This is a genomic window from Rhizobium sp. L9 (assembly GCF_002531885.1).
In the GTDB taxonomy this organism is placed as follows: Bacteria; Pseudomonadota; Alphaproteobacteria; order Rhizobiales; family Rhizobiaceae; genus Rhizobium.
Window position 1 is genome coordinate 57,392 of the sequence record NZ_NWSZ01000026.1, and the last position, 54,006, is coordinate 111,397.

Genomic DNA, 54,006 nt, shown 5'->3' on the forward strand with positions numbered 1-54,006 from the left:
TGCGTCGGGCCGTCTTCGCCAAGGCCGATGGAATCATGCGTCATCACGAAGATAGAGCGAGCCCCCATCAGAGCCGCCACGCGAATGGCATTGCGACAGTAGTCGGAGAACACAAGGAAAGTGCCGCCATACGGAATGAACCCGCCGTGGACCGCCATGCCGTTCATTGCGGCAGCCATCGCGAACTCCCTCACGCCATAGCTGACATAACGCCCGCTTCTGACGGCGGTGAAATCACTGTCGACGGCCCGAACACGCGTCAAGTTCGAGTGCGTGAGGTCCGCCGAGCCGCCGATCATTTCGGGAAGCAACTCCGTCAGCTCCTCCAAGGCAATCTGGCTAGCTTTGCGTGTGGCCACCGATTGCGGCTTGTCCAGCAGTTTCGTCTTCGCGGCGTTCACCGCCTCCGCGTAGTGCGACGGCAATGAGCCGGCGGTTCGACGCTGAAATTCGCTTTTGACGTCAGCTCCTGTTGCTTCGAGCCGCGCTTGCCACTCCCCGCGCGCCGTGGCACCCTTTGCGCCAATCTCGCGCCATGCTCCCAGGATCTGGGTTGGGACCTCGAAAGCATCCGCCGTCCAGCCGTAAACCGCTTTTGTAGCGGCGGCTTCGCTTTCGCCCAGCGGCGCGCCGTGCACGGAACTTGTTCCCGCCTTCGACGGGGAACCGTATCCAATTACTGTTTTCAGAGCGATAAGGGACGGTCTCGATCCATCCGCTTTCGCGTTTGAGATCGCTACGTCGATCGCTTGCGGATTATGACCATCAACACGTTGGGTGTGCCATCCGTACGCGTCGAATCTCGCGAGGACATTTTCCGAAAACGCGATCGCAGTGGAACCGTCAATTGTAATCGAGTTGTCGTCGTAGAGGACAATCAGCTTGCCGAGCTGAAGGTGGCCCGCCAGCGAGGCGGCTTCTTGACCGACACCTTCCATGAGGCATCCGTCTCCGCAGAAGACGTAGGTGTGGTGATCGACGAGCGCAGTGCCGAATTCAGCTGCCAGGCGCCGCTCCGCGATAGCCATTCCGACAGCGGAAGCGATCCCCTGCCCCAGTGGACCGGTCGTCGTCTCTACGCCGGCTGTATGGCCGTATTCCGGGTGGCCCGGTGTTTTCGAGCCCCATTGGCGAAAATTGCGAATCTCCTCGACGGTCATATCCTCATAACCGGTCAGGTGGAGAAGGCTATACAGCAGCATCGAACCATGGCCATTCGACAAGACGAACCGGTCCCGGTCGGGCCACCCAGGTTCGCTTGCATCGAATTTGAGGTGACTGCCGAAAAGGACGGCCGCTGCATCCGCCATGCCCATCGGCATACCGGGGTGACCGGATTTTGCCGCCTCAACCCCGTCGATCGACAGGACACGGATGGCGTTCGCGAGATCACGGATCGAAACTGCTGCTGACAAGTCTTCCTCCCTTTTAACCGATCCTATTGTGGCGCACCTCGCGCAAAATAACAACACAAAATCACAAATGAACATCTACTATTGTGATCTTGTGAGGATTCGTAACGCATTCCCTTTAAATCACAAGGCTTTATCGCTCGCAATCAGTGGCGGTAACGGTCAGCCACGTGACGTTAAATCGAACAGAAGAAGCATTTCCGCCGACGATGTCTGCACCCAAACGAGGTGCCGGTAACCCAATGGTACAGGATCACTTTTCAGGGCATCCAAGGCTCGAAGGAGCACGCTGGCAACCCGGGCTGCAGGCTGGCTCCCGCGAGCTCTTTGGCTGAGGTGGCCAGTTCTGCGAAACGAAACGATCCCTCATCTGGGTGGCTGCAGCCAAGGTCTCTTTGTCAAATGGAGGCAGGCCTTCAATCATCGCTTCGAACATCTTGAAGGGTTCCCAGCTCATCCGCAGTCCTCTCACGCCATACGACGGCGGCCATCGTTCAACGGTTTGCTTTGAATGATCTCGACTACCTGTCTGTCATCAGTCCAGACCGTCTCTAGCCAGGCCTTGAACGCGCTGATCTTCGGCGAGCGGAGCCGAGACCTAACGTAGGTGAGGCTGTGGCAGCCCATATTGGGTCCCGTCATGCCGAATGGCAGAACGAGATTGCCCTTCTCGACGTCGCGCTCTAGCAGGCGGTAGCTCTCGAGGCAGACCCCTCTGCCCTCCACAGCCGCTGCGATCGCCATGAACGCGTCACGGAACCGCGGGCCGCGCGTAAGGTCAATTTCGAGATTGTGGTCCTTGGCCCACTGGTGCCAGCTGTATAGTGTCTGCTCCGATCGGATCAAAGCTTGGCCCAGAAGATCGGACGGCTTTCGGATGGCCTTCTCTCCCGATGCGATTTCCGGCGAACACGCGACTACGATCGTCTCCAGGGGAAACTCTTCCGCAGCGATCGAGCCGAGTTTGGGAACGCTGCCGAAGCAAATGTCGACGTCGACCGAACCGTCGTTCAGCTTGGCCGGATCCGACGATGAGAGCAACCTTGTCTCGATGTTCGGGTAGAGTTGCTCAAACATCGGCAGGCGCGGCATCAACCAGAGTGATGCGAGGCTCGGAACGCATCCCACACTGAGAACGTCGACGCTATTGCGCCTCGACACCTCGTTCGTCGCGTGCTCAATAATCGAGAGCGCTTCCGCAAGATCGCGATAGTATCGCTCGCCGATATCCGTGAGCGACACGTTGCGTCCGATACGGTGGAACAGCTTCTCCCCGAGGTCCTCCTCCATAAGGCGAATCTGGTGACTGATCGCCGAGGGAGTGAGTTGGAGCTGCGCCGCCGCCTCTAGGAACGAACCCAAGCGGCTGGCTGCTACGAACGACTGGATCGCGCGTATCGAGGGAAGCGCCGTCATGAGGTCTTCCAGTCCCGGACGCGCGCGCCGCCCGACTGCGCGAATGCGTTCGTCATAATGAGGCTACCTTCCGCTGCGCCCGCTGTCCGAAGTCGGAACGCACCTCTTCACCTGCCGCAATGCGTTTGATATCGCCGAGGACCTCGGAGAAGTTGCTTCGGCCAGACGTGCCGAATCCCATGTAGACCTGCTTGTAGAGCTGGTAGAGCATCTCATAGCGCTCGCGGGTCGCCGGGTCTGGGTCGAACCTCTTGAAGCCGACGCACATGGCCGCTTGAGCCGTCTCGATGCTTCCGTGGTCCTTCGATGCAAGGCTTGCGAAGATACCTGATCCCAGTCCGGTGGGCAGGCCGTCGGGCACGAGGATCGGCTTGCCGAGCACGTTGGCGTAGATCTGGTTGAGCAAGGCGTTCTTCTGCGGCACGCCGCCGCCGTTGATGACCCGGTGGACGGGAACGCCGTGCTGTTCCATCCGCTCGAGAATGATACGCGTGTGGAACGCCGTTCCTTCGATCGCAGCATAGAGTTCGTCCTGTGCAGTGTGCCCCAGGTGCCAGCCGATCGTCATGCCCCCAAGATCAGACCTAACCAGAACGGTGCGATCACCATTATCCCAGGAAAACCGCATGAGGCCCGTCTTCCCGCCCTCAATCCTCCCAAGGCCCTCGGACAGTTTCGAGACCGTCGTTGATGCGCGGCGAGCAATAGCGTCGAAAATGTCTCCCGTCGCGGATAAGCCAGCCTCGACGCCGACTAGGTCGGGATGGGCGCTTCCTGGCACTACGCCGCAAACTCCCGGAATCAGTTTGACGCGTTCGCTCACCGCGATGATGCAGGTCGAGGTCCCGATCACGTTCACGACATCGCCCAAACGGCAGCCTGCTCCAATTGCGTCCCAGTGCGCATCGAAGGCTCCGACCGGGACCGGAATTCCCGCGGTCAATCCGAGCTTGTCCGCCCATTCGAGGCTCAGGCGGCCGGCAACCTTGGCAGAAGTCTGGTAGGTCCCACCGATCTTCTCCCGAACTCCATCGAAAAGCGGATCGACGCGTGAAAGGAACGCCTGGGACGGCAGCCCGCCCCATTTAGGGTTCCACATCCACTTATGGCCCATCGCGCACACACTTCGAACCACGGCGGAGCTGTCCGTGACACCTGTCAAGACGGCGGCAGCCATGTCGCAATGTTCCAGCGCGGTGCCGAAACGGTCGCGGAGTCGGGGATTGTGCCGGAGCCAATGGAGAAGCTTGGCGAATCCCCACTCATGCGAGTAGGTGCCCCCGCACCATTCGATGGCTTCGAGATGGGTCTCGTGCGCCGTCGCCGTGATTTCCTCGGCCTCGGCCTTGGCTCGGTGGTCGCACCAGAGATAGTAATCGCTCAGAGGATTGAGATTGCGATCCACCGGGATCACCGATGATCCGGTGGTGTCGACAGCAATCGAGCGCACTGTCGTCGGATCGATCCCGCATTCGTCAGAGACGCTGCGCATGGCACGGACCAGCCCCTCCATGTGGTCGGCATGCGACTGTGTCGCGAGATCGGGCTCGGAGCGAGATCTGCCGAGCGGATATTCCGCGATGGCAGTGCCGAGGGGGCCGCGCTCCGTATCAGCAAGCGTCACGCGGACGCTCAGCGTGCCAAAATCAACACCAGCTACAATCGACATCGTCATACCTGCTTTGATCGCGCGGGCTGGCCGTAGGTGGCCGACTTTCCGTGCTTTCGTTGGAAATGCCGATCGAGGAGTGCCGCCGAAATTTCGAGACTCTCCTGGCTGATCTGGCGTGAATGGAACGCGATCCTGGCGACCGCCTCCAGCATCTCGGCGTTGTGGACCGCGTCGGCGGCGTCGACACCCCAGCAAAACGGGCCATGATCGTTGACCAGCGCCGCGGGAATCGCGAGCGGATCATTGTTGCCGAGTGCTTCGGCGATCACCCTCCCGGTGTTCCGGACGTAGTCGTCGCGGATCTCAGCGTCCGTCAGTTGCCGGGTCACCGGAATGGTGCCGTTGAAGTAGTCGGCATGGGTGGTCCCCATCGCCGGGATCGCACGGCCGGACTGGGCCCAGGCCGTGGCGTAGAAGGAATGAGTGTGAACGATCGCGCCAATCGCCTTGAAGCTCTTGTAGAGCTCGATGTGGGTGTCGAGGTCGCTCGACGGGCGCATGTCGCCGTCGATGATGGTGCCATCCAGGTCGGTGACGACGATGTCGCTAGTGTTCATCGCCTTATAGGAGACGCCGCTCGGCTTGATGGCGACGATGCCGTTGTGGCGATCGATGGCGCTGACATTTCCGAACGTGGAAATGACGAGCCCGCTTTCATAGAGTTCGAAGTTGGCGTCGAGGACGGCCTTGCGCAGTGCGGAATACTTCACGTTTTCCACCTCTTAAGCCTTCCGGCTGCGGTTGAAGCGGTCGGCTGCGACAGCAACGAGAATGATGGTGCCGATCACGATCTGGTGCCAGAAGGTGTTGACGTTCAGCAAGTTGAGGGCGTTGCGAACGACCGCCATCAGAACGGCACCGACGACTGTTCCGAAGAGCGTCGCGCGACCGCCGGACAGCCCGGTGCCACCGATGACGACCGCGGCGATAACGTCCAGCTCGTAGCCTTGTCCTGCCTCCGGCATCGCCGATTCCAGACGGGAGGTCAGCATGATCCCGGCGAAGGCGGAGAGCGCCCCGGCCAGCACGTAGACTGCGATCTTGATCCTGTCCGTGGGGATACCCACGAGCCGCGCCGCATCGGGGTTGCTGCCGATCGACAGAACGAAGCGGCCGAAACGGGTGTAGTAGAGAAGATAGTAGGCCGCAGCGAACACGATGGCGGTTAGGATCACAGGGACTGGAATGCCCGCGAGATAGCTCTGGCCGATGGCGCGGAAGGCCGGATCCGAGGCGCCCGTGATCGGGATGCCCTGTGTGTAAACCATGACGACGCCGCGGCTGACGACCATGATCGCCATCGTCGCTATGAAGTCGGTAATCCCTACCTTGGTGATCAGGAAGCCGTTGACGAGGCCGATGAACGCACCCAGCGCGAGGCCTGCCAAGCAGGCAACGGGAACGGGGTATCCGAGAACGAGAACATTGGCGGTGACAAGCCCCGTCAGCGCGAGCGTCGAGCCGACGGAGAGGTCAATGCCCCGCATGCCGATGACGAAAGTCGCACCGAAAGCAATGACGGCGATGGGCACTGCCTGCCGCAGGACGTCAGTCATGTTGCCGAAGGTGAAGAAACGGGGAGCCGCGAAACCCAGCCCGATCAGAAGAATGACGAATGCGACGTAGACACCAGCGTTGCCGCTGGCACGGCCGACCTTGAAGCCTAGCCGTGGACGAGTGACTGCAACTTCAGCCATTGATGCCTCCCATGGTGTTCAGGGTTTCCGGCGGCCTGACCGAATGCAGGGCCAACGTCTCTTCCTTGGACGTGGCGGCATCGACCACCGTGGTGATTTTGCCTTCGAACATCACCGCCACGCGGTGGCAAAGTCCGAGGAGTTCGGCGTTGTCCGCCGAGACGACGATTACGGAGCAACCGTCTTTGGCAGCGGCCTGAACCAGTGCGTAGACCTCGGATTTTGCTCGGACGTCGACACCTCTGGTCGGCTCTTCGAGGAGCAGGACCTTCGGCTGGGTCAGGAGCCATCGGGCGAGCATGACCTTCTGTTGGTTGCCGCCGCTGAGCGACGCGATCTCCGCCTGCGGGCCGTCGCATTTGACGCCCAGCTTGGAGATGTAGTCTCCGGCAATCTCTCTCTCACGGGCCGGCTTCAGCGTGACTTTGCCGAGAACACCGAGGTTTGCGATAGACAGATTCCAGCCCACGGAATGCTCGGGGAAGATCCCTTCCACCTTGCGCTCGGCGGGCAGGAAAGCAAACCGTTTCCTGATCGCGTCGGTGACGTCGACGATGGGGGCATCCTTGCCGCCGATCACAACGGTCCCGCTGTCGTAGGGCCGCTGGCCGAAAAGGGCTCGTAGCAGAGCGCTCTTGCCTGAGCCCTCGAGCCCGGCGATTCCGAAGATCTCGCCCTTCGAGAGCGAGAAAGAGATATCCTCGAAGGCTCCGGCCTTCGAGAGGCCCCGCAACTCCAGAGAGGGTTCGGACCTCGCAGGGACACGGGGAGGAAACTGTTTGGACAGCGATCCGCCAATCATTGCGCTGACGACTTTGTCGACGTCGAGATCTGCGACCGGGAGGTCGGCGACAGTGCGCCCATCCCGCAGAACCATCACCCGGCTGCAGATGCCGAGTAGTTCCTTGATGCGGTGCGAAACATAGATGATCGCCTTACCAGCCGCCTGAAGGCGCTTGATGATGGCGAAGAGTTGCTTGCGCTCGACTTCCTCGAGAGCCTCCGTTGGCTCGTCCATGATGATGATGTCGGCGTTGGTGCTGAGTGCCTTGGCGATTTCCACCATCTGGCGGTCTGACAGGCTGAGTTCTCCCACCGGGCGGTCGACGGGTACGTCGACACCGAGTTCGTCGAACAGAATGCGGCGTGCTTCCTTGCGCATGCGGGCGTGCGCCAACGGAGCAAGCACGAAATCACTGGTGCGCAGTTCCCGGCCCGCGAAAATGTTCTGGGCGGCATCGAAATCGGGGAACAGGCTGAGTTCCTGGTAGATGATGGCAATGCCAGCGTCTGCTCCGGCCTTCGGATCAGCGAGCTCGACAGCCTTGCCACGCACCGAGATCGTACCGCCATCGCGACAATATGCCCCGGCAAGGATTTTCATGAGCGTGCTCTTCCCCGCTCCATTTTCGCCTACCAGGCCGAGCACTTCACCGGCGCTTATAGCGAGGTCGATATCGCGCAGCGCGACCGTGTTGCCGAAGCGCTTGCCGATACCCTTCATTTCAAGCAGCGGATTGTGGGTCATCTCTAAGATCCTCGGATTGAGTGCGGCCCCCGGCGTGGGGGCCGCGTCGTGATCACATCTTCTGTTGGGGGACGTAGACGTAGTCACTCTGGTCGAACGTCTTGATGTTCTTGGCATCGTAGGTCTTGGGCGCGACGAAGATCTTCTTCGGCAGCGGATGACCCTTCATCAAAAATTCGTCGACGGCACGGATGATGTTCCTGCCTTCTTCCTTGGCGCCCGTATCGACCGTCGCCGCGAAGTCACCCGTCAGGATCGCGTCATTGGCCTCCTTCATGTTCTCGTAGCCCACGATCGCGACCTTGCCGTTCAGGCCCTTGGCCTTGAGTGCCTGCAGTCCGCCGAGTGCCATCTCGTCATAGAGAGCGACAAGCACTTGGATGTCCGGATTGGCCGTGAACATGTTTTCGGTCACCGAAAGGCCCTGGGCGCGCACCCAGCCCGCTGGCTGCTGAGCCACGATTTTGAAGTTCGAATGCTTCGAGATGATCTCGTTGAACCCCTTCATGCGCTGGCTCGTGTGGGGACCGGGTAGGCCTTCGAGGATGCCTACCTTCACTTCCTTGTCGCCATAGGTGTCGACGAGCCACTGGGCCTGCGCGCGGCCGCCGTCCGATTGGTCGTAGCCGATGTCGCTGACATAATACGGGTTGTCGGCGACCGGGGAGTTGAACAGGAAAATCGGGATGCCCGCTTCCGTGGCGCGACGGATGGACGGCAGGAGAGCGCCTTCGTTGTATAGCGCGACCGCTATGGCATCGACACCATCGTTGATCCAAGCCTCCATGGTTCTAATCTGGTCATCCGTGGCCGACTGACTGCTCGGAGCCTGAACGAGCAGATCGATCGTGTCCGCGCCGCCGCGCTTGTCGATCTCTTCCTTCACGCCTGCAAGAACGCGCTGATAGTAGGTGTCCATAGCGGTCGGAAGGAAGCCAACCTTCAGAGGGCGGTTGTCCTTTTTGACCGGCTTCATTTCCTGACCTGTCGGCTTGATGTCCTTGTTCATCAAGATCCCGGGAAACACGGCATTGTAGCCGGGATCCTGCGCGAACGCAGGGCTGAAGCTGACGGTCGCCACCAGGCTGACAGCGGCGGCAAGCACGGTACGTCGTTTGAAAATTGTCACGAGGTTCCTCCCTTGTTGTGACAAGACACACTCCTCCTGTCCGCGGGACGATCCCGCGGAGGAATTCATTGAAGCGATGAAATCAAAGGCTCAGAGGCCAGGCGCGATGGTGAAAACCATCCGGATGGGATTGGAGCCGTAATTCAGGCACTGATAGCTGACGCCCCCTGGCAGGAAGAACGCCTCCCCGTCGCGGACGTGGAATGTCTCGTCGCCCTCGGCGACGTAAAAAGTGGCCGGGCCTTTAAGGATGTAGAAGATCGCGTCGCCATCGTGGCTGTTCGGTTCGCTCGCTCTGGGACCAACGCCGCCGACCGGGATCACGATCTCTCCGACGTGCATGTAATCGTTGGTCACGCACAGCTCCATCAGGACAGGATGGTCCTGCCCGAAGATGAGATTTACCCGATCCTCGCGGGCAACCTTCACGAGGTCACCCTTGGTCCTTGCCTCGGCGCCATCGACCGGATAGTTCGCAAGCTTTTTCAGGCTCATTCGGCAGCCCCCCGTTCGGACTTGAAGAGACGCGTTGCACCGAAGTAGCCAGTAGGCGGACCCTTCTCGTCCCAAATCCGGGGCGCTATGCAGAAGAGGATGACCGCTGCCTTGTCAGTGAAGTTGTAGCCGCGATGCGGCACGCCCATCGGTATGAGGATCGAGTCCCCCGGCCCCATCCGCTCGGTCTGTCCGGTTTCCGGGTTAAGCAGGTGCACCTCGCCCTCGAGGACGTAGTAGACCTCGTCCCCCGCATGGATGTCAGCGGGGTCGAAGTTGCTGCCCGGTGCCAGCTGGTAGATGCCCGTGGTCATCTTGTCGGTGCTGGCAAGCAGGTAGTTCAAGTCGCTCGAATAGGGCTTGTTGCCCGTATAGATGAACATCTTGAAGCGGTCCGCCGTCAAATGATGGGGTCTCTTCTCGTCCGGCGGGAACGGAAAGTTTCCAAAGTATGCGGGAATGGTCATTGCGGGAGCCTCAGGTCCTCAGTTCGGAGAGCAGCGCCTTTAGGAGACGCCAGGTGGCTTCGACGGTGGTGTGGTTGAGGCGTTCGCGCGTCGTGTGAACGTCGAACGCCTCCGGTCCAATCGAGAGCATGTCGATGTCCGGCACCTTTTTGCGGAAGAGACCGAGTTCAAGGCTCGAATGCGAGACTTCGACGTGCGGCTGCTCACCGAATTCCCGCTCGTATGCCGCACGTCCGGCCGCCAGCATGCGGGACTTAGGGTTGTACGGCCACTCCGGGCAATCCGCGAATGTCTCGACCGATGCGCCCAGCCCGATCACTTCCGAAAGCTGCCGGATGCGATCGACGATGTTGTAGCGGCGCGAGCTGACCGCACTCGGGATCGTCGAGGTGATCTCGATGCGCTCCTGGTCGTTGGAGATCAGTGCGACGGTGTTGGAGCTCTCAACGAGGTTGTCGACAATAAGGCTGCGGCTCTGGACGCCATTCGGCAGCAGGCACATTGCGTTGACCGCGCCCGTTGCGACATTCTCCGAGAAGACGGAAAAGAACAGGCCCGAGTCTTCCTCAAATGTGATCTTCAGGTTCGGATCGCTTGTCGAGTATTCGGCCGCGATGGCTGCAGCCTCCGCTTCGATCTTGCTGCGCAAAGCCCCTAATACGGAGCGGTCAAAACTGATAAGCGCTTCGGCTTCACCCGGAATGACATAACGGTTCACGCCGCCCTCAAGTTTGGCGATGCTTACGTCACCTTCCTTGATCGCGAGGCGGAGCAAGCGACCGAGCAGTACGATCGCGTTCGCCCGCTCGAGATGAATATCGAACTCCGAATGGCCGCTGCTAAGGCCCGATACGCGTAGCCGCGCAGCTTCTTGTCCGTTAGGGCGCTCGGACCATTGCAGCGGGATTCTGAAGTGCGCAGAGATGTCGCCGGCGCAGCCTGCGAACAGCGACTTCGGATCATGCCAGTTCATGTCGAGCAGGCGCTTGCCTGTCAGTTTCGTGCCATCGAAATGCTGAGCGCCGCCTTTGCCGACTTCCTCCTGGACGGTCAAAACCACTTCCAGCGGCGGATGCGGGGTGTCGTCGGAAGCGAGAAGCGACATGGCGAACGCAACGCCGACCGTGTTGTCAGCGCCGAGCGTGGTTCCGGTTCCATGAATGAAGTCGCCGTCGAGGCGGAGCTTGATGCCTACGCTCTCGAAATCATGTTCTACCCCTTCATCGCTTTCGCAGACGATGTCCGTATGGCCGTGCAGGATAAGCGTCGGGGCATTCTCGTAACCGGGCGTTCCCGGCTTCTTAATGAGAAGGTTCCAGATTTCGTCTTGATAGACCTCAAGACCGCGGGCACGGGCAAAGTTAGCGATATGGTCGCTGACCTGCTTTTCATTGTAGGATCCGCGCGGGATTGCGCTTAGCTCCTCGAAGAAGCCGAAGAATACCGCTGGCTCCAGACCGGTCAGTACAGAATTGGTTTGAGGCGGCACGACTTTATTGGCAGATACGCTCATCTGCTCATCCTCCCTTATGAACATTGGGCAGTACTCTCTTGTCTTCGGAATCGCTTCCAAAGGATAATCGAATGATTGTACTGCGCTTCGCTTGGACCTATCCGGGTGAGTTCCTTCCAATCACCCTTGGAGCCGAACCTTGTTATTTTCGGAATTCAAATTCAAACGCATATTTTGGCGAAATAGGTGAGCAATTTTCATCTGAATTTCGCAATGCATGCGTTAACGCATACATTAATGCGTATGGACATGGCGTACGCAAGTGGCGGTGCGCGAATTCTGCTCAATGCAACGTTGAACTTTACTTATCGGCCAGCACTCTGCTTACTCCAAATGAGCGTGGATCGCCCAAGGCTCGAATCTCGGATCGAAGCCTGCCATCAAGCCATCGCGTGAACCTTTTCCGCTCGGCCCCACAATTCAGATTCAGCAGCCGCCTTGTACCTCTTCAATCCGTCTGCGTCGTTGTAGCCCACACTGCAACCGCAAATTTCCCTGATCTTGCGCTCGTTTGGTGATCTTGATGGTCTCAAGCCCGACCAGCAGGTTGACTCCGCCCCAAATCGGATTAATGTATACGTTACCGGATGCGAAGACGTACGCATTCGCGGTTTACTCGTTGGGAGGAGTCCAATGAACGTAGAAATTCGCAAGCCAATTCGTAGCCTGATGGCGGTCGCCGCCCTCGCTCTCAGCGCATCATATGCGCCCAGCGCGTTCGCGATCGACATCGACCAGCAGATCAAGGATATCGAGAGCCATCCGGCCAAGGGACCGAACGGCGAAGCGGCTACGCTCGCCAGCGATCTCAAGCTGTCGCCAGACGAGATCGAGAAGATCAAGGCCAAGCACGCCAAGGCTGCCATCGTGATGCACTACACGGCATCCGACTGGGCAAAGGCCCAGATGGCAGGACAAAAGAAGGCTCTTGAAGAGCTTGGCATTGAAATCGTAGCCACGACGGACGCAGGCTACCGCGCCGAACAGCAGGTTTCCGACATTGAGAGTGTCATGGCCCTCAAGCCGGACGTTATGATCACCGTCCCTGCCGAGCAGTCTGCCACGGCAGCAGCCTACAAGAAGGCTGCGGCTGCTGGGATTAAGATCGTCTTCCTCGACCAGACAGGCGCCGGAATGGTTGCCGGGAAGGACTACGTCAGCCTGGTTTCCTCGGACAACCGCGGCATGGGCAAGGTCGCCGCGCTACTTATGGCCAAGGCTCTCAATGGCAAGGGGGATATCGGCCTGATTCCGCACGCTTCTGACCTCTTCGCCACGAAGGAGCGCCTCGTGGGCTTCAGGGAAGCAATCAAGGATTACCCAGATATCAAGGTCGTGCAGGAAACGGGCGTCGGCGGTCCGGACTTCTCCAGTGAATCTGAGCGCGTAGCCTCCGCCATGCTGACCGCACATCCGAACCTCAACGGCATCTGGGCTGTATGGGACGTTCCGACCGAAGGCGTGCTCTCGGCAGCGCGTGCGGCAGGCGCCGCCAAGGATCTCGTGATCACGACGTGCGATCTGGGCGTGAATATCTCGCTCGACATGGCCAAGAAGGGCTATGTGAAAGGGACGGGCTCCCAGCGTCCGTTCGGCGCAGGTTATGCCGAGGGCATCCTTGCGGGATATGCTCTCCTTGGAAAGGACGCACCTCCTTACGTCGTGCTCCCTGCGCTTGCGGTTACCCGCGACAACCTGATCGAGGCATGGCCGCAGTCGAACGGCGACCAAGCTCCGAAGATCCTCACCGACGCAATGAACTAAAGGCGCGCGGGAGCGACTCCGGTCGCTCCCCATCCCCCGGCGGCGGACAACGACCATGAAACCTCAATCAATCACCGAAAGCGTCGCGGCCGTAAGGATGAGCGACGTCCGGAAATCGTTTGGCGGCGTGCACGCATTGCGCGGTGTCAGCCTGACGATCCAGCCTGGAACCATCCATGCGCTGGTCGGGGAAAACGGCGCGGGCAAGTCTACCCTGCTTAAGATCCTGCAGGGTATCGTCACACCGACAGAGGGATCCATCGAGGTCTTCGGCGAGCACATGTCGTCGAACTCTCCGGAGAACTCCCGCAGGCTCGGGATCGAGATGATCTTCCAGGACCTTAGCCTGATCCCCACGCTGTCGGTCGCCCAGAACATTTTCCTGAACCGCGAGCCCCGCCGCCTGTCGATCTTGGTCGACGAGCGCCGGGAAATCGCACAGGCAGCAGAAATCATCGGGCAGCTCAATCTGAGGGTCGATCCCCGGACAGCTGTTTCCGAACTCAGCCCTGGCCAGGCCCAGCTCACCGAGATCGCGAAGGCCATCCACCAGAAGGCCAGGATTCTAATCCTCGACGAACCGACCTCGTCGCTGAGCGCACAGGAAGCCGACACTTTGTTCGGCATGTTGAGGAAGCTCACCGCCGCGGGAACAGCCGTAATCTACGTTTCGCACCGCATGACCGAGATCATGACCATCGCGGACGAGATCACGATACTGCGTGACGGTCAGAACGTGACTTCCGGAAGGACTTCAGAGTTCACGCTTGACTCGATCGTGCAGCACATGGTCGGCAAGCGTGTTACGGGCTTCCAGTACCAGGCGCGCTCCATTGACCGCAGCGGTAATCCCGCGTTGACCGTGCGTAGCCTTTCCGGGCCCTCGGGAAAGCCCAGCGACGTCAGCTTCGACGTTCACAAGGGCGAGATCGTAGGGATCGCGGGCCTCATGGGCGCAGGCCGGAGCGAACTCGCCCGCCTCCTCTTCGGTGTCGACAAGAAGACTGCGGGAACCGTGGAGCTCAGCGGGAGGGCCGTGGAATTCAAGTCACCTTCGGACGCGATCAATGCTGGCATAGTGCTGGTTCCCGAGAGCCGCCACGACGAAGGTCTCGTCGTCGAGCACAGCGTCGGCGAAAATCTCGGCCTGCCGCAGATAGACCAGCTCGTCCGCGGCCCCTTCATCGACCGTCGGCGGGAAGGTTCGTTGACGTCCGATCTCATCAAGCAACTTAGGATCAAGACGCCCTCTGCGGAAAACAAGGTGAGGAACCTTTCCGGCGGAAACCAACAGAAGATCGTCATTGCGAAGTGGCTGGCTACCAACCCTTCGGTCGTCATCCTCGACGAACCGACAGCGGGCGTCGACATCGGCTCCAAGTCCGAAATCGTCGAACTGATCCGCAGCGTCGCATCGTCCGGCAAGTCTGTCATCGTCATCTCGTCCGAGCCAGCCGAGTTGCTGGCAACTAGTGACCGAATCCTCGTCATGAACAACGGACGGCTCGCGCGCGAGATCGAACGCGACGAAATCGAAAGCTGGGCCACCAGTGCCGGCGATGAAACGCAATCTCCGCTGATCCGCACCGAACTCGGTCTGCAGGTCGCGATTCAGAAGGCAACCCAAAATGTCCACTGAGGTCAAAGTCTTGAAGCCAGCGGCTGACTCACAATCTCTCCGCAGACCCTGGCACAGCAACTGGCGCGATTACGTCGTCTATATCGGCTTCGTCGTCATTTTCATCGTGTTTGCGATCCTGCTGCAGGACCGCGGTTTCCTTTCTTCGAATAACCTGCTGAACATCCTTCGGCAGACGGCGATCGTCGCGATCGTATCCATGGCGATGTCCTTCGTCCTCTCCGCAGGCGAAATAGATCTCTCCGTCGGCGCGATCGCTGGACTGTCATCCGTGATCGCTGGCCTGGTGCTGACGCATTATGGCCTTGTCCCTGGCATTCTGGCGGGTTTGGCGCTCGGTTTGCTGGTCGGCGCGATCAACGGCGGCCTCACAGCTTACCTCAACATTCCGTCGTTCCTAGTGACGCTCGGCATGATGGGGATCGCGCGCGGCGTCGGGATGTGGGTGAGCGGCACCTCCCCTGTTCCGATCATCGATGACACGTTCATCTTCATCTTCGGCTCCGGCAACATCGGTCCCGTTCCCGTGCTCGTCCTATGGGTCGCCGTTCTCGGCACCCTCGCCCATATCGCGCTGCGCAAGACTCCATTCGGCCGCAAGGTGATGTCCGCAGGCGGCAACCCGATCGCAGCCCGCTACAGTGGCGTTGATGTCCGAAAGATCAAGTTCCAGGTGCTGCTGCTTACCGGAACAGCCGCTGCGATCGCGGGCATGCTCTATGCCGGGCGCCTGCAGTCGGGACGCTTCCAGCTTGGCGAGGGCGACGAGCTGTCCGTCATTGCAGCCGTGGTGCTTGGTGGAACCAGCCTCTTCGGAGGACGCGGAACCGTGATCGGTTCCATCGTCGGCGCCCTGCTCATCGGTGTCATCAACAACGGGCTGATCCTTGGCGGTCTCGACTTCAGCCAGCAGCTGATCGCACGCGGGATGCTCATCATCCTCGCCGTCGCGGTCGGCCGCAGCCGCTAACCATAACAGATATTCAGGAGGAATATTTCAATGCGAGTAATAGTGACAGGCGGAAGCGGCAAACTTGGCCGGGCCACGATCAAGGATCTTCTCGAGAACGGCCACGACGTCGTCAACGCCGATACAGTCGAGCCGCGATCGAACACGTGCCCGTTCATCAAGGTCGACTTCGAGGACATGCGGGCGACCATGGAGGCCATCGCTGGCTACGATTGGAATCACGACCGGAGGACCGATGCCGTAGTGCATCTGGCCGCCGTCCCGATGCCGGGCCGTGTTCCCCCGGCCGAGGTCTTCCGGGTGAATACGATCTCGACCTTCAACGTGTTCGAATCCTGCAGGCTGCTCGGCATCAAGAACATTGTCTGGGCATCAAGCGAGACGCTGCTCGGCATCCCTTACGCGATCAAGCCGGACTACTTCCCTGCCGACGAGGAGTATGAATCCCGCCCCGAAACGTCCTACTCGCTCTCCAAGCACCTCGGCGAGGAGATGGCCAAGCAGTATTGCCGCTGGGACAAGGATTTCAAGATCGTCTGCCTCCGCTTCTCTAACGTTATGGACGAGAGCGAATATGCGGGCTTCCCGGACTTCGAGAAGGACCCAGGCAGCCGTCGCTTTAACCTGTGGACCTACATCGATGCCCGCGACGGTGCGCAGGCCATCAGGCTCTCGCTTGAATGGCAGGGTACGGGTGCTGAAGTCTTCATCATCGCTAACGACGATAGCGTGATGAGCACGTCAAACGAAGAGCTCGTGGCGAAATGGTATCCGGGCGTTCCGTTCAAGCGTCCGGCCCACGGGACCGAAACCTTGCTTTCGATCGAGAAAGCTAGGTCCGTTCTCGGATATAAGCCTGAGCACAGTTGGCGCAGATATGCCGAAGGCTAAACAAACCAGCCAGACCAGGAGGAATCACATGGCGTCGACCAGTCAATCCGAAACGGCCGAGATCAGGGAGGAATCCTTTGCGAAAACTATGACCGCGACGGCTCACCTCAAGCTTCGGCAGCTTATCTTGAACAACAAATGGCCGCCTGGCTTCCAGGCAACCGAGCAGGAGGTCGCTTCTCAGCTCGGCATGAGTCGCACCCCTGTCCGCGAGGCGCTCATGCGCCTGCAGCAGGACGGTCTCGTTTCTGTGATCCCCCGCCACGGCATGCGTGTTCTTCCCGTGTCGACGGCGGATATGAAGGAGATCTACGAGATCCTCACGTCCCTCGAAAGTACGGCGGCCGAACTAGCCGCCGGGCGCGGCCTTACCGAGGAGCAGCTTCATGGTCTGGAAAGGGCGACCGCCGACATGGATCACGCATTGTCGGAAGACGATCTGGAAGGCTGGGCGCAGGCCGATGCGCGGTTCCACGAACAGCTCTTGGAGCTGGGCGGAAACCAGATGCTGAAGTCGGTGGTGCTCAACTTCATCGACCGTGCACATCGCGTTCGGATGCTGACTTTGAAGATGCGTCCGAAGCCCGTGAATTCCACGCGCGAACACGCCGCTCTGGTGGAGGCAATTCGCGCAGGAGACCGCGAGAAGGCCAGAAACATTCACAGGGCGCACCGCGAGCGTGCGGGCACGGAACTGCTCGCTCTCCTCGAACGCCTCGGGCTCAATCATCTTTAGAATAGGCTGAATAATGTCATCCCTGAAAAACTCGTTCAAGATCGCAGTCCTTCCTGGAGACGGTATCGGCCGCGAGGTCATGCCCGCTTGCCTCGAAGTCATCGACGCTGCCGTCAAGGTGGCTGGCGCACCACCCATGTCCTTCGAAACCCATCAGGCAGGCGCACAATTCTACGCCGAGTCCGGGGAAGCCCTGCCCGCGAGCGCTCTTGAAGCATGCCGCAAGGCCGATGCGATCCTTTTCGGCGCCATGGGCTGGCCAGACATCCGCTTCCCTGATGGCACGGAGATTATTCCCCAGCTCGACCTGCGCATGGAGTTCGGCCTTTTCGCAGGGGTACGCCCCATCCGCTGGTTTCCGGGACTACCAAAGGTGCTGTCAGATCCGCGTGCAGAAGGGATCGATTTCGTCCTTATCCGCGAACAGACCGAAGGCCTGTTCTACGCCCGAGGCCGTGGAGAGATCCGGGACGACCAGGAAGCTTACGACACGATGCAGATCACCCGCGCGGGTACCGAGCGGGTCACCGAATTCGCCTTCCAGATCGCAGCGCAGCGCAAGCGCCGTGGGAGGCCCGGTGTTGTTACCTGCGTGGACAAGGCCAACGTCTTCAGCTCGATGGCCTTCTTCAGGAAGATTTTCGACGAAGTGGCAGAGAAGCATCCGGACGTCCAGAAGGACTACGCCTACGTCGATGCGCTTGCGCTCAATATGGTGAAGAAGCCTTGGGCCCTAGACGTTCTCGTGACTGAGAACATGTTCGGTGACATTCTGTCCGACCTCGCAGCCGGACTGATCGGCGGCATGGGAATGGCCGCCTCCGCCGACATCGGCGAGCACTACGGACTGTTCCAGCCCGCTCACGGAACGGCGCCTGACATCGCCGGGAAAGGCGTCGCCAACCCCAGCGCCATGATCCTGTCGGGAGCAATGATGCTCGACTGGCTGGCGGTGAAGCATCGCGAGCCGAAACTTGCTGATGCCGCGCGTCTTATCGAGGCTGCGGTCGAGCACACCCTCTCCACGAAGACCGCGGTTCCGATGGAATACGGCGGCGGAGCCAACTGCGCGGACATGACCCGCAGCGTCATCGGCGCGCTCGGCGCTGTCCGGAAGGAAGTCGCATGAGCGCGGCCGCTTGCACGGGATACGTCGTCGTCGTCGAATTCATCGTCCAGAGAGAGTTCGCAGAGCGCTTCCACGTGGCGATAATCGAGAACGCCGCCAAATCGCTGCGTGACGAACAGAATTGCCAAGTGTTCGACGTCTGCCGCGATCCAAAGCGACCGGAGCGCATCTACCTCTATGAAGTTTACGGCTCAAAGGCTGATTTCGACTTCCACCTGAAGACGCCGCACTTTCTCAGCTTTGATGGGACCGTTCGCGACTGGGTCGCCGAAAAGCACGTCGAGACGTTCGAACGGGTGTCGGCAGGAAAGAAGGAACAATTGTGATGTCCGGTATCAAGGCGATTGTCTTTGACACTTTCGGCACGGTCGTCGACTGGCACGGCTCAATCATTCGCGATCTTACGGCATGGGGAAACGCCCAGGATATGAACGTCGATTGGGCCGATCTCGTCGACCGCTGGCGTGATCGCTACAATCCGCAGAAGGCGCGCGTGCGAAGCGGCGAGCTGCCGTGGACGAACCTCGACGAACTGCATTTCGACGCACTTAAGGCGGTTTTCGACGAGATGGCACTTCCCGAGTTTGATCACGACCGAATGATGCATATCAACAGGGTCTGGCATCGTCTGGAAGGCTGGCCGGACGCCTCGCGCGGCCTGCACAGGCTGAAGACAAAGTTCATTATTGGCCCCCTGTCGAACGCCAATGTCGCCATCCTGGTCAACATGGCGAAGCACGCAGACCTTCCTTGGGACAACGTGTTCTCCTGCGAGTTATTCCAACACTACAAGCCCGATCCCGAGACCTATCTCGGTGTCTGCAAGCTCCTCTATCTGGAGCCGGACGCCGTCATGATGTGCGCCGCGCACAACTACGACCTGGCCGCCGCGCGCAGCCTGGGTCTCCGAACCGCATTCATCGCAAGACCCACCGAATACGGCAAGGGTCAGACAACCGACCTGACGGCCGAGCAGGACTGGGACTACGTCGCCGACGATCTCGAAGACCTTGCTCGACAGCTCGGATGCTAGAAGAGAGAAAGACAATGCAGACATACAAGATGTTCATCGACGGCCGCTGGGAGGACGCTGCCAGCGGCGAGACCTTCGAGACGAAGAACCCCTTCAACGGCAAGGTCTGGGCAGCGATCCCGAAGGGCGGCAAGGAAGACGCCGAACGCGCGATCGAGGCTGCGTACCGGGCCTTCACCAGCGGCTCATGGCCGACGCTCACCGCCAGCGCACGCGGTCATCTTCTTCGACGCCTTGGTGACCTCATTGCAGAGAACGCCGAGCATCTCGCTCGGACCGAGGTCACTGATAACGGCAAGCTCATCAACGAGATGCTGTTCCAACTCAAGTACATTCCTCAGTGGTACTACTATTTCGGGGGTCTCGCCGACAAAATCGAAGGCGCGGTCATCCCAATCGACAAGCCGGAGACTTTCAACTTCACTCGGAACGAACCGCTCGGCGTGTGCGTGGGCATCACGCCATGGAACTCCCCCCTTCTGCTGCTTGCCTACAAGCTGGCGCCGGCGCTCGCTGCCGGGAACACTTTTGTCGCAAAGCCGTCCGAGTTCACGTCCGCCTCCACATTGGAATTCGCCAAGCTTGTCGAACAGGCAGGCTTTCCAGCGGGCGTCTTCAACGTCGTCACTGGTTTCGGTGCGGATGTCGGCGGGACGCTGACCACGCACAAGCACGTCGCCAAGATCGCCTTTACGGGCAGCGAAGCGACCGGTCGCAAGATCGGCGAGCTAGCTGCCCGCAACTTCAAGAAGGTCACCCTCGAGCTCGGCGGCAAGAGCCCCAACATCGTCTTCGACGACGCCGAGATCGACAACGCGGTGAACGGGGTCATTTCAGGCATCTTTGCAGCGACTGGCCAGACCTGCATCGCGGGTTCGCGGCTTCTCGTCCAGCGCAGCATCCACGACCAGTTCCTGGAGAAGATCGTCAATCTCGCCAAGACGGCGCGCATGGGTGACCCGCTGTTGACGAACACGCAGGTCGGCCCTGTGACGACGCCGCCGCAGCTCGAGAAGATCCTCGGATACATCGATATCGCTAAGAACGAAGGCGCGGAATGCGTTCTCGGTGGCGGCAGACCGAGCAATCCCGAACTTTCCAACGGATGGTTCGTCGAGCCAACCATCTTCTCGGGCGTCCGCAACGACATGCGGATCGCGCAAGAAGAAGTCTTCGGTCCCGTGCTTTCGGTAATCCCGTTCGACACCGATGAGGAAGCGGTGCATATCGCCAACGACACGAACTACGGCCTTGCCGCCGGGTTCTGGACGCAGGACATGCGCCGCATCCTCAAGGTCTCGGCAGCCATCCAGGCGGGCACCGTCTGGGTGAACACTTACCGCGTCATCAGCTACATGTCGCCGCTCGGCGGTTACAAGCACTCCGGCATCGGACGCGAGAACGGCATGGCCTCGATCCAGCAGTACATGCAGACGAAGAGCGTGATGATCTCGACGGCCGAGGACGTTGCCAACCCCTTCATCATGAGGTGATCCATGGCAATCTCCGGAAAGCTGGTCGTCGGCTGCGTGGCAGACGACTTCACGGGAGCGACGGACGTCGCCAATATCTTCGCACGGGGCGGGCTGAAAGCCACAGTCGTCATTGGCGTTCCCGATGATGACCGGGAAATCGACGCCGACGCCATCGTCGTCGCGCTGAAGACGAGGACGATCGCCAAAAAAGCGGCGGTCGAGGAATCGCTGACGGCTCTCCGGTGGGTTCGACGTCGAGGAGCGGAGAAATTCTTCTTCAAATACTGCTCGACCTTCGATTCCACGGCCGAAGGTAACATCGGGCCGGTTACGGATGCCATGTTGGCGGAGATTGGGGAAACCTTCACCATCGCGTGTCCGGCGTTTCCGGCGAACGCTCGGACGATCTATAAGGGCAACCTGTTCGTCGGCGACGTGCCGCTAAACGAGTCGGGAATGCGCAACCATCCGCTGACACCGATGACGGATGCAAACCTGCTACGGGTTCTAGGCCCGCAGTCCAAGGCCGAGATCTGCGGCTGCTACTATGACACCGTAAAGCACGGGGCATCCGCGATCGGCGAATGGCTTGCGACAGCGGACAAGGGTGCGTCCCAGATCGCTGTCGTCGACGCGATAACCGATGGGGATCTCATCGAGATCGCGAAAGGGTTCAAGGATCTCAAGCTGTTCACCGGAGCGTCCGGTCTTGCCTACGGGCTGACTCATTATCTCGTTCGTGACCAGGCCAGCCCGGAAGTCCCTCTCTCTCTCGGTAGGGAGGGACATCGCGCGGTTATTTCCGGGAGTTGCTCCGTCGCCACCAACGATCAGGTTGCGGCAATGCTGGCCGATCACGAGGGTTTCCGGATCGACGTTGCAAGGCTCGCTGAAGGAAGAGATGTCGTCCGAGAGGCTATCGAGTGGTCGTCCGGACGGCTCGGCAAGAAGCCGCTGCTCATCTACGCCACCGCCCAGCCCGACGAGGTGAAGGCCAACCAGCGCAGGATGGGTGTCTCGGCATCCGGCGACCTTGTAGAGAAGGCCCTGTCTGAGATCGCGCGCAAGCTAGTAGAGAACGGAGTGAACGAACTGATCGTGGCCGGAGGAGAGACGTCCGGTGCCGTCGTGAAGTCGCTCGGCGTTGACCAGCTCGCGATCGGCAACGAAATCGCTCCCGGCGTGCCGTGGGTCGGAGCGATGAGCAATGGTCGCCCCCTCTCGCTTGCGTTGAAGTCCGGCAACTTCGGTGGCCGGCGTTTCTTCATCGATGCATGGGATCGTCTCTGATGACCGCGACGATATCCGAGGAAACAAAGGTTCGAGACGAGATCGTCGACGTGGGCAAGTCGCTTTTCGACCGGGGCCTGACAGCCGGCTCGACAGGAAACATAAGCGTCCGGCTTTCGGATGGTCGCATGCTAATGACACCGACAAACGCGTCGCTCGGCGGGCTCGATCCGGCAAGGCTCTCCTGCTTCTCGGCCCACGGCGTGCACGAGAGCGGAGACAATCCGACCAAGGAGGCTTTCCTTCATCAGTGCATGTACTGCGGCAAGGATGGTCGGCGCGCGGTCGTGCATCTGCACTCGACCTATTCGGTGGCCGTCAGCATTCTCAGACACGTTAACGAGCGGGACGTAATGCCGCCATTGACAGCCTATTACGTCATGCGCGTCGGCTTCCTGCCGCTTGTGCCGTATTTTCCTCCCGGAGACGAAGCCCTGGCCGCGTCGGTAGGAGCCGCCGCGGCAGATCATCATGCCGTGCTGATGGCTAACCATGGTCCGGTCGTCGCGGGGAAGACTCTCAAGGATGCCCAGTACGCAACGGAAGAACTGGAGGAAACTGCAAAGCTCTTCATGTTGCTGCAGAATCATGAAATCCGACCGCTCACACAGGAGCAGAGGAGCACTCTGATCGACCAGTCAAAGTGACGGGCCTAGGCGGAGCAAAACACATATATAATCGTGAGGAGAACGCATGATGGAACGCGCCGACAATGCGACGATATCGCGCGTCGAAAGAGTGGGCGAGGACACAGAGGACGCCCTCTACAGAAAGGTAACGCTGCGGCTGCTGCCAATCCTTCTTGCCTGCTACACGATTTCGTACCTGGACCGCATCAACATCAGCTTCGCCAAGATCCCCATGAATGCTGAGCTAAACTTTAGTGAGGCAGTTTACGGGCTCGGAGCTGGGCTGTTCTTCATCGGCTACGCACTTGCCGAAGTCCCGAGCAACTTGATGCTTCACCGCTTTGGAGCGAGACGGTGGCTGGCGCGAATCCTGTTTACCTGGGGCTGCATCTCCATGGCGATGCTGTTCGTGTACTCGGAACTCTCCTTCTACTTTCTTCGAATCATGCTTGGTATTGGCGAAGCCGGGCTCTTTCCGGGTGTAATCTTCTATCTGCTCAATTGGTATCCGGCCCATCGCCGCGCACGCATCACGTCGCTGCTCTATCTCGCAGCGCCCTTCGCTGGCGTGTTAGGCGCTCCGGTGTCGGCATTCATCATCGCTGGAACACATGGCGCGCTAGGTATGTCAGGCTGGCAATGGATGTTCCTACTCGAAGGACTTCCGGCGGTATTGATGGCGCTCGTCGTCTTCAAATGGCTGACCAACAGCATCGAGGAAGCTTCGTGGCTTTCGCCTTCCGAGAAGAAGACGCTGCATGGCAATCTCAATACCGAAGACCTTCGCAAGCATGACATCGACTTCAGGGCTATCTTCTCCGACAAAGGCGTGCTGCTGCTCGCGGGCATCCTGTTCGGGATCGTTCTCTCCCAGACAGGCGTCTTCTTCTACATGCCGTCACTCATCCGAAATGCGGGCGTGACCGACACTATCGAGCTGGGGATATTATCGGCGGTCCCATACGGGGCGGCGGTCGTCGTTATGCTGCTCGTCAACCGTCATTCGGACAATGTCGGCGAGCGCCGCTGGCACCTGTTTGCTAGCTGTATGCTTGGCATCTCGGGCTTCATCGTCAGCACGGTCTTCAAGGCGAACATAGTGCTAGTCGTCCTTGGCATGAGCATGGCGATCAGCGGCGTCATGGCATCGCTTCCTGTCTTCTGGACGCTTCCGACTGCGGTGCTGAAGGGCAAGGCTGCGGCTACGGGTATCGCGTTCGTTAACAGCATCGGCCTCACCGCCGGTTTCGTCGCACCCTTCATCATCGGTTACCTGACGACCATGACGGGAAGCCCGGACACCGGCATCTATCTCGTCGCAGCCGTCTGGACCGTTACTGCGCTGATCGCTCTGATGTACGTGAAGCCCAAAATTGTCTGATCGAATGGCGGGCAACAGCGTCCGGCCGCTCAAAAAGGAGACTTTGAGATGCCCGATTTCAAGGACGTAAAGCTTCTCGGTTTCGACGTGTTCGGCACCGTTGTCGACTGGCGAGGCAGTGTCGCTCGTCACGTCGAGAAGTTCTTTTCCTCGCAAGGCATCGCTATTGATCCGTATAAATTCGCCACCGACTGGCGCTCTCTCTATCAGCCGGCAATGGAAAGAGTTCGTACGGGTGAGCGCTCCTGGGTACCCCTTGACGTCTTGAACCTGGAAAATCTGAAAGTGACTTTGGCTTACAGCGGCGTCGATGCTACACGGTTTACTGCGCAAAGCCTCGATAATCTTAACAAGGCCTGGGAAAGGCTCGACCCGTGGCCGGACTCGGTCGCCGCGATCGATCGCCTTAAGCGGAGATTCGCCGTCGGTCCGATCTCTAACGGACACGTGGCGGGTATGCTGTGGCTCTCCAAGTATGCCTCCTTGCGTTGGGACGTCATTCTGGGCGCCGAAATGGCGAAGAACTACAAACCACGTCCCGAGGTCTATTTCAGGTCGGCGGAGAGCGCCGGCCTGTCGGTCGAGGAGACCGCGATGGTCGCCGCCCACAATGACGATCTTGAGGCTGCGCGAGGGTGCGGAATGAAGACCTTTTTCGTCCTTAGGTCGACCGAACATGGGCCGGATCAGACCACTGATCTGGTGGCCGACGACGAGTGCGACATAGCTGTCAAGGATCTGGCAGAGCTCGCCGACGTTCTCGGATGCTAACGGAAAAGGCGCTGAAGTTGAGACATTTTTGCATCGACGCCTAGAAGCTACGAAGGGAGATTATCTCATGAAAATTCTGGTAACTGGAAGCAGTGGAAGAGTTGGACGGGCTGCGATTGAGCGCCTTCTTGAAGAGGGGCATCAGGTTATCGGGATTGATGCGGCACCATCCTCCGACACCAGATGGCCCTCCGCTAAGGTTGACATGCGGGATTACGGCCAGGTTCTGGATGCGGTCGTTGACCTCGAACCGAAAATTGATGCGATTGTTCATCTTGCTGCGATTGTGGGCGCGAAAGTCGCTCCGAGCACGCACATATTTCACACAAATACCGCCATCAGTTACAATGTTTTCCAGGCGGCAAAGATCGCAGGCGTCAAAAACATTGTTTTTGCAAGCAGCGAGACCCTGCTTGGCATCCCGTTTACCGAGCCACCTCCCTATTTCCCGGTCGACGATAGCGTCACCTCAAAGCCGGAAAGTAGTTACGCTCTGTCCAAACTTGTGGACGAAGCCGTCGCAGCCGAGTTTTGCCGTTGGGATCCTTCTCTCAAGATGATTGGTCTGCGGTTTTCCTGGGTAAAGGAACCCCACCAATACAATGAGTTCAAGGCTACCGAACAGAATCCAGAACTTCAGAAATGGAACCTGTGGTCTTACGTCGACAGCCGCGACTGTGCCCAAGCTATTTCGCTTGCGTTGAACTCAGACCTCAGCGGGTTCCATCATTTTGTGATCGCAGCAGATGATACCGTAATGGCGCAGCCAACACATGCGCTTATGGCCACCTACTATCCCGATGTTCGGATCCAAGGACAGATTGACGAGCATGGCAGCCTCGTTTCAAGCCGGTTAGCCCGAGACGTTCTCGGATATTGTCCGAAATATAGCTGGCGCGACAATCGTGCGGACGTTTCTTAGAGGGTAGACGTTCAGCGGCTCTTCACGGAGCACTTACCGGGCCGGTGGATTCTTTGCGCCAGCGGGGCTGTCAAGTTGATTGCGTACGGTTCATATAGGTTCGCCGGTTCGGGTGTTGATGGGAATGGGGAAAATAGACGTGACTTTTAATTGCGCAGAAGAACCAGTTTCGGTGACCACACCAGCTTCCACGCTCCATGTCTCCAGTCCACCTCCTTTTAAGCTGGAGACAGCCGACTTCAACTCCGAGCTTCACGCGCGGCCGTCGATCTATTTCACCGGTCCGGCGATCGTCGAGCACATTGCTTTCATGCCCTTGGATGGGGCGATCAAGGAGTTCCACGATAGCCTGAAAGTCGATGACGAGATTTCAGTCAGGGTCGAACGGCATACTGAATTCGTCACGGTCACACGCCTGCGGAAATTGCATTCGGAGCCCGGGCGTTGGCCGGAATCGGATCTCACCGAGGATGATTTTGCGCGGCTGGCAGGTTTGTATGCTCCTCGTCTTGTTTGCCACGTCAGTATCCTTGTCCTGGGAGATCCTCCTGAGGAATTGGGACCGGTTCTGAAATCCTTCGATTTCGGCGATACCGCGGCGTCTTCGATTGGTGGTGGGTCGGCGCAAGTCTGCTCCGATTTTCGGGTCAGACCTGACAATTCAAGCAGGATCATCCTGTTCAACAAGGACCTGAACGCGCATCGCCTGGGGCGCATGGTGCGTCGCATCTGCGAGGTAGAAACCTATAGAGCAATGGCACTGCTCGGATTGCCGGAGGCGCGACGCCTTGCCCCCCTTCTCGGCGCATATGATGCGGAGCTCGTTCAACTGACCAATCGCAACTTGAGTACTCCGGCACATCAGCACAAGGACCTGCTTAACGAGATCACGGTTCTTTCGTCGCATATCATCTCGGCCACTGCAGAAACCAGAAACAGGTTCGGAGCGACCGCTGCCTACGCCAAAATCGTTGAAGAGCGGATAGCCCTCCTACGGGAAACCCATGTCCCCGGCTTCCAACGTTTTGGTACCTTTGTCGAACGACGTTTCAAGCCTGCAGTTCGAACCTGCGAGGCGACCGCCCTGAGGCTCGAGCAGCTATCTCGAGCTACGATGCACCTGCTCGATCTGCTGCAGACCCGAATTCAGGTCGAAATCGAATTTCAAAACGCGACACAGATTCAAGCAGTGGCCGATCGGGCTGCGACGCAGGTCAAGATCCAGCGCGCGGTCGAAGGCTTTTCGATTATCGCGATCAGCTATTATCTGATGAGCTTGCTGAAGTTGATATATGAGACAGCAGATCACGCGGGGTTCCATTTCGATCCGGTGATCATGCTTATTGCCGTTCCTGTGGTTGTTGGAACTGTTGCGATCACTATCCTCCGAGTCAGGCATGCTCTGAAAGGAGAGAACTAGAGCTGGAGGCGGTGGAAAATCCCTCAGACTTTGCCAACCCGATCTGCCCGCTCGCAGAGCCAGCTTCCCGGCTTGAGGTTAATGGACAACCCTCCGCAGCTCACAGTTTAAGACCTTAAGCAAGTCGCCGGACTATGCCGGCAAGTTTTCGGGAAAAACCACGTTGAACGGCAAAGTCCGGTTTGGCGCGACCGCGCGTAAGCCTGTGATGGATGCAATCATCTCGTCAATGACGGCACGTGCGAATGCCTCGACCGGTAAACAAAGGACGCAGGTGATAATACCGTCGATGAGGGCGGATCGTGTCGCGCCGGTGAGATCGTTGCATACAACGACTGGTCGCTGCCCACTGCTGTGCGTTCGAATTGCCTCAATGATACCGTCCCGTCCCCCACCCGCATCGTAGATCGCGGCCAGATCGACGTGACGGTCAAGGAGGATTGTCGTGACTTCTCGAGCCACCTCTGGATCATCGAGATTGACAATAGTCTCAAGCAGCCGCGCTTCGTCTCCTATTTCGCGGAAAAAGGATCGAAATCCTATCTCACTGACTTCTTGGCCTCGGTATCTATGACTTCCCACGAGTGTGGCAATTTTACCTTTGGCAGGGGCCATCCTGGAGATGATGAAAGCGCCTGTGCGGCCGACCTTGCGGCTATCTAGACCGATATACCCGGTGACCCCGCTGGCGGAAATTCCTGATAACAAAGTGAAGACTGACTTCCTTTGGAGATTTAATTCATCGATGGCTTCGACGACAAGCGGATGTTCGATCGCTACGCACGCAACTGCGTCGGTCCTGGTCCCTACCTCTAGAATTTTCTTTCCCAGCGACCTGGCAGAAATCTCGTCCACGAAGACGATCTCAAGCTTGCCGCTGACCTCGAGTCTCGACGAAAACTCTCGACGGAGAGCAGTGGCAACGTTCTGATAAAACGGATCCGCCTGCTTCTGAAGCACGAATCCTAGGCGAACGTTTGCGATCCTCGCCGACACCCGGCGCCGTATGAGGGGCAGCGCGTGATAACCGAGCTGCTCTGCAGCCTCTTTGACGCGATCGACAGTTTCTTTTCTCACGGGTGCCCTGCCGTTCAGGACCCTGTCGACTGTCGCCAAGCCAACGCCTGCAACCTGTGCGACATCGGCCGCTGTCGGTCTTCGTTTTGCCGCCAATTCCCATCCTCTTTCTATGCAAGGCTTCTACCTCGCCGCTGACAGGATTCCCCAGTCCCGTGGACTTGGCAAGCCGTATTTATGATAAGTTTATCATCAAATACTAGGCGACAATGATAAGTTTGATAGAAATCATCATCGCAGCGTTGAGATCGGAGCATGCCTTGCAATATCCTTTGTTCGTCTGACAGGAGACGCGGTGGTGGCAAGAGCAAAGCGACAAAGAGATTACGATCTACTCGGAGAGAGCGGCAGGACGGCGATAGAAAACGGCCTTGCAGCGGCTGAGTGGTATCATACGGAAATTCCGCGCAAGGAGATGAAGGCGCTGATGCAGCGCTCCGATGCGCCGGCCATCCGTGACACGGTCATCTGGCTCGGCAGCATGGTGGTCTTTGCCGGGCTCGGCATCTATTTCTGGGGTTCGTGGATCGCGCTGCCCTTCTTCCTCGCTTATGGCGTGCTCTATGGCTCAGCCTCCGACAGCCGCTGGCACGAATGCGGCCATGGCACCGCCTTCAAGACGCGCTGGATGAACGATGCCGTCTACCAGATCGCCTGCTTCATGATCATGCGCAATCCTGTGACCTGGCGCTGGAGCCATACGCGCCATCACACCGATACAGTCATCGTCGGCCGCGATCCGGAGATCGCCGTCATGCGGCCGCCGGACCTCCTCCGGCTAATCCTCAATTTCGTCGGCATTCTCGACGTCTGGCATGCCGTCGTCGATATGCTGCGCAACGCTTTCGGCGTCATCAGCGCGGCGGAAAAGACCTTTATTCCGGAGATGGAGCAGCCGAAGGCTATCCGCTTCGCCCGTATCTGGCTGGCGATCTATCTGGCGACAATCGCCGTCGCGGTCGCCACCGCCACCGGGCCGAAGGTGTCGATATCCGCTGCGGCGTCTCGATCGAGAGATTGACTGCGGAAAGCGGGAAGGCCGTCGTCAAACTGTCGACTGGCGAGGTGGTAGCGGCCGATCTCGCCGTCGTCGGCATCGGCGCGCGACCGAATGTCGATATCGCCGAAAGGGCGGGGCTTACAATCGAAAACGGCATTGCCGTCGACACTTATCTGCGGACCTCCGCGCCTGATGCTTTTGCCGCCGGCGACTGCTGCTCATTTCCGCTGCCGATCTATGGTGGCCGGCGGGTAAGGCTGGAATCCTGGCGCAATGCCCAGGAGCAGGGCACGCTGGCCGCCGCCAACATGCTCGGCCTCGGCGAACCCGTTTCATCCGTGCCGTGGTTCTGGTCGGATCAATATGACATGACGCTGCAGATAGCGGGCCTCGCCGAAGGGGCGGCTCTGCATCTGCGCCGCGACCTCGGCCCGGACGCCTTCATTCTCTTCCACCTCGACGCCGATCGCCGGTTGATCGCCGCCAGCGGCATCGGACCGGGCAATGCCGTGGCGCGCGACATCAGGCTTGCGGAAATGTTGATCGAAGCTGGCGCCCGTCCAGACCCTGCTGCGCTGACATCAAGCAACATCAAGCTGAAATCCCTGTTGGCCGCCTGAGCCTCCCGATATTTTCAAAGGAATTGATGATGAAAAAACATAAACGTGCAACCGTTGCCGATCTGCTTGCGGAAAAGGGCAGGCGCCAGCTGACCATGCTGCGGGTCACCTCGCTCGAGGAGGCCGAAGCCGCCGAAAAGGCCGGGATCGACATCGTCTCAGTGCCGCCGTCGCTGCTCGGTCCGGTCTTCCGCGAGGTCGCCCCCACTCCCTTTGCCATCCCGGGTCTCGAATATGGCGACCACGTCTCGGCGGAAGATTATCTGCGCGCCGCCTTCGCGGCGCTGAAGGCCGGCGGCGATGCCGTCTATTGCGCCGCTAGCCTGCAGACGATCCGGCGCATGCGCGACGAGGGCATTCCGGTCTGCGGCCATCTCGGGCTGATCCCCTCGAAAGCGACCTGGACAGGCGGCTTCCGCGCCGTCGGCAAGACGGCGGCAAGTGCGGCCGAGATCTGGCGGCAGACCAAGGCGCTGGAAGAGGCCGGTGCTTTCGCCGCCGAAATCGAAGTCGTGCCTGGGGATGTCGCCGCGGCCATCAGCAGCAACACCTCGATGCTGATGATCTCGATGGGCGCGGGCAGCGGCTGCGACGCCCAATATCTCTTCGCCGACGACGTGCTCGGCGCCAACCGCGACCACTATCCGCGCCATGCCAAAGTCTATCGCAACTTCGCCGCCGAACATGATCGGCTGCAGCGCGAGCGCATCGCCGCCTTCAGCGAATTTGCCGAAGATGTGCGCTCTGGAGCCTATCCGGAAAAGCGCCACCTCGTCGGCATCGATACCGAGGAGATGGACACGTTCATCAAACTGATGGATCAAGCCTGAACGAGTCTTGTGAGCGGGGAAGAAGACGATGAAATCCTACTATCTCAGAGTATCTTGCCAATCAACGCGCGGCATCGTTGCCGCAATCTCAAGCTATCTTGCGGCTGCGGGCTGCAACATTTTGGATTCATCGCAGTTCGACGATCTCGACACGGGAAAATTCTTCACGCGCGTCTCGTTCATCTCCGAAGAAGGAGTGACGCAGGACCAGCTTGTCGAGGGTTTCAAACCGATCGCGGAAAAATTCGGCATGGCATCCGAAATCCACGACGCAAAGAGCCGGATGAAGGTTCTGTTGATGGTGTCGCGCTTTGGCCACTGCCTCAACGACCTTCTCTATCGCTGGCGCATCGGTGCCCTGCCGATCGATATTGTCGGGGTGGTATCTAACCATCTCGACTATCAGAAGATCGTCGTCAACCACGACATCCCCTTCCATCACATCCTAGTGACGAAGGAAAACAAGCCGCAGGCAGAGGAGCGAATCAGGGAACTGGTGCTGACGACCGGCACTGATCTGATCGTCCTTGCCCGCTACATGCAGATTCTTTCCGACCGGATGTGCCAGGAGATGTCAGGGCGGATCATAAACATCCACCACTCTTTTTTGCCCAGCTTCAAGGGTGCCAACCCTTACAAGCAGGCCTATGAGCGTGGCGTCAAGCTGATCGGGGCGACAGCGCACTATGTCACGACCGACCTGGATGAGGGCCCAATCATCGAGCAGGATACCGCCCGCATTACCCACGCCCAGAGTGCCGACGACTATGTCTCGATCGGTCGAGATGTCGAGAGTCAAGTACTGGCGCGTGCCGTTCATGCTCACATTCATCATCGGACGTTCATTAATGGAAACCGCACAGTAGTCTTCCCAGCAAGCCCAGGCTCCCACGCCTCTGAAAGGATGGGCTGACATAAAATTATCGATCGGAGACAGGGGAGTTGTGAACGCGGCCGTAGCAGATCTTGAAAAGGATGTAGGGACGAAGACAGAGTTGGCTATTACTTTCGTCCTGCAAGTCACGCTTGCGAGTTAATAAGGTGTGAGGAGACGCAATGGGGCTTCACCTTCGCGTCGAAGACCGGGCCGAACTGCTCCGTGTTGCGGCAGAATCCCGCCCAGGCGATCAGGGGCTCATCCACGACTGAGAACCATGCCCTTGTCTTCTTCCGCGGTTCGCCTTCAGGGTTCGCAAAATGAGTGAGCGGGATCGGGCAGCGGTAGCGCGGCTCGACTACGACATGTTCCCACATTGGGTTCGTCAGATCCGCGATCAGGCCGATGCGACCCGGTGGCTCGCCGCTCAAACGCATTACCTGTGTTTGGCGGGGAAAGCCCCAGGACAATGACCTGAGCACGTGGCGACCATCTTTTTCGATGACGACCAGACCCTGCGTGCCCTCGATCGTCTCAGTGGGGCGCTGATCTCAACCGGAACGTCGGTGTCAAAGTGCGCGGCAATCTCGTTGACCGTTCGAACCACTGCAAAAAGCCTCGACATGGGCTTGCCTCGCTGGTAACTGCCGACACATACCACAAGAACATAAAGAGAACAAATGATTTGCAATGCCGTCTGATTTTCGCCTAAAGAATCAGGCTACGGGCTGATCTGGCCCGAATGCGTATGAAGGAGCTTATCGCCAGCAGGACTCTCGAGATCGTTGCCGAGGCCAAAGTCAATACGCAAAGCACCGGCCGCTCGTGAATGTATATCTTTCAAACGGCCAGGAAGTTGGAAAGACCCTGCTAAAGGAAGGGTTTGCGCGACCATGGCTCCCGCAAGAACATGTGGATTGGTGCAGTTGATGGATGAAACTGTCCCAGTGGCCATTGTTTGTCCCCACCGACACCGAGTTGAAATGAGGAGCCCCGCGCACACGGGGAAAACTAGCCAGCTCGGGAACCTACGCTTGGCGAAGGCTTTGTTAGCGCGGAAGCAACGACGCATCCGCAAGAGTCAACCATACATTAAGTGCTTCGTGTGAGAGTGGATATGACGAAATAAAAACCTAGGTGGGAATCTGTGGACAGGTAGATTTCGACAGCGCAGCTTGCGAAATATCCGACACTTTGGGAAGGAGACACGCTAATGTGTCCCGCGAAGTAACCGATGAATGATTAGATCCAGAACATGACGACTGCCCAGCACATCGTTGCCTTGCTGAGAAGCCACATAGACGGGGATGAAACGCGCTTTCTCTCGGTGGCCACGCAGCTTGCTGCTCACGAGGCGCGCCAGGGCCACGGAAAAGTCGCTCAAGAGCTGCGAGAGCTGATCGATGCAGCGCGCGGGAAGACCGCGACGGTTGCACGTGTCGGCGCCGGTCCGGTGCCAATTGCGCAACCGAAAGGGGAATTGAGCAAACTTCTTGCCGCTCGGTTTTCGGACACCAGGCTTGCTGACATGGTTTTGTCCGATGAACTGCGCAACCGCATTGGAAGAGTGATTGCCGAGCAGCGCAATCAGGAAAGGTTGCTTGCGCATGGCCTAACGCCCCGTCGCAAACTGCTTCTCGTCGGTCCGCCCGGCTCTGGCAAAACCATGACGGCCGCCGCAATCGCACACGAGCTGAAACTACCGCTATTCACAGTGCTTTACGATGGCTTGATCGGCAAACTGATGGGAGAGACGGCTTCGAGACTGAGATTGGTTTTCGACGCCGTCGCTGCACAAAGAGGCGTTTATTTCTTTGACGAGTTCGACGCGATTGGATCGCAGCGCTCCGGTCAGAACGACGTCGGTGAAATCCGTCGCGTCCTCAACTCCTTCCTTCAGTTTATCGAAAACGATCATGGACACAGTCTGATAATCGCTGCGACCAACCATCCGGAACTTCTCGACAAGGCGATTTTCCGAAGGTTCGATGACGTAGTCACCTACGAATTGCCGGACGAGCGCATCACGCGAGGGATTCTCGAGACCCATTTGTCCCGCTTCAAGCCGAAGAAACTCAACTGGTCGTCCATACTGGACGCAGCAAAGGGCTTGAGCCAGGCGGAGATCGCAAGGGCGGCCGACGAGGCCGCGAAGATCGCAATCTTGAACGAATTGCCGACTGTCGAGACCTCTACGTTGCTCGGCGCTCTGTCGGAGCGGCATCATTCGATGCGTTAAGGCGGTCACGAGCCCATGGCCAGACCGCCTCGCAATAAATCGCACTTGTTCATAGATGGCGGAGGCCAGGGCGAGCCCTATACCTCTCCTCGTACCGTGATTTCCGGCCTGCCCCCTGCGCGAACGCGGGCACAACACGCAGCAAAACTCGCTCAGTCCTTGGCGACCGCAGTTCTGGACGCGCAGGCGTTTAAGGCCGGCCGGCAAGCCGGCGTTGCTGAAGGTGAAGAGGGATTTTACTTCCAGTTTGAGATACCCGCGACAGAACGGGGTGCAGTCGATGGCCTAGAAAATAAGCCTGCGGGCATAGAACTCGTCGCAGTCCCGCAAGCTGTTGAGGGTGAGGCCAATATCACCGCAACCGTGTTCGTTCCCGAGAGGTCGCTCGAATTCTACAGCAACAAGGTCATCGCCTATCGCGATGAAGAAACCAAAACCGGGCGCCCCAAGAACGAGAATTTGATTGCACGGCTGGAAGACGTTCGTCTCGCCATGGTTCGGTCACTCTTCACGGATGCGCCAGGCTTGTATCCGCAGCCCAACGTAACTGCCTGGTGGGAAGTGTGGATCAGAGATGGAAAGCTGACATCGTTCAGGACAGTTGCCGGCCGTTTGAACATTCCCCTCAAGGATTACGCGATCCGCTTTCCTGAACGCGATGTCGTGCTCGCCCGTGGTACGGAAGGTGATCTTGCCCGCCTCCTGGCCAATTCCGACGCCGTTGCCGAACTCCGACTTGCCAAGGACAGCCCATCGACTTTCCTCGATATGGGAGCAGCCGAACAGGTGGAATGGGCGGAGGATCTGGTAGATCGCCTGGTTGCGCCCGATGAACTCGCCCCCGCGGTGTGCCTGCTCGACAGCGGCGCCAACAGGCAACATCCCCTAATTTCGCCTGCGCTGCCTGCGGAACATCAATATGCTTATGATGACACCTGGGGGGTCGGCGACAGTAGTTTTTGGAATGGTCATGGGACATCGATGTCTGGCGTTGCCCTCTATGGCGATCTTCATCAAGCGCTGGCGCAGCAGGGCGACGTCGAATTGCCTTACTGGCTCGAAACGGTAAAAATCCTTCCCCCCAATGCTGGCAACGATCCGCTCCTTTATGGGGCGATCACGGAAAGGGCAGTGACCAAGCCCGAGGAAGGCGCACCGCACCGCAAGCGCGTATTTTGCCTGGCCGTGACCAGTGAGATCGGACTTGCGCGTGGCCGCCCGTCATCTTGGTCCGCTGCGGTCGATCAGCTGACCTATGGTGGTGGGGCTCTGCAAAGGCTTTTTGTCATCGCAGCCGGCAATCTTCGTGGCGATATCCTTGCCGCAGACTATCCTGACCGAAATGATCTGGAGGAAGCAGAAAGCCCGGCGCAGTCTTGGAACGCTTTAGTCGTAGGCGCCTACACCGACAAGATCAACATCATCGATCCAGCTTTTGGGCACTGGTCCGCCGTCGCTCCAGCAGGGGACCTGTCCCCCTCCAGCCGAACGTCTGGCATTTGGGATCGGCAATGGCCGATCAGACCTGATGTAGTCTTTGAGGGTGGAAACTTCGCGCACGATGGCGTGAATCCAAGCTCACACGTGGATGATCTGCAACTGCTGACGACTTACTATCGGCCGAATATCAGAATGTTCGACACATTTGGTGATACAAGCGCCGCTGCGGCGTTGGGCGCGAACCTGTGCGCAAACATCATCGCCGCTCGCCCAACCCTTTGGCCGGAGACAGTCAGAGGCCTCGCCATCCACTCGGCAGAATGGACGCCAGCAATGCAGGCGCATTTTGACGGGGCCGGCAACCAGGCCATGAAGATGGCAATGCTGCGCCGATATGGGTGGGGCGCCCCCGATCTTGCACGTGCACTTCGTAGCGCGGCCGACGACGCGACCTTGGTGGTCGAGGATGTTCTACTTCCCTTCAAGAAGGAGAACTCCACGATCAAGACGCGAAGTATGAACCTACACGCGCTCCCGTGGCCACGCGACGAACTTCTGGAGCTTGGGGCTGCGGATGTAGAGCTGCGCGTCACGCTGTCGTATTTCGTTGAGCCGAACCCGGGCGAGCGTGGATGGACACGCCGACACCGCTACTCCTCGCATTCGTTGCGGTTTGCGGTGAAGCGTTCGCTCGAGAGCCTGCAGCAATTTCGATTGCGGATAAACAGGGCGGCTGAGGCCGAGGAAGAGGGAGCCGTTGGCGCTGCGGCGGGCGGTGATGGCTGGTATTTGGGAACGACACGGGACCGTGGCTCGGTTCACTCGGATGTCTGGCGCGGAAGTGCGGCAGCACTTGCCGAGCGCGATGCAATCGGCGTGTTTCCCGTGAGCGGATGGTGGAAGGAAAAACCCGGCTTGCAACGATGGGATCGTGCGGCCCGATACGCGCTTATCGTTTCGATCAGAGCGCCAGGCTCGAATATCGACATTTACACGGCTATCGAGAACAAACTGCAGGTCGAGATTCCGGCCGCATAATCCAAATCGCAGGGTCGCTTGCGCGCAGGAAGGATTGCCCTTGCCCTTCGAACTGGTGGATTCCGGATGGTCGGACGAACTGGATGCCGGTATGCGGGAGAGACCCGAAACGGTGTTGATCGTGTGCCCGTTCATCAAGAGGCGGACCGTAGAGCGCCTGATTTTCGCGCATCGCCCCAATGATCTTCGTGTCATAACTCGCTTCGACCTCAACGCCTTCAACGCAGGCGTAAGCGATCTCGATGCTCTGGATCTTCTTGTCCAAAGCGGCGCGAAAATCCGCGGGGTCGTCGGCGTCCATTCCAAAATGTATATCTTCGGCGACAAGCGGGCGATCGTGACAAGCGCGAATCTCACTGAGGCCGCCATGTTTCAGAACAAGGAGTTCGGCTTCGTCGCTGATGACCCCTTTATCGCCGCCCAGTGCCAGAGTTATTTCGAACGCTTATGGGCCAGCACCAGGCACGATCTATCGCAAGCCGACATCGAGCAATGGCGCCAGATACTCGCCCCCTACCGTGTCGGGACGAGAGACAGTCTTTCTCTGCCCGACTTCGGAGAGACCGTAAATTCGACATCACCGTTCGTACTGGAGCCTCCGACCGATGCGCCGGTGCAGTCTTTCGTCAAATTCTTTGGAAGAGCGGACAACCGCGCGTCGCTATCTATGGGGATCGACGAGGAGGTTATTCGCTCCGGTTCGCATTGGGCTTGCACGTACCCGAGTGGGAAGCGGCCACGCCAGGTTCGAGACGGGGCGATTATGTTCATGGCTCGTATGGTACAGGCCCGGAGCGACTACATTATCTACGGCCGCGCCATTGGCAGGGAACACAGACCAATTCTGGATGACGCCACACCAGCCGACGTGTTGGCGAGAGCCTGGAAAGAGAATTGGCCTCACTACGTTCGCGTCCACGATCCGGTCTTTATCAACGGACCGCTCTCGGCAGGAGTGTCCATGGTCGACATGATGACCGAACTCGGCCCGGATTCATTTGCACCAACGCAACGCAATCTGAATTCCGGCAGCGGAGGCAATCTCAATCCGAGGCGCGCCATCATGAGAAAACCGCATATGGAGCTTACGCCACAGGCCTATAAGTGGATATTCGATCGGCTTGAGAAGTCGCTGATGCGTTATGGTGCGCTGGATCTCACCAATCCGCGTTTTGACCTTCCGGTAGAGCAAGAGAACGCCCGTGATGCGGTTGCGAAAACCGCACAGCTTTCAGTGCGGTCTCCAGAGGAGTAGAAAATGGATATTCCGCACGTCTCTCGTCAGCCACCCGAGATCGGTAGCCGGGTGAAAATCTACTTTGATCGCAAGTCAGGTGATCTCATCTTTGAGAGCACTGAGGGACAGCGTAGCAGGGATTTCATGGGCGTTTGCATCAGTGACGCAGTTTTCGACCCGGAGCCCTCCGCGAGGGGAAGCAACCGCTGTTTCGCGACGGGAGATTTTCTTGCTGTCCCAGGCTCACGCGAAAGTCGAGATATCGAGTCGGAAATCCGTGCGCGAGGCAGGTCACATCTTGAATTTTACTGGTGGCGTGACCATACGTGGCCTCTTCGGAAGGCGCGCCTGGCGTTCATTGCGAAGCCTCACGGTGGCTTCCCCACCTCCATGGTCGTTGACGGAGACGTCTGACAGGTGCACCGGCGCCTAATCCATGGCTTCGACCAAGTCATAGCCGAAAACGTGCTCGGCGAGAATATTGGTCGTCTCGTAGGGCTCGCCTATCCCATTGACGCAGCCGACCTCGGCTATCAAATGGAGGTTCTTTCTTGGCCGCGACGCAATCACATAAAGGAGCTTCTTGGCGCTATCGAGCGCATTCGGGTCGGCGAAGTGCGGAACCATACCCTCGAGCAGTGCGAATGCAATCACGCAGTCAAATTCAGCGCCCTTGACACCGTGAATAGTGGAGATTGTAATTCCGGACCGCGTTGCGAATACGCGCCTGAACATGGCGATATTGGATACCGCTTGTACGCCCGCGTTTTCGAGTCGTTCAATTTGCACCCTCGAACGATCGAAGAATGCAGTGCGATGATCGCCAAGTGATGGGAACAGGGCGATGTCGATTCCGAGTACCAGCAGCAGTTCGTCGAAAAACAGATCCAAATACTCCAGACCATCATCAACCAGGATCTCAATCTGATTGCAGTGGCGCAAAAGATCGCGTCGGGACGTTTTCGAAATGTCCACGCCTACAGATCGAAAATGCTCAAGAACCTCACCGGCCCAGCGCATACGGCGAATGAACATTTGAGGTTCAGGCCGTGTCAGTGCGAGCCGGGAGACCTTAAACCAGATATTGTCTTGGTCTCGCGAAAACGGCGCCATGCCGGGACCATCAAAGCTGTATTCGGGCAGCGCGGCAACGAGGCGCCTCGTTAACGCAGCCAGCTGCACCCATTGCGGTCCAACAACGCAGATTTCGCGCGGCGAAATTCCAAGGGTTTCGATATTGTAGCGTATGAGCCGAACGATCTCATCATCCAGTTCTTGGTGATTGATCTCCTGGTCGAAGGAGATCAAACTTTCGTACTCGCGGTCATTGCCGACAGCCTCGACCACCGCGGGGACGACACAGTAATTGGAGAAATACCCAACTATCTTCTCCGAGGATCGGTAGTTGTTGGAGAGACTTTTATCTGCAAGCTCGATCCCGGCACGCGCTGCGAACTCCAGCCGCGTCATCGCATAGCCACCAAGGGATCCATAGATCGCTTGATTGGGATCTCCGACGATGAACGCTCTGGTGTTCCCTGCGGACGCCCCGAGAATGGCAGCGATGATGGCGTACTGGATCTCTTTCGTATCCTGATATTCGTCGACAAGGATATGCCGGAACAAAGATCCGAGCAGCACGGAAATCGAAGGATTACCGGCGATCAAATCGTGAGCGCTGCTCAGGATCATCTCAAAGTCCACCTGCCGGTGATCACGAAGGCGATCCCAATAGCGTTGCAGCACGGCTGCGGCTGCCGCGCGCCGGTTCGGGTTCGCCCCCTCCAGCTCGAAGCCGGCGGTCGTGAAGTAGTATTTGCAGTCCAAAGGCCGGACGTAGTTTGGCGATTGCTCGCAGAGTTCAGCTAGAACGTCGTCTGTTTCATGCTGGTCTATCACGCGAAACCCGTTGGCAAGGCTGTCGTGATAAATTGCGTAGGGTCTGATTATCCAGTCGAGACAAAATGAATGTATCGTGCCGATCCAAAGCCGGTCGGTCGAGACACCAAGCCTCTCAATACGCTCCGCAATTTCCTCGGCAGCACGATGGGTGTAAGTGATGGCGACGACCCAGTGCCGCTCACTCTCCAGTTTCGAGAGCTCGAGGGCGATTTTGTAGGTCAGAGCTCTCGTTTTGCCGCTTCCCGGACATGCGGCCAGGAAGACATTCCCGTCATGAAGAACAGCGTCCGTCTGTTCTTCATTGAGATCGCCATTCTGCCATACAAACACCATCAGGCATGTCCCATGACATCGATGATGACGTCGCCGGCGATGGACGCAATCAACGCCTCGCGGAGCGGCCCGATTTCGAGCTGCGCCACCCGGAAAGACTTTACCTGCTCCCTGAGCTGCGCAAGTTGCGCGTCTGCGATCACCGCCGGGTCCTGATGGAACTTCAGGCGGTGCTCGATCATATTCGCAAGAACAGCACGGCCAATTGGCCGATGGGCGGAAAAGAGCGCTTCAACGAGATAATCCGGGATTCGCGTCGAGGCGGATACCTGCTTTGCCATCTGGATTGCGAGCCATCCCTTCCCGGCGTATTCCGCCATGGCGAGGATCCGTCGGCCAAATACCGCTGGATCGTTGGACCGTAGTTCCGCGCTTGCCGCAACGATGGTGGGATTGTCCTTATAGACCGAGTTCAGCACCGAAACAGCAAGTTCTGAGTTTCCTGCTGCGACGAAGTCGACTTCGAACGTTCGCGGAGCATAATGAACGGAGATCCAGTCGTTCCCCTCCTTGAATACCGTCAAACGCGCTCGACGAGCAATCCCGGCCGCCTGGGCGCCGATTGCCTTCTCTTTCGCATTCTTCAAAGCCTTCGTGTCACCTTCGACCGGCTCTGTATTGAAGAACGTCGCATCGAGATCCGTGACGATCGCACATCGCCGTCTTATTCTGAGGTCATGGAAGAGCACCGCGACATTCTCAAATCCGGTGCTGCGGATGTTGATCAGGCTTACGCCCAATTCATCCAAGCTCACCCCGAGAACTTCCTTGACCAGGACAGGCACGAGGATTTCTTCCGCATCGCCTTCGACAAGGATCACACTCTTGGCAAATAGGAGATTGCTTCTGACAGCGTCGAGATAACGTTGGATGCTTCTGACTTCTGGTTCAATGAGACCCGCACTTGGACGAAAGGATTCGCAGCGGGAACCGTTTCGACCGAGGATGTTGACATTCTCGACGTTGCTGACCTCCGAAATCTGGGTCGAATGGGTGGAGTAAATCACCTGAGTATCGGGGTAACTCAGCCGGTCGAATAAAGTCTTTTGTATGTGCGTGTGGATATGCGCTTCGGGCTCCTCGATAACCAGAAAGTTTGCACATGCCTGTTTGGCCTTCTGGTATTTAAACTCGAGGAGCTTCAGCGTCAGATAGATCAGATTGGCGCCACCAAGGCTCAATTCGTTGATCGTTCCCTCATAATCATCGTCCGTTTCACCGACAAAGAGTTTCAACGACTGGAACAGCCGATCGGCCTCGTCAGGAACCGCTGACCTTACCGCCAGGCTCGCGGGAGAATACGTTTCGCCAGCCGCATCGCGGATTGTCTGCCGGATGTCAGCTCGAATTTCGCCGACATCCGGAAGTGCTTCGATCTCCGTGTTGAGCGCTTTCACGCGTTCGGTAATCGGCACCAATACGGCGGGATCGATTTCGCCGCTCTTGCTGCGCAATAATGTCAGCAACGGATTGGTCCGCTGACCCTGGAACTCGCTCACCACGTCCCGCAACGCTTGTACGAAGGTGAAGCAGACTTCTTTGCTGACGGACATGATGCCCGGAATCCTGCCCCCAAGGCTAGCTGGATGAAGCTCCTCCGGAAACTCCACCGCAGCAAAGTCACCGACCAACGCCTGATAGGTGGCGGGATCGGAGAAGTCGGCGGTGCTCTTTCCTGTGAAGATGGTCTCGTAATCGTCAAGCGTGATCGTGGTCAAAATTGCCGCGAGGCCGACGTGATCTCCCTCGGCGAGCTGGCTGAGCCGGGTTCGCGTTGCCGCATTCGGTCGAAATATCAAATTATAGGTGGCTCTCGCGACTGCTTCGTCTTCGATAACCCCGGTTCCATGAAGAAAGAGCGCCTGAATCGCTTCGTCTTGCGACACTTCCGCAAATTCAATGCTGATGATGATCCAATGGCCCCGCCAGTTGCCAAGGCCCCGATGGAAATCGGCCTCTTCGAGGCGATAGGCCCAGCGGAGGAAATCGTCGTCGAGCGTAAGTCGCATCGCGCGGAACAAGTTCGTCTTTCCTGAACCATTCTCGCCGATGATTGTGTTGATGCCTTTGTTAAAATGGAAGTTGGCGCGCTCGAAGTTACGATAGTTTACCAACTGAACGCGGGAGATATGCATCGTGGATCCCTCAAAGACTCGTGGCTCCGCGAACATACCCGCAAAAAGAGAGAAAAACATCGCTCTGCGCCTATGACGGCGTCTACCCCACAGGCTTCGTTGCTAAGGGAACAGAATGATCTGCTGCGAGGCTCAATTTCGTCTCAGTAGAAATACGGCGGGACCGTAAGCAACACTGACAACGAGCTCCGCCTCGGCAGCAGTCCCATCACGGCCGTGGGGCATGGCCATGTCACGTAAAGCCAACTACAAATTCCAGGTCCGTTCAATATTCGACTCTCCACGTCGACGTTAAAGGAGCAGGAAGTTTAATGCCCAAGCAGTGCATTATCTGCGATAAGGTTGCGGGATCCCGCGAACATATCTTTCCTGCCGCTCTGGGCGGACGGCGAACAAACAAACAGATTTACTGTGGTCCTCACAACAATGGATTCGGCCCGCTCGCGAGCATAATTGCCCAGCAGCTCAAGCCAATCAACGCGCTTCTTGCGGTGCGGCCGGACCGCGCCGACAAAGCCGAGCCATTTGTTTACGAAACTGAGACAGGTGAACAGTTGCGCCTTTTTGCGGGATCTGTGCAACGAACCGATGGTGCCTCAAGTCAGAATGGAGCGATGAGGATCCAGCTAGCGCTTGGGGGACCTGAGGGGCTGCGTGCTATCGCATACATCGCCTTGACTTTTTTCGCCCATTATTTTCAGGACTTCGCACGCCTGAGCCAACTTGCGCTTGTCAAGGATTTCGTCCTCGGAGCGGAGCCTAACAATTATGTCTGGTGGGAGTCAGCCGAGGCGACGGAAAAGCTCCCGGCCAACCCATTCAATTTCGGTCATACAATTCAACTGATCACCAATGGTGAAACGCAGGAAGCAGCGGCGGTCGTCAGCCTGTTTCAAGCGCTAACGTTTGGGGTAGCGCTTGGGACACTAGTCGACATGCCCTCGAGAACCGTGACCGTGTTTATTGATCCTCACGCCGACCATCCGCCGGACGACATATATGTCGAGACTGCGGAAGAAGTCGCAGCCATCCTTAGAAAACCGGAACCGCTTCAAGCCCATCTCCACCAAACTATTTTTGGTGGACAGGGTCAGGTCGCTCTCAGCTCTCTGTTCCAGAAAATCGAACGGTGGAAATTCGATCGGGATATGGAGCCGATCAAGCACCGTATCGCCGCAGTATCATTGGATCATGGAAAGCTCACCGCCGAAGTTGAACAGATTGTGGGCGAAGAAGCCGGCCGCGTGCTGCGACTGGCTCGCTATGTCGTTGACGATTTGAGCGCTCGTGAGGGCGACAAGGCCCACATGAAGCCAGTCATCGCGCTCCTCGAGGCGCAGATTGCCGAGGACAAGAGCCGGCAGTCGGGGCTGTCCGTATTGGCTGAAGGTGCGATCGGCCTGGCGGCGATTGAACTGGTTTTGGCGCTAGTAGAAGAACTGAAGACAACACCTGTCGATCTCGACCTTCTTTGGAAATACTTCAGTTCCGGTCACGGGGCTTGGGTTGTCGGACGAGCATTGTTTCGACCCTTATCGGAAGCACTGAAGTTGCAGATACCATGACGCATGCTGCCGTTGTTGTGGAACCGGACGGCAAAAGAACTCCCATCAAAGGCGGTGAAATTACGGCCGGCTTGGAGAGTTCATGCCGTGGTGTACAGCTCTTTGATCAAACCGGTAACGAGGTCAAAGGTTGCTAGAAACATCGCTGGGTTCAGGACTGTGTCGCTCCCGTGCGCGAACATGTTGCGCATGGGAGCGACATATTTGATGTCGGAGGTAATTAGGTTCCGTGCCTTGGCCAGCTTCAGCAGTTCAGACATCATCATGGTACGACCAGTCTTTGGATTTGCAACTGGAACGCCGAGGCCGCTCAAGCGCTCACGTAAGGCCAACTCCAAGCAGGGAAACGCCTGTGCAGCCGCAATCGTGAGCAGATCGTAGGAGAAATAAGAGTAGATATAGGCATGACAGATCGCGTCATGCACCCGTCGGATGGAATCGGGGACGACGCGTGGCAGTTCGAGCTTTTCCATGTCGGCATGAAGATCAAAGAGAGTAGCTCCGATGAATCCGCCGCCGCCCGAGAAATATGGATCGGCGGCCGTCAGGCTGTCGGGCGCTTTAATCATCAGAAAATTCCAATCTCAGCTTTGCAACCATAAAAGCAAAATTGATGATAATGAGGAAGTGGTCGATGATAAACCAAATGATACATTTCGAAGACCTGTTGAGGCGATGTCCCTAAATCATTCCCCAAATCATTCTCAGTTATGCGCGTGTTCCAAAGGTGATCACCGTTTTGTCCGCGATGGGAACTGTCTGGCGTGCCAGGGCAGCGGCTTGCGCGATCTGGTTCGGGAAAAGGTTATCAAGCTTAACAGCGTCGCTAGACGACCAACCATCGAAGAATTCCTAGCCTTTGACGGTGCTCATTGTCGAAATATCTACAGGGCCCTTCCTGACGATTGGCAATGCCCAGGGTGCCTTCGGACGAAATACCAAGTGTTGAGGTGGACGACCTTATTTCCACACATTCCCTCTGCACGTCGGCCGGGCTGGGCGGGGGGCTATCACACGCATCATGATCATGCCGGCGACAGGTATCGATGGATGATACCGCCGAGCTGGTTCTCGCCAAGATTCGAACCGACCGTGATATGCGAGCAGTGCAATTCGGCAGACGCGTCCGCTAAGCGAAAACTGAATCTGCCAAAGGATTTCTCGTTCACGCCTTTTGAGATCCGCCAGTTCGTGATCGCCCACGCGCATGGCAAACATTTGATTGACTATCGGGTCGCACAAGCAATTTTCGATGCCGTAGCGACATTAGGTGAAGCAAACGCATTTGCCATGAAATGACTGAACTCCAGCCCGGGAAGATCGGTTTCGAAGCGACGGTTTGAAGATCAGCCCGAGGCCCGTCGCGGTGTCACGCTTCCCTACGTGGCTTCGATCCCGAAGGCTTCGTCGAAAGGTTGGCGGCAGGCGCTTTCCCGCCGTTGCCGCGGTGCCGCCTAAACTTTGGCCGGACGGAGATTGCAGTGCATTTTAGCGCAACAATGAGTTCGCTCATACAATATCTGTACCAATCCCCTTAATTCGAGTGTAGGTTGTGCTGCTCTCCCCCAACGCATTCTCCGTATTAGCAGGATCACTATGGCAACTTTCGGCCCGCATTTTGGCGACGACGAGCGAGGAACTTTGCCCCTTCTGAAAAAGGGAAACGGCCTCGTCGAAGTGTTGTTCACTCCATCGGAACGGCGGCTTAAGATTGCGGACTATACTGAGATAAATACAACCCAAGTGCTTTTGCGCTTCGATGCGGCAAAGCACATAACCACGTTATTCCCGATTAACACTATGCCGGAATCCAAAGATTTCCTGATGCCAAAATATGATCCTATCGTGTCGATCGAGCTGGTTGAGGACGAAGATTTCTTTGATGATTTCAGCAATTTCCGCACCAGAGAGGATGTCGAAGCCTACCTTGCCGAAGGCATGCCGAGAGGTTTCGTCAAAGACCCGAATTACGGCCTTGGCCTAGATCGCAAGCTTTCGTTTATTCTGAATGCTATAAGGCAAGTAGAAGGCGTGACAAACCTGCGGGTCACCGACAAGCGCGAGCTGGACGTCGCGGTGACCAACGGCGGCGCGACCTACGAGATCGGTTATACGCTGCTCGATGAGTTGCGCCGGAATGCAAACCGCTTCGAGGCTAAGGCACAGGATTCGGCGCGAAGGAAGAAGCTGCAGGCTGCATACACCAACCTCCTGACTCGTCTTGACCGCGAGAAATTCCCGGTAAGGATTTTCGACCGCGCCCCCGACGACATCGCCGACGTGATCGGCAATACGATCACGGATTCCAAACTCTCGGAAAATGACCGGGCGGCTGTAGTCAATATGGCCGCGGCGTCGGTGCGCACCTCGATGAAGTCGCAGCGCGTCGGCCTGGTCAAGCTTCACGACGAGATCGAGCTGGCCTTGCTCGATGAACTGATCGCTCGTATGGAAGAGCGGTTCGCCGAAAGAACGGGCGAGCTGCAATGGCAGAAACTCCTCGAGGCCAACCCGTTCATCCTCGACACGGCGTTCAACGTGCCGGTCCTGCTCGTGCAGGGCCAGGCGCATGTGGGCGGACAAGTGCTGAACGGCTCCGGCGAAAAGATCGCCGACTTCCTGTTCACCAACAAGCTCACTGACAGCATCGCCGTGCTCGAGATCAAGACGCCTGGCACGGAGCTGATCGGCAAGAGGGAATATCGTGGCGGCGTTTACACCGCATCGGCAGAGCTGGTCGGCGCCGTGGCGCAGGTGCTAGATCAGATCGACAAGTTGCGCAGCAATATCTATCGGCTTCAGTCGGAGAACCGGCCGATCGCGCTTGAGGTCTACGGCATCAAGGGGATGATTCTGGCGGGCACGATTCCGGAAGGTCCGCGAAAGCGTGCCTTCGAGCTGTATCGAGCCAGTCTCGCCGGCGTCACCGTCATGACATTCGATGAGCTGCTGTTGAAGCTGAAATCCCTTCGTGACCTTTTGGGCGGAAAAGCCGATGTCGGCCTCAGCAAGAAACCAAAACCCGCAAGTGAATTCGAGGATCTGTCTTGATGGCCGCTCGCAGAACAGCACGAACGTCAAGGCCGGCCGGAGGACGCGCGACCGAAGGAGGCATGGATTTTCAGGCCGAGGTCGGCACATGGCTCGCGGCGCATATACTGGCCCGTGTTCCGGTCGGCGGCCGCTTTGGACTAGCTAATGTGGCGCTTCCGGCCAACCTGCGTCTGGAGACTGGAGAAGGCCTCGATGACATCGAGCTCGGACAGGATGACGATACCCGGATCGACTTTCAGAGCAAGACCAGCGCCGGCCTTACGCAGGATACTGAAAGCCCTCTCGGCAAAACCATCGCACAACTTGTCAGCACCATGGTCGAAGCGCGTACAACAGGTGTTGCTGTTGACGTGGCGCAGTATCGGGCCATCCTTGCGGTAGGAGCCGGTGCGCCCCGTACGCTCGAGAATCTCGAGAAAGGCTGCCGGGCCTTCGATACCGGTGGCACCTGGGCGACAGTGAAGTCGCAGCGCAGCCAGGTTGAAGCCGATGCGCTGGATCTCTTCGAGACCCACGCACGTGCTGCCTGTGTGGATCTTTCCGTCGCCCCTCCAAGCGACGACGAGCTGGTCACGATGGCCCGGCTGTTCAAGATCGTCCGATTCTCAATGGACGAGGGCGAAGATAATTGGCGCGAGGCTTCACGCGTGCTCGGAACACGTGTCTATGGCTCGGAGACTGCCGGCGACGCCCCCCTGCGAGACCTCAAAACCATTGTCCGAGACCTCATTGGCAGCGGTGCGCCGGCGGACCGCGAAGGGCTATTGCGAGCGCTCCGCGCGCTAGGACACAACGACATCGGGGCTCCCGGCTATGATGCCGATCTCGCTCGCGTGTCCGCGGTTACCGAGGCAGAACTTACCCGGCTGGCTGCCCATACGTGCCTGCCGATCGCGGGCGGGATACCGATTCACCGTCAAAGCGACGGCCCGATGGCGGCGGCGATCGCGACAGGTTCGCTGATCGTGATCGGCGAGCCCGGCGCGGGGAAGACCGGAGCCCTCGTGGCGCTGGCACAAGGGCTCCGTGCCGCCGGCGAGACGGTCGTGTTTCTCTCGGTCGATCGCTTCCCAGGCGTTGCGATTGCTGCCGATCTTCAATCCGAGCTTCAGCTCGCTCGACCGTTGGCCGAGGTGCTGGCCGCGGCGCCCGGAGCGGGTCGAAAACTGCTCATCATCGACGCGCTCGATGCGGCGCGCGGCGGCCCTGCCGAAGCCGTATTCGCGCAGCTAATCGAGACAATGGCTGCACAGGATACGCCCTGGACGATCGCAGCGTCTATCCGCACGTTCGATCTCAGAAATGGACGGCGTTTTCGCGACGCACTCCCCGGCTTCCCGCCCGATCCGGCATTCGCCGATCCGACGCTGCGCAATGTCCGCCATTTCAACGTTCCGCGGCTCAGCGATGCCGATCTCGACCAGGCCGCGGCGGCTGCGGCTGGGCTAGGCAGCTTGCTTGACGCGGCACCTGAGCGGTTGCGCGACCTGCTGCGCAATATCTTCAACCTTTCGCTCGCCGCGCAACTTCTTACCGATGGCGCCAGCCCGGAGAGTATCCGGACGGTCTCGACCCAATCAGATCTGATCGATGCTTACGAGGATCGGCGGCTTGATACCCAACCGCTTTACCGTGCAGTGAGTGCAACGGTCGATGCCATGGTGCGCCGCCGGCGCCTGACAATTCGCAAAGTATTCATCGAGCACGATAGTGTCGATCAGGTTGTCGCCTCCGGAGTCCTCACCGAAACCCGCGGTATGGTCAGCTTTTCGCACCATGTGCTCTTCGACCATGTCGCTGGCAGGTTCTTTCTGGAATGGGAGGACCCGCGAAGCCTTATCGCACAGCTTGGCGGCGACAGCTCCATCGCGTTGATGCTCGCACCCGCACTGCGTTTCGCCATCGAGCGACTTTGGCGTGAGGACACTGAGGGCAAACGCGCGGTGTGGCGGCTGGTCGCAGATATCTATGCCAGCGCGACGGTCGATCCCGTGCTCGCCAATGTCGCCCTACGCACCGCGATCGAGCGTGTTAGATCCCTCTCCGATGTCGCTGGTCTCATCGAACTCATCACGGCACGCGCGGGTGACGCGTCGACGGCGACGATGGTGTCGCGGCTGGCGCGTTTCGTCGGGCTCGCCGTCCCCAACGACGCAGGTAATTTTCCACGCGACGAAGCGCTCGCCTGGTTACATGTGGCCGATGCTGCCATAGCCACAGGCATTCGCGGCTTGTCCGACGCCACGCGCCTTTTGCTGCTAATGCTGTTCGAACGGGACGAGCTCTCTGATCCCGCGCTGCTTGCTGTCTTCGGCAGGGCCGCACGGGCGCTTCTGGCGCTCGCCTGGGAGGCCGACCCGCCGATGCCAATCACGGCCACCAATGCAATCCGCTGTGTGGGCAAGAGCTTCGCCTCCGATCCGGCTGCCTCGCGTGCCCTCCTGGACCGGATTTTGCGCGATCCGAGGTTTTCGGCTCATGCTGATGAGGAAGCTCCTTGGCTTGCCGAACAGATCGTGTCGATCGCCCAATCAGACGGGGAGTTCGCAATTGAGATTTACCGCATGCTGTATATGCGTGACATAACCGATGAGAGTGTGTCGCATTTCGGAGGGCAACCAAGCCGTATTCTGACGCTCTCGTCCAATCGGCGCCAGGACTACCAGCACTGCCGATTCTATCTCGCCAACCATCTGCGTGAGCTTCTGGAGTTCTCGCCGCGGCTCGGCACCCGCCTCGTGATCGAGGCGGCACTCGGGAGCATCGATCGGGGCACGCCTTACGGAGAAGAGCGAGAACAGGTGAGCGTCGCGGAGAATATCTCCTTCGATCTTCTCGGTAACGATTATGCCTTCAACGCCTGGGATGAGCCGGGGCAGAGCCGCGGAGATCCAGAAGACAATCCATTGGCGCAATACGTATCCTTCCTACGAGCCTGTTCGCCGGCGGAATACCTTGAAAGCATTGAGGCAGCCGCATCCGGTTATTCCAGCCCGGCGGTGTGGGCGCGCTTGCTCGGCGTGGGAGCGGAACGTATCGGCGATGTGGCAGGCGAGCTATGGCCCTATGCTGTCAACACGACGGTCCTTGCCCACCAAGGCACGCTCCGTGATGCCGTTCGCTTTATCGCCGCAGCATATCCGACCCGACCCATCGAGCTGCGCAGGGCGTTCGAGACGGAAGCTTTGCGTGCGGATCTCTTCACGGATGGACGCCGACAGCGCTGGTGGCGCAACGCATTGAGCCGCTTCCTTTCACTGGTCGATGAGACGGCGATCGCAACGGATGCCGTGCGCAATCTGCGCACGGAGCTTGCCGATGCGAGCGAACTTAACGGCAATGAGCCGTTCTTTTCGATGACCATCACTCGCGGTTCCGGGCACGGAATTACGCGCAGCATCCTCGCCCGTGACGGCGTCAATGTGGACGAAGGCCCAGACGCGCAGATGCTCATCCAGTCGGACGCCCTGTACGAACTCTTGGGCAACACGCCTCCGCCGGGCGACGCAGCCACGCTTGCTGCTTTGTGGGCGGAGACGGAAGCGACGATCGCAATGTACGATGCCAATGCCGCTGTCCTGCATGAGAAAACGCAACAGCCGGTTTGGGGCCATATCAGCAATGCCGTCGAGCGGATCGCCGGCAGCAGCGCTTATACGCAAGACGCCGACGGGCTACCTGCGATAGACACGCTTTTGGCCTTGCTTCGTCGCCTTTGGGCAAGCCCGTTTCCCGAACTCCGTGAATCGGGAAATTCGGCTCTTAGCTGGGGCAACTGGGAGGTCCGGATCTACGCGGCCGAAGCGTATGTGGGCCTGGCGGACAGATTCGGCGAGGACTATCCGGAAATCGTGAGCATGTTCGATGCCGTTCTGACTGACCCGATTCCATCGGTCCGCCTGCAGGTTGCCCAACATCTTCAGGTGCTGAGCCGCATTGCTCCGGAGCGTATGTGGTTGCTCGCAGAGCGGGTTGCTCGCGACGAGCCGCATTTTGAGGTGGTTGCATCGTTCCTGAGCAATGTCCTGTACCGCTTCACGTGGCACGATGTAGAACGTTGTGAATCGATCATCGAGATCGCCCTTGAGCGGCGAAATTCCTTCGAGCGGCAGAGCGAGTCGGCGCGCGACAGCCTTTCCGATACACTCGGTGGGCTTGCTGCGCAGCTCTGGGTGCAGCAGGACCGGCCGAAGGCCTTGGGCTGGCTGAACGACTGGACGAGAGACCCTACGTCGTGCAGAAGCCTGCTCATGGCCTTTCTCTCGCCGCTTCGCGAGGCGTTTTTTGCACGATATGCCTCGGGCGATGAGCACGACCCCGCGCTCTCTGACCGAGCACAGCAGGCAGCTATGCTGATCCTTGAGGCATGCTCGGCCGCGGCAGTTCAAAGCCACACCGCAGTGATGATCGAGCGCGTCGACGGCGCCGATCGAGAGGCCGGGATTGCGACCTATCGCGCGGCTGAAGACGTCATCCATCATCTCGTCAATCAGCTCTATTTCGGATCCGGCGCATATACCGAGCGAGGACAGCCCAATGGCGGTCTCGTGAGCGTCGACGCGATGGAGCGGTTCCTACGCGACTATCGATCGATGCTGAACCTCATCGCGAATTCCTACGAGCCCTCCACGCAGCATCATTTGATTGAGCTTTATGAATATCTCATCCCCGGCGATCCAGCAGGCGTCTTCGATGGGTTGCACAGCCTCCTGCTCGGCGCAGGAAAGCGAGAGGGTTATCATCATGAGAGCTTGGCTACTGGGGTTATAGTCCGAATCATCACACGCTACATCGCCGATCATCGCTCTCTATTTGAGGATGACGCCCGCCGCGCAGCGCTTGTCGAGATCCTTCGACTTTTCTCCGACGCAGGATGGCCCGACGCACTCAGGTTGCTCTACGACTTACCAGAGCTACTTCGGTAGTCTGACAGCGCGTCCGGTCGCTTTCCTTTCCGAGCGTCCGATCCTGGAAAACCCGCGAGCAGCCGCCAGCCTCTCAGGGACCGTCGGTCGAGAGCCTGAGATCGACATGCGCGGCCGAGCTACTTATAGACTTTGCAGGAACCAGGAATTTCATAGTTACGAATTTCGTTTGCCCGGAGCGATCGATGCCGACAAGTGGCCCAGGTATTACCGATATAAAACTTCTATTTGCCAGATCTGGCAACCGTTGTGCATTTCCTAAGTGCAGCGCACCTATGGCGCTCGACGACACACTCGTTGGCGAGGTGTGCCACATCAAGGGTGCTCGTCCAGGAAGTGCGCGGTTCGACCCTAACCAAGCGGCATCTCATCGCCATCATCGTGACAACCTGATCTTGATGTGCCCGACACATCATACCGTGATCGACGACGATGAGGATTCATATACGGTGGAGCGCCTGTTCCAACTGAAACGTGAACATGAGGCGAGCGCGACAACCATCCCCGAGGACGAGATTTCGCGTATTGCGGTTTCGCTCCAACAAAACGTCTCCTCTGTTGGTCAGACGGGCGGTTTGTCAGCGCATACGGTGCACGCCAAAACCATCACATTGAACACTGCACCACCACCTGGCAGCCCGCTCAACGAGCGTCAGATTCAAGCCGTCGAGAACCTGTGGCAGATTTTGCGGCGGCTTTCATCCGAGTTCAGCATGGTCGTATTCGTCGACACGATCCTCCTCCCCCAAGAGATGAACGCGTACTTCACTGGCGCAGACGATATGCCTCTGATGGACTCGATCCTCGAATTTCGAAATCCTCAGATCGCGATCGCGAAAATGGCAAATGCGGGCGGCAATGAGGCGGCGAAAGAGCGCCCTTTCGTGAGCCAAAGGCTCTGGTCCATATATTTCGTCATACAGGCGGTGTATGGGCGGACCGCTCTGCTTCTCACGAACTCGTTCAAAGAGGGACAGTACAAAAATTGGCGAAGCGACAATGGTTGCGATCAACTCCTTCGTGCGATTCTGCCCGGCCATACGGTCGAACATCTGAAAGCGATGGAGGCTGCCGGACTCCGCTCCGCAGTGGACTATTTGGAGGACCATTTCTTGACCGAGGCCGGGATGCGGAAGGCTCAGTCGGCATGATGGTGTCAACCAATGAGGATGCAGGTAGCGCTAAAGCACTCCCCACGCCCGAAACCTACCCCTCCCTGTCATCTCGCGCAGCCCCAACTCCAGAACGATCCGCCGCGCCGCCTGCGGCGTCACCTTGAGGGTCTTCACGACCATGCCGGCCGACACCAGCGGTTTCGCCATTACCAGCTCGACCAGTTCCGGCAGTTTTGAAGACGTCCGGCGCCCCTCCAGTTTCCGATCCATCATCGCTTTTGCCAACGCCAGCCGGTCGTGCTCCTTCAGCCCAATCTCGGCGGCCGCGATCAGACCGTGGGCGATGGCGAGCAGCCGGGTTTCACGATCACGATGGCGGCGCCGATCGACGGAGATGGTTTTCAGGCCGAGATTGACGGTGGCCAGATGCGCCGCCGTGGTGACGCCGGTCTGGCGCAGGTTCGACGCAGCCAACAGCCGGCCGAGCCAGGGCGCATGCTGCAGCACGGACAAATCGTTCCAGGCATCGAGGGCGATGATGGCCTGCAGCACCGCCGGCAAGTCCTGGGACTGCCGCAACATGCCGCGCCATTCCTCCAGCCGCTCGTCCTCATCCCAGTCGAGATCGTAGACCAGCGGATCCTTTTCGGCAGCCGGGCTGCCTGCGGCACGGCCTGGACGCTTCGCGTCTTCGATCGCAGCTTCGGAGCGGGCGAGCAGCGCGTCGATGGCGGAATAATCGACATCGGGGAGGCCCACACGATTGTCGCCGTCCGCCCCCTCCCCTCCTTCGCCCGCGTCGCCACGCGGGTCGGCCTGGCTGCTCGGCACGGTGCCATCCGACGCCCCCGTGGACGCCTGCCCGCGTAAACTCCGCAGGCCGTCAGCGGACAATGCCCAGCCGGCCGGCTGCGTGGCGATGCGCCGACGGGTGCGCAAGACGTCACGGGCGATTGTCAGCTCATGGGTTGGTGTGCGAATATCTTTCGTGGCGTCGTGGAGGACGAGATCCTCGAGATGGACGAGCTCGCCGTCGATCCACAGCGAGGCGCAGGAATCGGCGAAATGGGCTCGTTCGATCCAGCCCTGGCCGACCGGCGAGCGGGCGATCCGCTCGTCGAGCCGCGCCAGCGCGATCCCCGCTTCAAAAGCAGGGCCCATCAGTAACTGGAGCAGATCTGGTGGCAGAAGGGATTCCTGTTTTTTGTGAATCATGATTCACTTCCTTTATGACGAAGCG

41 protein-coding genes and 2 pseudogenes (1 of these 43 running past the window's edge) are annotated in these 54,006 nt (G+C 58.6%); 27 read left to right on the forward strand and 16 right to left on the reverse strand.

Annotated features, from left to right (window positions below; genetic code table 11):
* The 10 genes from tkt to CO660_RS24755 form a co-directional block, all read right to left on the reverse strand.
* Nucleotides 1-1,490, reverse strand: partial view of a transketolase gene (gene tkt, locus CO660_RS24710; protein ID WP_245421363.1) — the 5' portion only. Its footprint begins 580 nt before the window's first position; 1,490 of the gene's 2,070 nt are visible here — the first part of the coding sequence; the start codon lies at nt 1,488-1,490; its stop codon lies beyond the left edge, outside the window.
* A gap of 390 nt (nt 1,491-1,880) precedes the next feature.
* Nucleotides 1,881-2,828 (reverse strand): LysR substrate-binding domain-containing protein, encoded by a 948-nt coding sequence (locus CO660_RS24715; protein ID WP_097600949.1) that lies wholly within the window; start codon nt 2,826-2,828, stop codon nt 1,881-1,883.
* Between the two features lie 52 nt (nt 2,829-2,880).
* Nucleotides 2,881-4,503, reverse strand: coding sequence for a ribulokinase (locus tag CO660_RS24720; RefSeq protein ID WP_245421364.1), 1,623 nt, complete (start codon nt 4,501-4,503; stop codon nt 2,881-2,883).
* A complete protein-coding gene (araD, locus tag CO660_RS24725; RefSeq protein ID WP_097600991.1) occupies nt 4,500-5,210 on the reverse strand; it encodes an L-ribulose-5-phosphate 4-epimerase AraD in 711 nt (236 codons plus the stop codon). Before araD ends, CO660_RS24720 begins: the two co-directional genes overlap by 4 nt.
* A gap of 12 nt (nt 5,211-5,222) precedes the next feature.
* Nucleotides 5,223-6,197 carry a ribose ABC transporter permease gene (gene rbsC / locus CO660_RS24730; protein ID WP_097600950.1) on the reverse strand — a complete coding sequence of 325 codons (975 nt, stop codon included), beginning with the start codon at nt 6,195-6,197 and terminating at the stop codon, nt 5,223-5,225.
* Nucleotides 6,190-7,725: a sugar ABC transporter ATP-binding protein gene (locus CO660_RS24735; protein ID WP_097600951.1), complete on the reverse strand. Its 1,536-nt coding sequence runs from the start codon at nt 7,723-7,725 to the stop codon at nt 6,190-6,192. The genes rbsC and CO660_RS24735 overlap by 8 nt, the downstream gene beginning before the upstream one ends.
* A gap of 52 nt (nt 7,726-7,777) precedes the next feature.
* Nucleotides 7,778-8,854, reverse strand: a complete 1,077-nt coding sequence (locus CO660_RS24740) for a sugar ABC transporter substrate-binding protein (RefSeq protein ID WP_164737577.1) — start codon at nt 8,852-8,854, stop codon at nt 7,778-7,780.
* 90 nt (nt 8,855-8,944) lie between these two features.
* Nucleotides 8,945-9,349, reverse strand: coding sequence for a cupin domain-containing protein (locus CO660_RS24745; protein ID WP_097600953.1), 405 nt, complete (start codon nt 9,347-9,349; stop codon nt 8,945-8,947).
* Complete coding sequence (locus CO660_RS24750) at nt 9,346-9,816, reverse strand: cupin domain-containing protein (protein WP_097600954.1); 471 nt, start codon at nt 9,814-9,816, stop codon at nt 9,346-9,348. The genes CO660_RS24745 and CO660_RS24750 overlap by 4 nt, the downstream gene beginning before the upstream one ends.
* A gap of 10 nt (nt 9,817-9,826) precedes the next feature.
* Nucleotides 9,827-11,389, reverse strand: a complete 1,563-nt coding sequence (locus CO660_RS24755) for an aminoacyl-histidine dipeptidase (RefSeq protein ID WP_245421365.1) — start codon at nt 11,387-11,389, stop codon at nt 9,827-9,829.
* A 609-nt stretch (nt 11,390-11,998) separates the two neighbouring features.
* On the opposite strand from CO660_RS24755, the gene CO660_RS24760 reads away from it, so the two are divergent.
* From CO660_RS24760 to CO660_RS24830, 15 genes are all read left to right on the forward strand, one after another.
* A complete protein-coding gene (locus CO660_RS24760) occupies nt 11,999-13,093 on the forward strand; it encodes a substrate-binding domain-containing protein (RefSeq protein ID WP_245421366.1) in 1,095 nt (364 codons plus the stop codon).
* A 55-nt stretch (nt 13,094-13,148) separates the two neighbouring features.
* On the forward strand, nt 13,149-14,732 hold the full coding sequence (locus CO660_RS24765; protein ID WP_097600957.1) for a sugar ABC transporter ATP-binding protein: 1,584 nt from the start codon (nt 13,149-13,151) through the stop codon (nt 14,730-14,732).
* Nucleotides 14,722-15,702: an ABC transporter permease gene (locus CO660_RS24770; RefSeq protein ID WP_097600958.1), complete on the forward strand. Its 981-nt coding sequence runs from the start codon at nt 14,722-14,724 to the stop codon at nt 15,700-15,702. The genes CO660_RS24765 and CO660_RS24770 overlap by 11 nt, the downstream gene beginning before the upstream one ends.
* A 30-nt stretch (nt 15,703-15,732) precedes the next feature.
* Complete coding sequence (locus CO660_RS24775) at nt 15,733-16,593, forward strand: NAD(P)-dependent oxidoreductase (protein ID WP_097600959.1); 861 nt, start codon at nt 15,733-15,735, stop codon at nt 16,591-16,593.
* Between the two features lie 28 nt (nt 16,594-16,621).
* The gene (locus CO660_RS24780; RefSeq protein ID WP_097600960.1) at nt 16,622-17,329 is read left to right on the forward strand and encodes a GntR family transcriptional regulator; all 708 of its coding nucleotides are present in this window, start codon (nt 16,622-16,624) and stop codon (nt 17,327-17,329) included.
* Between the two features lie 13 nt (nt 17,330-17,342).
* Nucleotides 17,343-18,458: an isocitrate/isopropylmalate dehydrogenase family protein gene (locus CO660_RS24785; protein WP_097600961.1), complete on the forward strand. Its 1,116-nt coding sequence runs from the start codon at nt 17,343-17,345 to the stop codon at nt 18,456-18,458.
* Entirely contained in the window at nt 18,455-18,784 is a 330-nt protein-coding gene (locus CO660_RS24790; RefSeq protein WP_097600962.1) for an antibiotic biosynthesis monooxygenase family protein, read from the forward strand. Before CO660_RS24785 ends, CO660_RS24790 begins: the two co-directional genes overlap by 4 nt.
* Nucleotides 18,781-19,491 (forward strand): haloacid dehalogenase type II, encoded by a 711-nt coding sequence (locus CO660_RS24795; RefSeq protein ID WP_097600963.1) that lies wholly within the window; start codon nt 18,781-18,783, stop codon nt 19,489-19,491. The genes CO660_RS24790 and CO660_RS24795 overlap by 4 nt, the downstream gene beginning before the upstream one ends.
* 14 nt (nt 19,492-19,505) lie before the next feature.
* On the forward strand, nt 19,506-20,984 hold the full coding sequence (locus CO660_RS24800) for an aldehyde dehydrogenase (protein WP_097600964.1): 1,479 nt from the start codon (nt 19,506-19,508) through the stop codon (nt 20,982-20,984).
* Between the two features lie 3 nt (nt 20,985-20,987).
* Nucleotides 20,988-22,256, forward strand: coding sequence for a 3-oxo-tetronate kinase (gene otnK, locus CO660_RS24805; RefSeq protein ID WP_097600965.1), 1,269 nt, complete (start codon nt 20,988-20,990; stop codon nt 22,254-22,256).
* Complete coding sequence (otnC, locus tag CO660_RS24810; protein WP_097600966.1) at nt 22,256-22,903, forward strand: 3-oxo-tetronate 4-phosphate decarboxylase; 648 nt, start codon at nt 22,256-22,258, stop codon at nt 22,901-22,903. The genes otnK and otnC overlap by 1 nt, the downstream gene beginning before the upstream one ends.
* Nucleotides 22,904-22,949: 46 nt before the next feature.
* On the forward strand, nt 22,950-24,266 hold the full coding sequence (locus CO660_RS24815; protein WP_097600967.1) for an MFS transporter: 1,317 nt from the start codon (nt 22,950-22,952) through the stop codon (nt 24,264-24,266).
* 48 nt (nt 24,267-24,314) lie between these two features.
* Nucleotides 24,315-25,037: a haloacid dehalogenase type II gene (locus tag CO660_RS24820; RefSeq protein ID WP_097600968.1), complete on the forward strand. Its 723-nt coding sequence runs from the start codon at nt 24,315-24,317 to the stop codon at nt 25,035-25,037.
* A gap of 67 nt (nt 25,038-25,104) precedes the next feature.
* On the forward strand, nt 25,105-25,959 hold the full coding sequence (locus tag CO660_RS24825; protein ID WP_097600969.1) for an NAD(P)-dependent oxidoreductase: 855 nt from the start codon (nt 25,105-25,107) through the stop codon (nt 25,957-25,959).
* 139 nt (nt 25,960-26,098) lie between these two features.
* A complete protein-coding gene (locus CO660_RS24830; protein ID WP_245421372.1) occupies nt 26,099-27,379 on the forward strand; it encodes a DUF3422 domain-containing protein in 1,281 nt (426 codons plus the stop codon).
* A 132-nt stretch (nt 27,380-27,511) separates the two neighbouring features.
* Here CO660_RS24830 and CO660_RS24835 read toward each other — a convergent pair whose 3' ends face one another.
* Entirely contained in the window at nt 27,512-28,552 is a 1,041-nt protein-coding gene (locus tag CO660_RS24835) for a substrate-binding domain-containing protein (protein WP_097600970.1), read from the reverse strand.
* A gap of 202 nt (nt 28,553-28,754) precedes the next feature.
* Here CO660_RS24835 and CO660_RS24840 point away from each other — a divergent pair.
* The 4 genes and pseudogenes from CO660_RS24840 to purU all read left to right on the forward strand — a co-directional run.
* A pseudogene (locus CO660_RS24840) lies at nt 28,755-29,420 on the forward strand (fatty acid desaturase); the annotation flags it as partial.
* A 2-nt stretch (nt 29,421-29,422) separates the two neighbouring features.
* Nucleotides 29,423-30,076: pseudogene (locus CO660_RS24845) on the forward strand (FAD-dependent oxidoreductase); the annotation flags it as partial.
* 26 nt (nt 30,077-30,102) lie between these two features.
* The gene (locus CO660_RS24850) at nt 30,103-30,906 is read left to right on the forward strand and encodes a 3-methyl-2-oxobutanoate hydroxymethyltransferase (RefSeq protein ID WP_176536370.1); all 804 of its coding nucleotides are present in this window, start codon (nt 30,103-30,105) and stop codon (nt 30,904-30,906) included.
* 28 nt (nt 30,907-30,934) lie between these two features.
* Entirely contained in the window at nt 30,935-31,819 is an 885-nt protein-coding gene (purU, locus tag CO660_RS24855) for a formyltetrahydrofolate deformylase (protein ID WP_097600971.1), read from the forward strand.
* Between the two features lie 107 nt (nt 31,820-31,926).
* Here purU and CO660_RS33415 read toward each other — a convergent pair whose 3' ends face one another.
* Nucleotides 31,927-32,214: a hypothetical protein gene (locus CO660_RS33415; RefSeq protein WP_176536371.1), complete on the reverse strand. Its 288-nt coding sequence runs from the start codon at nt 32,212-32,214 to the stop codon at nt 31,927-31,929.
* Nucleotides 32,215-33,038: 824 nt separating this feature from the next.
* On the opposite strand from CO660_RS33415, the gene CO660_RS24865 reads away from it, so the two are divergent.
* Genes CO660_RS24865 through CO660_RS24875 form a run of 3 tightly spaced genes read left to right on the forward strand, consistent with a single transcriptional unit; the run spans nt 33,039 to nt 37,755 of the window.
* Complete coding sequence (locus tag CO660_RS24865; protein WP_097600972.1) at nt 33,039-34,022, forward strand: ATP-binding protein; 984 nt, start codon at nt 33,039-33,041, stop codon at nt 34,020-34,022.
* Between the two features lie 15 nt (nt 34,023-34,037).
* On the forward strand, nt 34,038-36,500 hold the full coding sequence (locus tag CO660_RS24870; RefSeq protein ID WP_097600973.1) for a S8 family peptidase: 2,463 nt from the start codon (nt 34,038-34,040) through the stop codon (nt 36,498-36,500).
* A gap of 40 nt (nt 36,501-36,540) precedes the next feature.
* On the forward strand, nt 36,541-37,755 hold the full coding sequence (locus CO660_RS24875) for a phospholipase D family protein (RefSeq protein WP_245421367.1): 1,215 nt from the start codon (nt 36,541-36,543) through the stop codon (nt 37,753-37,755).
* 411 nt (nt 37,756-38,166) lie between these two features.
* Here CO660_RS24875 and CO660_RS24885 read toward each other — a convergent pair whose 3' ends face one another.
* Both CO660_RS24885 and CO660_RS24890 read right to left on the reverse strand, forming a co-directional pair.
* The gene (locus CO660_RS24885; RefSeq protein WP_210302962.1) at nt 38,167-39,972 is read right to left on the reverse strand and encodes a UvrD-helicase domain-containing protein; all 1,806 of its coding nucleotides are present in this window, start codon (nt 39,970-39,972) and stop codon (nt 38,167-38,169) included.
* Nucleotides 39,972-42,107, reverse strand: a complete 2,136-nt coding sequence (locus CO660_RS24890) for an AAA family ATPase (RefSeq protein WP_097600976.1) — start codon at nt 42,105-42,107, stop codon at nt 39,972-39,974. Before CO660_RS24890 ends, CO660_RS24885 begins: the two co-directional genes overlap by 1 nt.
* Nucleotides 42,108-42,418: 311 nt before the next feature.
* Here CO660_RS24890 and CO660_RS24895 point away from each other — a divergent pair, with 311 nt between their 5' ends.
* Nucleotides 42,419-43,672, forward strand: coding sequence for a hypothetical protein (locus CO660_RS24895; RefSeq protein WP_097600977.1), 1,254 nt, complete (start codon nt 42,419-42,421; stop codon nt 43,670-43,672).
* Between the two features lie 80 nt (nt 43,673-43,752).
* Here CO660_RS24895 and CO660_RS24900 read toward each other — a convergent pair whose 3' ends face one another.
* Complete coding sequence (locus tag CO660_RS24900) at nt 43,753-44,241, reverse strand: hypothetical protein (protein ID WP_097600978.1); 489 nt, start codon at nt 44,239-44,241, stop codon at nt 43,753-43,755.
* A gap of 211 nt (nt 44,242-44,452) precedes the next feature.
* Between CO660_RS24900 and CO660_RS33955 the strand changes: the two genes are divergently transcribed.
* The 4 genes from CO660_RS33955 (at nt 44,453) to CO660_RS24920 (ending at nt 52,802) form a co-directional block, all read left to right on the forward strand.
* Nucleotides 44,453-44,971: a hypothetical protein gene (locus CO660_RS33955; protein ID WP_245421368.1), complete on the forward strand. Its 519-nt coding sequence runs from the start codon at nt 44,453-44,455 to the stop codon at nt 44,969-44,971.
* Nucleotides 44,972-45,268: 297 nt separating this feature from the next.
* On the forward strand, nt 45,269-46,723 hold the full coding sequence (locus CO660_RS24910; protein ID WP_097600979.1) for a Shedu immune nuclease family protein: 1,455 nt from the start codon (nt 45,269-45,271) through the stop codon (nt 46,721-46,723).
* A gap of 62 nt (nt 46,724-46,785) precedes the next feature.
* Nucleotides 46,786-51,651 (forward strand): ATP-binding protein, encoded by a 4,866-nt coding sequence (locus CO660_RS24915; protein WP_245421369.1) that lies wholly within the window; start codon nt 46,786-46,788, stop codon nt 51,649-51,651.
* 185 nt (nt 51,652-51,836) lie between these two features.
* The gene (locus tag CO660_RS24920; RefSeq protein ID WP_348627655.1) at nt 51,837-52,802 is read left to right on the forward strand and encodes an HNH endonuclease; all 966 of its coding nucleotides are present in this window, start codon (nt 51,837-51,839) and stop codon (nt 52,800-52,802) included.
* 30 nt (nt 52,803-52,832) lie between these two features.
* Here CO660_RS24920 and CO660_RS24925 read toward each other — a convergent pair whose 3' ends face one another.
* Nucleotides 52,833-53,981, reverse strand: a complete 1,149-nt coding sequence (locus CO660_RS24925; protein WP_097600981.1) for an RHE_PE00001 family protein — start codon at nt 53,979-53,981, stop codon at nt 52,833-52,835.
* Between the last annotated feature and the right edge of the window lie 25 nt (nt 53,982-54,006).

What these genes read in the sequence shown, in the direction of transcription:
- CO660_RS24780 (WP_097600960.1), top strand. Translation starts at nt 16,622, where the DNA reads ATGGCGTCGACCAGTCAATCCGAAACGGCCGAGATCAGGGAGGAATCC.
- CO660_RS24785 (WP_097600961.1), top strand. Translation starts at nt 17,343, where the DNA reads ATGTCATCCCTGAAAAACTCGTTCAAGATCGCAGTCCTTCCTGGAGAC.
- CO660_RS24760 (WP_245421366.1), top strand. Translation starts at nt 11,999, where the DNA reads ATGGCGGTCGCCGCCCTCGCTCTCAGCGCATCATATGCGCCCAGCGCG.
- purU (WP_097600971.1), top strand. Translation starts at nt 30,935, where the DNA reads ATGAAATCCTACTATCTCAGAGTATCTTGCCAATCAACGCGCGGCATC.
- CO660_RS24825 (WP_097600969.1), top strand. Translation starts at nt 25,105, where the DNA reads ATGAAAATTCTGGTAACTGGAAGCAGTGGAAGAGTTGGACGGGCTGCG.
- rbsC (WP_097600950.1), bottom strand. Translation starts at nt 6,197, where the DNA reads ATGGCTGAAGTTGCAGTCACTCGTCCACGGCTAGGCTTCAAGGTCGGC.
- CO660_RS24715 (WP_097600949.1), bottom strand. Translation starts at nt 2,828, where the DNA reads ATGACGGCGCTTCCCTCGATACGCGCGATCCAGTCGTTCGTAGCAGCC.
- CO660_RS24775 (WP_097600959.1), top strand. Translation starts at nt 15,733, where the DNA reads ATGCGAGTAATAGTGACAGGCGGAAGCGGCAAACTTGGCCGGGCCACG.
- CO660_RS24770 (WP_097600958.1), top strand. Translation starts at nt 14,722, where the DNA reads ATGTCCACTGAGGTCAAAGTCTTGAAGCCAGCGGCTGACTCACAATCT.
- CO660_RS24900 (WP_097600978.1), bottom strand. Translation starts at nt 44,241, where the DNA reads ATGATTAAAGCGCCCGACAGCCTGACGGCCGCCGATCCATATTTCTCG.
- CO660_RS24865 (WP_097600972.1), top strand. Translation starts at nt 33,039, where the DNA reads ATGACGACTGCCCAGCACATCGTTGCCTTGCTGAGAAGCCACATAGAC.
- CO660_RS24820 (WP_097600968.1), top strand. Translation starts at nt 24,315, where the DNA reads ATGCCCGATTTCAAGGACGTAAAGCTTCTCGGTTTCGACGTGTTCGGC.
- CO660_RS24815 (WP_097600967.1), top strand. Translation starts at nt 22,950, where the DNA reads ATGATGGAACGCGCCGACAATGCGACGATATCGCGCGTCGAAAGAGTG.
- CO660_RS24735 (WP_097600951.1), bottom strand. Translation starts at nt 7,725, where the DNA reads ATGACCCACAATCCGCTGCTTGAAATGAAGGGTATCGGCAAGCGCTTC.
- CO660_RS24910 (WP_097600979.1), top strand. Translation starts at nt 45,269, where the DNA reads ATGGCAACTTTCGGCCCGCATTTTGGCGACGACGAGCGAGGAACTTTG.
- otnK (WP_097600965.1), top strand. Translation starts at nt 20,988, where the DNA reads ATGGCAATCTCCGGAAAGCTGGTCGTCGGCTGCGTGGCAGACGACTTC.
- CO660_RS24895 (WP_097600977.1), top strand. Translation starts at nt 42,419, where the DNA reads ATGCCCAAGCAGTGCATTATCTGCGATAAGGTTGCGGGATCCCGCGAA.
- CO660_RS24745 (WP_097600953.1), bottom strand. Translation starts at nt 9,349, where the DNA reads ATGAGCCTGAAAAAGCTTGCGAACTATCCGGTCGATGGCGCCGAGGCA.
- CO660_RS24870 (WP_097600973.1), top strand. Translation starts at nt 34,038, where the DNA reads ATGGCCAGACCGCCTCGCAATAAATCGCACTTGTTCATAGATGGCGGA.
- CO660_RS24890 (WP_097600976.1), bottom strand. Translation starts at nt 42,107, where the DNA reads ATGCATATCTCCCGCGTTCAGTTGGTAAACTATCGTAACTTCGAGCGC.
- otnC (WP_097600966.1), top strand. Translation starts at nt 22,256, where the DNA reads ATGACCGCGACGATATCCGAGGAAACAAAGGTTCGAGACGAGATCGTC.
- CO660_RS24925 (WP_097600981.1), bottom strand. Translation starts at nt 53,981, where the DNA reads ATGATTCACAAAAAACAGGAATCCCTTCTGCCACCAGATCTGCTCCAG.
- CO660_RS24920 (WP_348627655.1), top strand. Translation starts at nt 51,837, where the DNA reads ATGCCGACAAGTGGCCCAGGTATTACCGATATAAAACTTCTATTTGCC.
- CO660_RS24800 (WP_097600964.1), top strand. Translation starts at nt 19,506, where the DNA reads ATGCAGACATACAAGATGTTCATCGACGGCCGCTGGGAGGACGCTGCC.
- CO660_RS24790 (WP_097600962.1), top strand. Translation starts at nt 18,455, where the DNA reads ATGAGCGCGGCCGCTTGCACGGGATACGTCGTCGTCGTCGAATTCATC.
- CO660_RS24885 (WP_210302962.1), bottom strand. Translation starts at nt 39,972, where the DNA reads ATGGTGTTTGTATGGCAGAATGGCGATCTCAATGAAGAACAGACGGAC.
- CO660_RS24750 (WP_097600954.1), bottom strand. Translation starts at nt 9,816, where the DNA reads ATGACCATTCCCGCATACTTTGGAAACTTTCCGTTCCCGCCGGACGAG.
- CO660_RS24720 (WP_245421364.1), bottom strand. Translation starts at nt 4,503, where the DNA reads ATGACGATGTCGATTGTAGCTGGTGTTGATTTTGGCACGCTGAGCGTC.
- CO660_RS24765 (WP_097600957.1), top strand. Translation starts at nt 13,149, where the DNA reads ATGAAACCTCAATCAATCACCGAAAGCGTCGCGGCCGTAAGGATGAGC.
- CO660_RS24850 (WP_176536370.1), top strand. Translation starts at nt 30,103, where the DNA reads ATGATGAAAAAACATAAACGTGCAACCGTTGCCGATCTGCTTGCGGAA.
- CO660_RS24915 (WP_245421369.1), top strand. Translation starts at nt 46,786, where the DNA reads ATGGATTTTCAGGCCGAGGTCGGCACATGGCTCGCGGCGCATATACTG.